Source organism: Streptomyces sp. NBC_01288, assembly GCF_035982055.1.
Taxonomy (GTDB): domain Bacteria; phylum Actinomycetota; class Actinomycetes; order Streptomycetales; family Streptomycetaceae; genus Streptomyces.
In genome coordinates this window covers 400,830-458,500 of the sequence record NZ_CP108427.1, presented here as the reverse complement: position 1 = coordinate 458,500, position 57,671 = coordinate 400,830, and the positions used below count along the sequence as shown (strand labels likewise).

The 57,671-nt window shown below is 70.2% G+C and carries 47 protein-coding genes (2 of these 47 cut by a window edge); 24 read left to right on the top strand and 23 right to left on the bottom strand.

All coding sequences use genetic code 11. The features are described 5' to 3' along the window. Positions 1-1,147: the 3' portion of a DNA gyrase subunit B gene (locus OG194_RS02120; protein WP_327399070.1), read on the top strand. Its footprint begins 26 nt before the window's first position; 1,147 of the gene's 1,173 nt are visible here — the last part of the coding sequence; the start codon falls outside the window, past its left edge; the stop codon is at positions 1,145-1,147. A gap of 107 nt (positions 1,148-1,254) precedes the next feature. On the opposite strand, the gene OG194_RS02115 is transcribed toward OG194_RS02120, so the two are convergent. Further along, positions 1,255-2,232: a phosphotransferase family protein gene (locus tag OG194_RS02115; RefSeq protein WP_327399069.1), complete on the bottom strand. Its 978-nt coding sequence runs from the start codon at positions 2,230-2,232 to the stop codon at positions 1,255-1,257. A 27-nt stretch (positions 2,233-2,259) separates the two neighbouring features. Next, complete coding sequence (locus tag OG194_RS02110) at positions 2,260-3,510, bottom strand: outer membrane protein assembly factor BamB family protein (protein ID WP_327399068.1); 1,251 nt, start codon at positions 3,508-3,510, stop codon at positions 2,260-2,262. A gap of 226 nt (positions 3,511-3,736) precedes the next feature. On the opposite strand from OG194_RS02110, the gene OG194_RS02105 reads away from it, so the two are divergent. Continuing rightward, positions 3,737-5,797, top strand: a complete 2,061-nt coding sequence (locus tag OG194_RS02105; protein ID WP_327399067.1) for a GH92 family glycosyl hydrolase — start codon at positions 3,737-3,739, stop codon at positions 5,795-5,797. Here the strand turns inward: OG194_RS02105 and OG194_RS02100 are convergent. Further along, on the bottom strand, positions 5,786-6,268 hold the full coding sequence (locus OG194_RS02100; RefSeq protein WP_327399066.1) for a winged helix-turn-helix transcriptional regulator: 483 nt from the start codon (positions 6,266-6,268) through the stop codon (positions 5,786-5,788). The genes OG194_RS02105 and OG194_RS02100 overlap by 12 nt on opposite strands. A gap of 94 nt (positions 6,269-6,362) precedes the next feature. On the opposite strand from OG194_RS02100, the gene OG194_RS02095 reads away from it, so the two are divergent. The 3 genes from OG194_RS02095 (at position 6,363) to OG194_RS02085 (ending at position 9,347) form a co-directional block, all read left to right on the top strand. Further along, a complete protein-coding gene (locus OG194_RS02095; protein WP_327399065.1) occupies positions 6,363-6,857 on the top strand; it encodes a PaaI family thioesterase in 495 nt (164 codons plus the stop codon). 195 nt (positions 6,858-7,052) lie between these two features. Beyond that, on the top strand, positions 7,053-7,859 hold the full coding sequence (locus tag OG194_RS02090; protein WP_327399064.1) for a helix-turn-helix transcriptional regulator: 807 nt from the start codon (positions 7,053-7,055) through the stop codon (positions 7,857-7,859). 261 nt (positions 7,860-8,120) lie between these two features. Then, positions 8,121-9,347, top strand: a complete 1,227-nt coding sequence (locus OG194_RS02085) for a cysteine desulfurase-like protein (protein ID WP_327399063.1) — start codon at positions 8,121-8,123, stop codon at positions 9,345-9,347. A gap of 3 nt (positions 9,348-9,350) precedes the next feature. Here the strand turns inward: OG194_RS02085 and OG194_RS02080 are convergent, their stop codons facing one another. Beyond that, positions 9,351-9,917 carry an O-methyltransferase gene (locus OG194_RS02080; RefSeq protein ID WP_327399062.1) on the bottom strand — a complete coding sequence of 189 codons (567 nt, stop codon included), beginning with the start codon at positions 9,915-9,917 and terminating at the stop codon, positions 9,351-9,353. 356 nt (positions 9,918-10,273) lie between these two features. On the opposite strand from OG194_RS02080, the gene OG194_RS02075 reads away from it, so the two are divergent. Together OG194_RS02075 and OG194_RS02070 are read left to right on the top strand one after the other, a co-directional pair. Continuing rightward, positions 10,274-11,161, top strand: coding sequence for a sugar phosphate isomerase/epimerase family protein (locus OG194_RS02075; protein WP_327399061.1), 888 nt, complete (start codon positions 10,274-10,276; stop codon positions 11,159-11,161). A 73-nt stretch (positions 11,162-11,234) separates the two neighbouring features. Then, entirely contained in the window at positions 11,235-12,083 is an 849-nt protein-coding gene (locus OG194_RS02070; RefSeq protein ID WP_327399060.1) for a sugar phosphate isomerase/epimerase family protein, read from the top strand. Positions 12,084-12,102: 19 nt separating this feature from the next. Here the strand turns inward: OG194_RS02070 and OG194_RS02065 are convergent, their stop codons facing one another. The 5 genes from OG194_RS02065 to OG194_RS02045 all read right to left on the bottom strand — a co-directional run bounded on the left by OG194_RS02065 (position 12,103) and on the right by OG194_RS02045 (position 15,976). Then, the gene (locus tag OG194_RS02065; RefSeq protein ID WP_327399059.1) at positions 12,103-12,678 is read right to left on the bottom strand and encodes a YbhB/YbcL family Raf kinase inhibitor-like protein; all 576 of its coding nucleotides are present in this window, start codon (positions 12,676-12,678) and stop codon (positions 12,103-12,105) included. Next, positions 12,675-13,241, bottom strand: coding sequence for an isochorismatase family cysteine hydrolase (locus OG194_RS02060; protein ID WP_327399058.1), 567 nt, complete (start codon positions 13,239-13,241; stop codon positions 12,675-12,677). The genes OG194_RS02065 and OG194_RS02060 overlap by 4 nt, the downstream gene beginning before the upstream one ends. A 65-nt stretch (positions 13,242-13,306) precedes the next feature. After that, positions 13,307-15,067: an MFS transporter gene (locus OG194_RS02055; RefSeq protein WP_327399057.1), complete on the bottom strand. Its 1,761-nt coding sequence runs from the start codon at positions 15,065-15,067 to the stop codon at positions 13,307-13,309. Positions 15,068-15,096: 29 nt separating this feature from the next. Next, on the bottom strand, positions 15,097-15,540 hold the full coding sequence (locus tag OG194_RS02050) for a MarR family winged helix-turn-helix transcriptional regulator (protein WP_327399056.1): 444 nt from the start codon (positions 15,538-15,540) through the stop codon (positions 15,097-15,099). Positions 15,541-15,598: 58 nt separating this feature from the next. After that, entirely contained in the window at positions 15,599-15,976 is a 378-nt protein-coding gene (locus OG194_RS02045) for a hypothetical protein (protein WP_327399055.1), read from the bottom strand. A 133-nt stretch (positions 15,977-16,109) separates the two neighbouring features. On the opposite strand from OG194_RS02045, the gene OG194_RS02040 reads away from it, so the two are divergent. From OG194_RS02040 to OG194_RS02025, 4 genes are all read left to right on the top strand, one after another. Continuing rightward, positions 16,110-17,306, top strand: coding sequence for a sensor histidine kinase (locus OG194_RS02040; protein ID WP_327399054.1), 1,197 nt, complete (start codon positions 16,110-16,112; stop codon positions 17,304-17,306). A 50-nt stretch (positions 17,307-17,356) separates the two neighbouring features. Further along, positions 17,357-18,013, top strand: a complete 657-nt coding sequence (locus OG194_RS02035) for a response regulator transcription factor (protein ID WP_327406958.1) — start codon at positions 17,357-17,359, stop codon at positions 18,011-18,013. 215 nt (positions 18,014-18,228) lie between these two features. Continuing rightward, positions 18,229-19,485: an MFS transporter gene (locus OG194_RS02030; protein ID WP_327399053.1), complete on the top strand. Its 1,257-nt coding sequence runs from the start codon at positions 18,229-18,231 to the stop codon at positions 19,483-19,485. 35 nt (positions 19,486-19,520) lie between these two features. Next, the gene (locus OG194_RS02025; protein WP_327399052.1) at positions 19,521-22,658 is read left to right on the top strand and encodes an ATP-binding protein; all 3,138 of its coding nucleotides are present in this window, start codon (positions 19,521-19,523) and stop codon (positions 22,656-22,658) included. Here the strand turns inward: OG194_RS02025 and OG194_RS02020 are convergent. Beyond that, complete coding sequence (locus OG194_RS02020; RefSeq protein WP_327399051.1) at positions 22,639-23,424, bottom strand: ABC transporter permease; 786 nt, start codon at positions 23,422-23,424, stop codon at positions 22,639-22,641. The genes OG194_RS02025 and OG194_RS02020 overlap by 20 nt on opposite strands. Further along, positions 23,421-24,407, bottom strand: a complete 987-nt coding sequence (locus tag OG194_RS02015) for an ATP-binding cassette domain-containing protein (protein WP_327399050.1) — start codon at positions 24,405-24,407, stop codon at positions 23,421-23,423. Before OG194_RS02015 ends, OG194_RS02020 begins: the two co-directional genes overlap by 4 nt. Positions 24,408-24,581: 174 nt before the next feature. Between OG194_RS02015 and OG194_RS02010 the strand changes: the two genes are divergently transcribed. Then, a complete protein-coding gene (locus OG194_RS02010) occupies positions 24,582-25,028 on the top strand; it encodes an SRPBCC family protein (protein WP_327399049.1) in 447 nt (148 codons plus the stop codon). Positions 25,029-25,055: 27 nt separating this feature from the next. On the opposite strand, the gene OG194_RS02005 is transcribed toward OG194_RS02010, so the two are convergent. Next, complete coding sequence (locus OG194_RS02005; RefSeq protein ID WP_327399048.1) at positions 25,056-29,141, bottom strand: discoidin domain-containing protein; 4,086 nt, start codon at positions 29,139-29,141, stop codon at positions 25,056-25,058. A gap of 222 nt (positions 29,142-29,363) precedes the next feature. On the opposite strand from OG194_RS02005, the gene OG194_RS02000 reads away from it, so the two are divergent. The 11 genes from OG194_RS02000 to OG194_RS01950 all read left to right on the top strand — a co-directional run bounded on the left by OG194_RS02000 (position 29,364) and on the right by OG194_RS01950 (position 42,046). Next, positions 29,364-31,520: a glycoside hydrolase family 27 protein gene (locus OG194_RS02000; RefSeq protein ID WP_327399047.1), complete on the top strand. Its 2,157-nt coding sequence runs from the start codon at positions 29,364-29,366 to the stop codon at positions 31,518-31,520. A 106-nt stretch (positions 31,521-31,626) separates the two neighbouring features. Continuing rightward, positions 31,627-32,916, top strand: a complete 1,290-nt coding sequence (locus OG194_RS01995) for an ABC transporter substrate-binding protein (protein WP_327399046.1) — start codon at positions 31,627-31,629, stop codon at positions 32,914-32,916. Position 32,917: 1 nt separating this feature from the next. Further along, positions 32,918-33,853 carry a carbohydrate ABC transporter permease gene (locus tag OG194_RS01990; protein WP_327399045.1) on the top strand — a complete coding sequence of 312 codons (936 nt, stop codon included), beginning with the start codon at positions 32,918-32,920 and terminating at the stop codon, positions 33,851-33,853. After that, complete coding sequence (locus tag OG194_RS01985; protein WP_327399044.1) at positions 33,853-34,701, top strand: carbohydrate ABC transporter permease; 849 nt, start codon at positions 33,853-33,855, stop codon at positions 34,699-34,701. The genes OG194_RS01990 and OG194_RS01985 overlap by 1 nt, the downstream gene beginning before the upstream one ends. Continuing rightward, positions 34,698-36,764 carry an alpha-galactosidase gene (locus OG194_RS01980; protein ID WP_327399043.1) on the top strand — a complete coding sequence of 689 codons (2,067 nt, stop codon included), beginning with the start codon at positions 34,698-34,700 and terminating at the stop codon, positions 36,762-36,764. The genes OG194_RS01985 and OG194_RS01980 overlap by 4 nt, the downstream gene beginning before the upstream one ends. A 67-nt stretch (positions 36,765-36,831) precedes the next feature. Beyond that, positions 36,832-37,605, top strand: coding sequence for an SDR family NAD(P)-dependent oxidoreductase (locus OG194_RS01975; RefSeq protein WP_327399042.1), 774 nt, complete (start codon positions 36,832-36,834; stop codon positions 37,603-37,605). Positions 37,606-37,639: 34 nt separating this feature from the next. Beyond that, on the top strand, positions 37,640-38,419 hold the full coding sequence (locus OG194_RS01970; protein ID WP_327399041.1) for a FadR/GntR family transcriptional regulator: 780 nt from the start codon (positions 37,640-37,642) through the stop codon (positions 38,417-38,419). Continuing rightward, positions 38,416-39,561, top strand: coding sequence for a galactonate dehydratase (dgoD, locus tag OG194_RS01965; RefSeq protein ID WP_327399040.1), 1,146 nt, complete (start codon positions 38,416-38,418; stop codon positions 39,559-39,561). Before OG194_RS01970 ends, dgoD begins: the two co-directional genes overlap by 4 nt. Continuing rightward, a complete protein-coding gene (locus tag OG194_RS01960; RefSeq protein ID WP_327399039.1) occupies positions 39,558-40,376 on the top strand; it encodes a hypothetical protein in 819 nt (272 codons plus the stop codon). The genes dgoD and OG194_RS01960 overlap by 4 nt, the downstream gene beginning before the upstream one ends. A 30-nt stretch (positions 40,377-40,406) precedes the next feature. After that, complete coding sequence (locus tag OG194_RS01955) at positions 40,407-41,054, top strand: bifunctional 4-hydroxy-2-oxoglutarate aldolase/2-dehydro-3-deoxy-phosphogluconate aldolase (protein ID WP_327399038.1); 648 nt, start codon at positions 40,407-40,409, stop codon at positions 41,052-41,054. After that, positions 41,051-42,046 carry a sugar kinase gene (locus OG194_RS01950; RefSeq protein ID WP_327399037.1) on the top strand — a complete coding sequence of 332 codons (996 nt, stop codon included), beginning with the start codon at positions 41,051-41,053 and terminating at the stop codon, positions 42,044-42,046. Before OG194_RS01955 ends, OG194_RS01950 begins: the two co-directional genes overlap by 4 nt. A gap of 19 nt (positions 42,047-42,065) precedes the next feature. Here OG194_RS01950 and OG194_RS01945 read toward each other — a convergent pair whose 3' ends face one another. The 11 genes from OG194_RS01945 to OG194_RS01895 all read right to left on the bottom strand — a co-directional run bounded on the left by OG194_RS01945 (position 42,066) and on the right by OG194_RS01895 (position 57,305). Continuing rightward, entirely contained in the window at positions 42,066-42,425 is a 360-nt protein-coding gene (locus OG194_RS01945; RefSeq protein WP_327399036.1) for a hypothetical protein, read from the bottom strand. Positions 42,426-42,453: 28 nt separating this feature from the next. Continuing rightward, positions 42,454-43,125: a SigE family RNA polymerase sigma factor gene (locus tag OG194_RS01940; RefSeq protein WP_327399035.1), complete on the bottom strand. Its 672-nt coding sequence runs from the start codon at positions 43,123-43,125 to the stop codon at positions 42,454-42,456. 154 nt (positions 43,126-43,279) lie between these two features. Further along, positions 43,280-43,666, bottom strand: coding sequence for a hypothetical protein (locus OG194_RS01935; RefSeq protein WP_327399034.1), 387 nt, complete (start codon positions 43,664-43,666; stop codon positions 43,280-43,282). A gap of 167 nt (positions 43,667-43,833) precedes the next feature. Next, positions 43,834-45,561: an MOSC and FAD-binding oxidoreductase domain-containing protein gene (locus OG194_RS01930; protein WP_327399033.1), complete on the bottom strand. Its 1,728-nt coding sequence runs from the start codon at positions 45,559-45,561 to the stop codon at positions 43,834-43,836. 129 nt (positions 45,562-45,690) lie between these two features. Next, positions 45,691-48,723 carry a glycoside hydrolase family 2 TIM barrel-domain containing protein gene (locus OG194_RS01925; protein ID WP_442811479.1) on the bottom strand — a complete coding sequence of 1,011 codons (3,033 nt, stop codon included), beginning with the start codon at positions 48,721-48,723 and terminating at the stop codon, positions 45,691-45,693. A 6-nt stretch (positions 48,724-48,729) separates the two neighbouring features. Beyond that, entirely contained in the window at positions 48,730-51,465 is a 2,736-nt protein-coding gene (locus OG194_RS01920; RefSeq protein ID WP_327399031.1) for an alpha-mannosidase, read from the bottom strand. Between the two features lie 29 nt (positions 51,466-51,494). Beyond that, the gene (locus tag OG194_RS01915) at positions 51,495-52,352 is read right to left on the bottom strand and encodes a carbohydrate ABC transporter permease (RefSeq protein ID WP_327399030.1); all 858 of its coding nucleotides are present in this window, start codon (positions 52,350-52,352) and stop codon (positions 51,495-51,497) included. Between the two features lie 26 nt (positions 52,353-52,378). Further along, the gene (locus tag OG194_RS01910) at positions 52,379-53,326 is read right to left on the bottom strand and encodes a carbohydrate ABC transporter permease (RefSeq protein ID WP_327399029.1); all 948 of its coding nucleotides are present in this window, start codon (positions 53,324-53,326) and stop codon (positions 52,379-52,381) included. A 7-nt stretch (positions 53,327-53,333) separates the two neighbouring features. Next, positions 53,334-54,668 carry an ABC transporter substrate-binding protein gene (locus tag OG194_RS01905; protein ID WP_327399028.1) on the bottom strand — a complete coding sequence of 445 codons (1,335 nt, stop codon included), beginning with the start codon at positions 54,666-54,668 and terminating at the stop codon, positions 53,334-53,336. Between the two features lie 256 nt (positions 54,669-54,924). Further along, positions 54,925-55,932, bottom strand: coding sequence for a LacI family DNA-binding transcriptional regulator (locus tag OG194_RS01900; protein WP_327399027.1), 1,008 nt, complete (start codon positions 55,930-55,932; stop codon positions 54,925-54,927). Between the two features lie 119 nt (positions 55,933-56,051). Beyond that, on the bottom strand, positions 56,052-57,305 hold the full coding sequence (locus OG194_RS01895; RefSeq protein ID WP_327399025.1) for an ROK family transcriptional regulator: 1,254 nt from the start codon (positions 57,303-57,305) through the stop codon (positions 56,052-56,054). A 139-nt stretch (positions 57,306-57,444) separates the two neighbouring features. On the opposite strand from OG194_RS01895, the gene OG194_RS01890 reads away from it, so the two are divergent. Continuing rightward, positions 57,445-57,671: the 5' portion of an MFS transporter gene (locus OG194_RS01890; RefSeq protein ID WP_327399024.1), read on the top strand. It continues 1,060 nt past the right edge of the window; only the first 227 of its 1,287 coding nucleotides appear in the window; the start codon lies at positions 57,445-57,447; the stop codon falls past the right edge of the window.

Genomic DNA, 57,671 nt, shown 5'->3' with positions numbered 1-57,671 from the left:
CGCTGCTCACATCAAGGTGCTGGAGGGCCGGGAAGTCGTTCGGAAGCGGCCCGGGATGTACGTCGGCTCGACCGGTGAACGCGGCCTGTACCACCTCGTGTTGGAGGTGGTCGACCGGGCCGTGAGCGAGGTCCTGGCAGGCCGCGCCGGCTCCGCCGACGTCACGCTCACGTCCGACGGCGGCGTGCGGGTCGCCGACGACGGGGCGGGGAGTGGAGGGGGCAACGTCCCTGAACTCGAAGGGGAATTGACCAGTCTGCACGTCGGGTCCGGGCCAATTGGCCGGCGCGCTACGGTCATTGCGCCCTTCCGGTTGGGGCTCTTCGTCGCCAACGCTCTGTCGAGTCGGCTGACGGCCGAGGTGTGGGGCGAGGGGACCAGGTGGGTCAAGGAGTACGCGCGCGGTGTCGAGGTCGAACTGCCCGACACAGTGGGGCCGTTGACCGGAGGCGTGGGCTTGGCGACCGGAAGCGGGACGACCATCTCCTTCTGGCCCGACACCGAGATCTTCGAGACGACATGGTGCTCGTTCCCCGTGCTGGCGGAACGGTTCCGGCAACTGGCCTTCCTCAACCGGGGTCTGGCCATCTCGCTGACCGACGAACGCCCGGCGGACGGGCCGCGAAAGGTGCTGTTCCAATTCCCGGACGGAGTACGGGACTTCGTGGCCGCCCTGGACGCGGAAGCGGGGGCGTGCCCCCGTGCGGACGTCTTCGGCTTCGAGCGGGAGGACGAGAGAATGGCGGGGACGATGGAGGTGGCGCTGCTGTGGGGATACTCCAGCGGCGCGCGGATACGCGGCTTCGCCAACAGCCTGGCCACTCACGAGGGCGGCACGCACCTGGACGGCTTCCGCGACGGAGTGGTGGCGGCGGTCACCGAGTTCGCACGGGAACGGGGGTTGCCGACCGCGTCCGACCTCGATGCCCGCGCCAACTTGATCGTCGAGGACCTCACTGCGGTCGTCTCGGTGAAGCTCGACCAACCCGAATACCTCGGCGCCACACGCACGTTGCTGGGCAACACCGATGTGCGGGTGTGCGTCGCGGAGGCCGTCCGGGAGCACCTCGGCAACTGGTTCGCGGAGCGGCCGGAGCGGGGCGAGAGAGTCATCGACCGAGTCGTCCGGGCCGGCCGGCGGGACTGAACAGAGGTGAGCGGTGCCAGGGCTGAACAGCAACAGATGGTCCGTCAGGAAGCGTTCAGGTGGAGGACGTTGAAGCCTGCCCCGACCCCGCGCCGGACAACGTCGACTCAGCCCGGCGCGTCCAGCAGAGCGGCGACGTAGGCATCCAGCCGTTCTTCCACGGCCCGCGTCGTCAGCTCCGCCCTCCCCGCCCTGCGCCACGGCCGCGCCACCCACTCCGCATCGGCCGCGAACGCCAGCGCGTCCAGCAACCTCCAGTACAACCGTTCGTTCGCGGTCGCGGCCAATACCCCACCGGCCTCCTCGTACGCCTCGGCGAACCGCAGACCCCAGGCCGGGCCGTGGAGCAGGGCCAAGTTGCTGGAGCAGTGCGCCACATCGAGGTCCGGCGGCCCCCAGGAGGTCTGTACCCAGTCGACGACCCCCGTGATGCGGGGACCTGCCGTGCTTGAGGGCGACACGTCGAACAGCACATTGCCGGGTTGGAAGTCCCGGTGCAGGAAACGCCCTTCATACCGGGGCGCGGGCTTGCGGATCACGTCGGCCGCCGCGGCCCATGCCACTTGTTCGGCGCCAAGCGGAGGGACGACGGCGTCGGCGGTCGTCCACGCCTTGTACACCTGGGGCCGATCAGCAGGCCGCACCGCGTGGATCGTCACGAGTTGACGGGCCAACAGCGGGACGCGCGCCTCCAACTCCTTGTCATCGAGGACCGTCCGGCCCGGGAGATGTGACATGAGGAGCGACGGGTATTCGCACTGTTCGGCGGTCGCATCGACCGCGACCAGCCCAGGAACCGTCACATCGGTCCCCGTCAGCAGAGCGAGGGAGTCGGCCTCGCGGTTCAGCAGGTCCTCGGCGTGCTCCACGAAGTACGGGTCGACGAAGCTCCGCAGCACCAGGCGACGCGTACCCCCGTCCCGTGTACCGATGGTCAACTGCCGCATCTCGGCGGTGATCCCGCCGTGCAGCGCCTCCGTTCCGACGACCCGCTCACCGACGTCCAGCTGCCGGCTCACCCAGGCCAGCGTCAACGGCCGTACGGCCCCCGCCTCTTCGTGGTCGATCACCGTGCCACCCGTCATCCTGTTCCGTTCCCGGGGCATCTGTTCCTAGGGAAGCGGCAGCGACCGCAGGATGTGATGGACCATCGTCTCGATGACGACGTGGTCCGGGTCGCCTCCCGGCAGGACGAACGCCGGGTACGCGCTGCCCACGGTCTCCGGGTAGGCCGGTGCCATGCGCGGTGCGGCATCACCCTTCGCGTGCGGTCCGGCATGCAGGTCGATGCTGATCAGGTGTCCCCGGGTGGCGCGGTCGTTGCGGGGAGTGAAGGTCAGGAACCGCCCGCCGACCAGGCCGGCTTCGTCCGAGGTCGTGTAGTAACTCCACAGTTTCTTCGGGTGGTTGAGGTCGTAGGCGGTCCAGTCCCCGACGCTGGAATCCTCCGCACCGACCTCGAAGAGCATCAGCACACCGTCGGCCGAGATCAGAGCGCGCTCGGGCTTCTGGCCGCTGTCCTCGGCGGTGCTGAGCGGTCGGAGGTCGCCCGGGTCGAGCCGCTGGAGGGGCGGAAAGGTGTCCTCGGCCGAGTACGAGACGCCCGAGCACACGAGGTAGTGGCCGCCGGCGATGAGGTGCGGACACTTCGTGCCGGAGGTGGTGGTCGCGAGCGCGTCGCCGTTACGGCCGTCGCGCGCCGTGACCTTCGAGGAGTCGGTCGTGTAGACGCGCCCGTCGAACGCGGCCGGGCTCTCATGGCGGTCGGCGTCGACGGTCCGGTGCCACAGCGTCGTACCGTCGGACTCCCGGTAGGCGCCGAGTGCGACGTTCGCCTCGCGGTAGACACTGCTCCACGCGTCGAGCGCGTAGACGACTCCCTCCGACGCGACGAACCCGGTGTACACGCGGGCGGCGGGTAGTTGGTGGGACCAGGCCGCCTTGCCGGTGCGCAGGTTCGCGGCGCGCAGGGTGCGACCGCCGCTGGTCACCGCGCGTTCGTCGGCCTTGTCCACGACGAGTCCGAGATTCTTGCCTGCGGTGGTGGCTGGCACGGCCCAACTGACCGAGCCGTCGGTATGGGACCGCCCGACGAAACCGTCCGCGCCGGTGGCACACACGACCTGGTGGGCCGTAGCGCCGCAGACCTGTACGCCCTCCGAGCCGGACAGATCCTTGGTCCAGGCACGCCACGAGTCCTGGCCGCCGCCGGAGCTCTGCGTCACGGCGGAGGCGGGCGGGGACGCGGTCGTCGTATGCCCCGTCTCGGCGGACTGCGCGCTCCCGGAGCCCGAACACCCGACCGCCGTCACCCCGAGCAGCGCCGCAGTCAACGCCCCGCGCACCAGCCGAACCTGTCGCATCAGCCGCCCCCATCGTGTAGGCCCCCATGCTCACAGACGTTCCGCCGCCCGCACCACGCCGTTTTCGCACCCTCTCGGTCATGGCGACAGCCGGCGGAGTGATGACCCGACCGGCTGGTCCTCGCGGCCGGACGGTGTGGCGGCACGGCAGGTGGGGCCGGGTTGGGGACACTCGCGGTCCGGCGCCGCGCGGGCGGCGGGTTCCCTGTCTGGCTGGAGAAACGTGGTGCGACTTCCCCTGTTTCGGGCCGCCCTGGCGGCCTCGGTGCTCGTGGCGTCCGGAGCGGCCGCCGCCGCCCCGGTCCGGGCCGACGGGACGTCCCGGCCCCGGGCCGTCGACGATCTCGCGCGGTACGTCAACTCGTTCGTCGGCACCGCCCCCGGTGGCCCCGACTTCGGCCACGGCGGCGGCGCGGGCAACACGTTCCCGGGCGCCTCGGCACCGCTCGGCGGGATGCAGTGGAGCCCCGACACGGTGACGTACCAGCACGGCGGCTACTCCTACGGCGACAACCGCATCCGCGGTTTCAGCCTGGCGCACATCTCCGGAGCGGGCTGCGCCGCCTACGGCAACGTCCCCTTCATGCCCACGCAGGACGCCGTACCGCCGGCGTACTCCACGTTCTCGCACGCCAACGAGCAGGCGGCGCCCGGCAGTTACCACGTCACCTTCGACAACGGCATCGGTACCGACCTCACCACCACCCAGCGCTCGGGCATCGCCCGCTTCACCTACCCGGCGAGCGACACCCGCCCCGCCGCCGTGAGCATCGACGCGGCCAAGGCGTTCACCGCGGCCACCGGATCCGTCGACATCGGGACCGACACGCTCTCCGGGTACAGCGACAGCGGCGCCTTCTGCAAGGCCAAGAACCGCTACCGGCTCTACTTCCACGCCACCTTCGACCAGCCCTTCGCCCAGACCACGCACCCCGACGGCAGAGCGGGCGCGGCCATGGTCACCTTCGCCCCCGGCGTGCGCACGGTGACCGCCCGGGTCGGCATCTCCTTCGTCGACGTCGAGGGCGCCCGCCGCAACGCACTCACCGAGCAGAAGGCGCGGTCGTACGACACGATCCGGCAGACCGTGCGCGACGACTGGAACGGGTGGCTCAACCGCGTCACCGTCGGCGGCGGCACGGACGCCCAGCGCCGGGTCTTCTACACCGCCCTCTACCACGCCCTCCTGCACCCCAGCGTCTTCAGCGACGCCGACGGCCGCTACACCGGCATGGACGGGATCGTCCACCGCACCCTCGCCGGACACGTCCAGTACGCGAACTTCTCCGGCTGGGACGTCTACCGCTGCCAGGTCCAGCTGCTGGCGCTGCTCGCCCCGCGCGAGGCCTCCGACATCGCGCAGTCCGTCCTCAACCAGGGCCTCCAAGCCGGCTACTTCGACCGTTGGACCCTCGCGAACGGCGGCAGCGGCGTCATGGTCGGCGACCCGCTGCCCGCCATCGCGTCCGCGATCCACGCCTTCGGCGGCACCGACTTCGACGCCGCCACCCTGCTGCGCACGGCCCTCGCGGACCGCCAGGACAACCGCCAGCGCCCCGGACACGAGCAGTACGACTCCCTCGGCTACGTCCCAGCCGGCACCAAGGGTGTCTGGGGCTCGGTGTCCACCACCCTCGAATACGCCGTCGCGGACTACGCGCTCGCCCAACTCGCCCACCGCCTCGGAGACTTGACGGCGTACGACACCCTGCTGCGGGCCTCCGGGAACTGGCGCAACCTCTTCAACCCCGCCACCGGCTACATCCAGCCCCGCGCCGCCGACGGCACCTGGCCGGCCTTCACCCCGGCTCAGAAGACGGAGTACGTGGAGGGCAACGCGGCCCAGTACACGTGGATGGTCCCGCAGGACCTGCCCGGCCTGTTCGCGGCGATGGGTGGCGACGCAGCCGTCACCGCTCGCCTCGACACCTTCTTCAGCAGCCTGAACGCGGGTGCCGATCAGCCCTACGCCTACCTCGGCAACGAGCCCTCGTTCGGGACCCCTTGGGCCTACACCTACGTCGGCCACGCCGACCGCGCCGGGGCCGTCACCCAGCGCGCCCTGTCCACGCTGTTCACCGACGCCCCCGGGGGACTCGTCGGCAACGACGACCTCGGCGCCATGTCGTCCTGGGCGGTGTGGGCGAGCCTCGGCCTCTACCCCGAGGTCCCCGGCACCGCCCAACTCCTGCGCAGCGCACCGCTGTTCACCACGGCCACCGTCCACCGGGGCGACGGCACCTCGCTCACGGTCGGCGCCGGTTCGCGCAGGCACTCACTCCGCTAGCAGAGTTCGTACGGGTCGGGCCGCCGGTCCGGGAGCGGCCGTGACCTCCGTCGGCTGCAACGCGCCGTGCGGCCCGTCGCACTCCACCACCACGCGGACCGGCGCGCCGCACTCGGTGTGCCGTACGTCGAGAACCGGCCCCTCGGGGTCGGCGGCGTAGGCCTCGCCCCACTGCCGCAGGGCCATGAGAATCGGCCACAGATCGCGGCCCTTGCTCGTCAGCCGGTACTCGTGCCGGGTCCGGCTCCCCGCCTGCTGGTAGGGCACGGTCGTCAGGATCCCGGCCGCGACCAGCTTGCGGAGCCGGTCGGCGAGGACCGCGTCCGAGAGTCCGAGATGGCGCCGGAAGTCGTCGAAACGCCGGACCCTGATGAACGCGTCCCGCAGGATCAGCAGGGTCCACTTCTCGCCGACGAGATCGAGCGTGCTCTGGACCGGGCAGTTCTCCGTGCTCACGTCGAGCCATTCCATGCCCGCCAGCCTAGCCACCTGGCTCTGTCATTGACAGTCAGCTACACGGAGATCTAGCTTCTTTTTGGGAAGCCAGCCTGGGAGGTAGCGCGGTATGGGACGGTCACGCACGTACGAGTGGGAGGACCCGGGGGTCTCGGCAGCCGCCGTAGGCCAGTCCACGGGTCTGGAATTCCTGCGGGAACTGATCGGCGGGCGGCTGCCCGCGCCGCCCATCGGGGCCACCCTGAACTTCACGCTCGACGAGGTGGAGCACGGGCACGCGGTGTTCTCGCTGATACCGGGGGAGGAGCACTACAACCCCATCGGCAGCGTGCACGGCGGGGTCTACGCCACGTTGCTCGACTCCGCGGCCGGCTGCGCGGTGCAGTCCACGTTGCCGCAGGGCATGGGCTACACGTCGCTCGACCTGACAGTGAAGTTCCTGCGCCCGGTCACCGCCGACACCGGGCGCGTCCGCGCCGTAGGGACCGTGCTGAACGGCGGACGGCGTACCGCGCTCGCCCAGGCCCAACTGTTCGACGAGAAGGACCGGTTGCTCGCGCACGCCACGAGCAGTTGCCTGCTGTTCCCCGTCCCGGGCGCTTGACCCCGGAACGGCGGAAATCCGCCTGTCCCCCGCGCAGGCGGATCCGTACCGTCAACTCCCTTGATCCATACGGTCGCAGGCGCTGCCGGAGCGCTGTGAATTCTGCCGGGTGCGATGGCCGTGGTGGTATGGGGAGAAGTACGTACGTGAGGCCGTGCGTACGTGGACGTGACACACGCGGGATCGTGAGGGCGTATGACGGGCGGCGGGCCGGCCGGGGCGTATGAACGCATGCTCGCGGTCGCGGTGGCGGCTCTGCACGAACGGGAACCCGAGCGGTTGTGGCCGATGGTCGCCGCGGCGCTGCCGGCGCTGTGCGGTGGCGAGGCGCTGATCTACAAACTCGGCGAGTGGACGGACCGGGCCGGGTCGATGGGGCTCTCGCCCGGCGCCGCGGCGCATCTCGGGCGGATCGACGACATCGGGGACGAGTCGATGGCGGTGCTGCGTCGGGGTTACCCCTTCGCGGACCACTACGCCACGGCCGGCGCCGTCCGCCGTCCCGGGACCGCGCGCCGGATGGCCGGGAGGGGGTGGGCGCGGAGCCGCACCGCGGGGACGATCAGCCGGTTGATGAACGCCGACCATGTCCTGGCGATACCTCTCCCTGGCACGACCACCCCGGTCACCGGGTGCCTCGTCTACCGTGCCGGCGGCGACTTCACCGAGGACCATGTGCGGGCTGCCGAGCAGGTGCAGCCGCTGCTGGCGGGCGTGGAGCAGCAGCGACAACTCCTCGAACGCATGCGTGCGGCGTCGGCACCGGCTGAGGTGCCGGAGGCGACAGCGGACTCCCGGCTCACCCCTCGCCAGGTCACCGTCCTGCTGCTGCTCGCCGACGCGCTCACGGCCTCGGCGATTGCCCACCGCCTGGGCATTTCCGTGCGTACGGTCCACAAGCACGTCGAGGGCTTGTACCGGAAGCTGGGCACGCGGGATCGCGTGAGTACGGTGTTGCGGGCGCAGGAGATCGGGTTGTTGCCGCGGCGGGTGGGGCGTTGAGGGGTTGGGTCGTCTTGTGGGTGCGGGTCGGTGGGGGCTGGTCGCGCAGTTCCCCGCGCCCCTGGAAGACCTGGCTTCGCCGGTCTCCTTCCCGCGGCCCTGAAAGACTGGGCTTCGTCGGTCTCCGAGGGTGCGTCCGTGCGGCGGAGCCGCATGTTGGCACAGTTCCCCCACTGCCCCGAATCACCTCGATGTCCGATGATCGTCGTGGACACCCGGGGCCCCGAGGCCCGTACACGGCATCGACAGGAGTTCACTTCCGTGGCCTACGACATCAGCGCCCTGCGCGCCCTGTTCCCCGCCCTGAGCGGCGGGCCTGCCCATTTCGACGGTCCCGGTGGTACACAGACGCCGCGGCCGGTCATCGAGGCCATCACGGAGGCGCTGGCTAACCCGCTTTCGAACCGTGGGCAAGTGACCGCGGGGGAGCGCAACGCCGATGCGATCGTCACCGGGGCGCGCGAGGCCATGGCCGATCTTCTTGGGGCGGAGGCCTCGGGGATCGTCTTCGGGCGTAGTGCCACCCAGCTCACCTACGACTTCTCCCGCACCCTTGCCGCGAGCTGGTCGCCCGGAGACGAGGTCGTCGTCACCCGGCTCGACCACGATGCCAACATCCGCCCCTGGATCCAGGCCGCCGAGCGGGTCGGCGCCGTTGTTCGCTGGGCGGACTTCGATCCCGCGACCGGCGAACTCACCCCGGACCACCTCCGCGCCGCCCTGTCCGACCGCACCCGGCTGGTCGCCGTCACCGCCGCCTCCAACCTGATCGGCACCCGGCCCGCGATCAGTGAGATATCCCGGCTGGCTCATGGGGTAGGGGCCCTGGTGTACGTCGACGGGGTTCACTACACCGCGCACGCCCTCGTCGACATCGGCGAACTCGGCGCCGACTTCTTCGTGTGCTCGCCGTACAAGTTCCTCGGCCCGCACCACGGCGTCCTCGCCGCCCGGCCCGAGCTGCTCGAAACCCTGCGACCGGACAAGCTGCTGCCGTCCTCCGACGCGGTTCCGGAGCGCTTCGAACTCGGCACCCTGCCCTACGAGTTGCTCGCCGGGACGGGCACTGCGGTCGACGTCCTCGCCCGTCTCGACACGGACGCCGTCGGCAGCCGTCGCCGGCGGCTGACAGCGAGCCTCGCCGCGCTTCACCAGCACGAGGAGACCCTGCGTACGCGTATCGACCAGGGGCTCGCCGCGCTGGACGGGGTCACCGTCCACTCGAAGGCGGCCGACCGCACGCCCACTGTGCTCCTGACCCTGGACGAGGCCTTCGGCGCGCAGGGCACGCAGGACGCCTCCCGTTTCCTGGCGGAACGTGACGTGTACGCGCCCTCTGGCTCCTTCTACGCCATCGAGGTCTCCCGGCGGCTCGGTCTCGGCGACTCCGGTGGCCTGCGTATCGGGCTCGCGCCCTACACCAGCGTCGAGGACGTCGACCGGCTCCTCACCGGACTGGCGCTGTTCCTGAAGCAGCCGCCCCGGTAACCGTCAGGGGCGGCGGGCAGCAACTACCGCTGAAGTGGACGGTGTTGTGAGCATCTCCGTGGCGTCGAGGGACGGATGGGTCAGGTAGAACAGGCGTAGCTCATCCACTTCGTCGTCGAACCGTGGCGGCCAGTGGGGCGACGGGGTGAAGTCGTCCAGGACGAGGAGGCCACCGGGGGCGAGCAGCGAGACGACTCGCTCGGGGTCGTCGCGCTTGCCTCCGCCGTCGCAGAAGAAGACGTCGAAGGGGGCGTGCCGCTCCAGCAGCCGCCAGTCCCCGGTGAGGACGTCGACGCGATCGTCGTCCGCGAAGAGACCGGCCGCGCGTCGGGCCAGTTCCGCATCCCGTTCTACGGTGATCAGACGGGCACCGGTGCCGAGTCCGCTGTGCAGCCAGGCGGTACCCACACCCGAGCCGGTGCCGCTCTCCGCGACGACTCCGTGGGGTTTCGAGGCCGTGGCCACCTTGAGCAGTCTGCCCACCTCGGGGATACAGCTCAGCGCGAAGCCCAGCTTTGAGGCGATGCGCTCAGCGTCCACCACGCGAGACGGAACCTCGCGATCTGTCATGAGACCGCACCCCTTTCACCGCGTGCGGTCCGTGATCCCGGGCGAATGTACCGGTGGCGGCACGGATGATGGAAAAAAGATGTATGCGATGACGGGTTAATGATGGATTCCACCCCTTCAATGTTGCCCGGTACCCGGTCTAGCGTTGCGCCCGTGTGAACGGCCTGGCCGCCGGCTGATCGGTACCGCTTCAGCTTTGGTGGTCTCTTGAGGTTGAGGGAGAAGGCGATGGCGCCTGTGGAACCGCTCGTCGCACGCCGATGGCAAGAAGCGTCGTCGGCGGAGAGCCGGACCCCGGACGTCACGCCGCCGGCCGCGGTCGCCCACCCCCACCGGAAGCTCGGAAAGGCCACAGCATGACCACGTCCCCCCTGAACAGGATCGCCGGCGCTCCCATCTCCTGGGGCGTGTGCGAAGTACCCGGCTGGGGCTACCAGTTGACACCCGAGCGCGTACTGAACGAGATGCGCGAAGTCGGCCTGGCCGCCACCGAGTTCGGCCCCGAGGGCTTCCTGCCCAGCGCACCGGACGCCATGGCCCGCACGCTCGCCGACCACGACCTGCACGCCGTCGGCGGCTTCACCCCGCTGCTGCTGCACGTGCCCGGACACGACCCGCTGCCCGAGGCCGAACAGCTCCTGGAGGGCTACGACGCCTCGAAGGCGGAGGTCCTCGTCCTGTCGGCCGTCACCGGCCAGGACGGCTACGACTCCCGGCCCGAACTCGACGCCGACGGCTGGAAGTTGCTGCTGTCCAACCTCGACCGGCTCGCCTCGCTGGCCGCCGAACGCGGTGTACGCGCCGTCCTGCACCCGCACGTCGGCACGATGATCGAGAACGGCGACGAGGTCCAGCGCGTCCTGGAGCACTCGGCGATCTCCCTCTGCCTCGACACCGGCCACCTCCTCATCGGAGGCACCGACCCCGCCGAGCTCACCCGGCAGGCCCCCGAGCGCATCGCCCACACCCACATGAAGGACGTGGACGCCTCCCTCGCCGCCAAGGTCCAGGACGGACAGCTCAGTTACACCGACGCCGTGCGCAGGGGCATGTACCGCCCGCTCGGCGCGGGTGACGTGGACGTCCAGGCCATCGTCACCCACCTCAGCGCCCGCGGCTACGACGGCTGGTACGTCCTCGAACAGGACACCATCCTCACCGAGGAGCCCACCACGAAGGGACCCGTCGAGGACGTGTGGGCCAGCGCCGAGCACCTGCGCTCGGTGCTGCGCGGCGTCGCGTAGCAGCAGTCGTATACGGGGCTGGCGCCTGATACCTGATGGTTGACGCGGTACTTGACGAATTCGGGGACCAGAAGTGACCGCTGCCGAATTCCTGGCCACCTGCTGGACGACGGCAGGTGACGCCGCTCCCGACCAGGAGGACCAGCGCAGTCCGCTCGACCTGCGGGAACGGGTGGAAGCGGCGCGGGACGCCGGATTCACCGCCTTCGGGCTGCTGTACGCGGACCTGGTGGAGGCCGAGCGCGCGTACGGGATCGCCGGGATCCGGTCCCTCTTCGAGGACAACGGGATCAGCCATGTCGAACTGGAGCTGCTGACCGACTGGTGGGCCGACGGACCCCGGCGCGCCGCGTCGGACACCGTCCGGGTCGGCATGCTGAGAGCCATCGAGGCGCTCGGCGCCCGCACCTTCAAGATCGGCCCCGACGTGGCGGACGAACCCTGGGAACTCGACGTCTGGGCCCAGGAGTTCGCCGTGCTGGCGGCCCAGGCCGACGGGGTGGGCGCCCGGCTCGGGGTCGAACCGCTGCCCTGGTCCAACCTCAGGACCGTGCACGACGGACTACGGCTCGTCGAGGCCGCCGGCCATCCGGCGGGCGGCCTCATCATCGACGCCTGGCACGTCGAGCGCGCCCACACCCCACCGGCCGACCTGGCGGACGTGCCCGGGTCGCGGATCGTGGGCGTGGAGCTCAACGACGCCGACAGCGACGTCGTCGGCACGCTCTTCGCGGACACCGTGCATCGCCGACGCCTGTGCGGAGAGGGCTCGTTCGACCTGCCGGGGATCATCGCCGCGCTGCGTACGGCCGGTTTCCGTGGTCCCTGGGGTGTGGAGATCCTCTCCGACGCGCATCGTGCGCTGCCGGTACGGGACGCTGCCGCTGCGGCGTACCGGAGTGCCGCCGCACTCGTGCGGTAGAGCAGTCCGGCTTCGCGGGTCAGCGCTCGTAGACGCCGGTCAGTCGGCCCCGGCCGAGGACGGGCGCGCTGATGGTGGGCAGGAAGGCGCGGGGTCGGACCCGGTCGATCGGTGTTGTGGTGGCCGCGCTGTCCAAGGGAGTTGAGAGGGCGAACAGCTCGAAGACGTAACGGTGCGGGCCGTGGCCCTTGATGGGCGCGGGACCGTGGTAGCCCCGTCCGATGGTGGACCGGAGGATCCGCACCCCGGGGCCGGGATGCCGCGCGGCCAGGGCACCGGGTTCCAGTTGTTCGGCTGCCGACGGGTCGATCAGCGCGAGGCAGTGCACGGCCGGCTTGGCCATGGGGACGTCGATGTCCTCTACGACCAGGAGGAGTTGGGCGGTGCCGGGCGGCAGCGGGGTCCAGGCGAGCTGAGGGGACAGGTCGGCGCCGCCGATCTGCTTCGCGCAGTTCTTCAGCGGCATGATGGCACCGTCGCCGAAGTCCTGGCTGGTGAGGGTCAGTTGGTCGGGGCCTTGGAGGTTGGGTAGGTTCCACGCGGTGTGGGTCTCGCCTGCTCTGCGGTTCTTCAGGAGTCGGCCCAGCAGGGTCATCGCGTCGCCTCCACCATGTCGACGACCTCGGCGGTGCTCGCGGTCTCGCCGAGCTTGGGGAAGACGCGCTCGACGCTGTGGCGATGGGAGTCGGGGTCGGGATCGCCCATGGCGTCGGTGGCCAGGACGACGTGATAGCCGTGGTCGGAGGCGGAGCGTGCCGTCGACTCGACGCCCGAACCGGTCGCGATGCCGGTGAGCACGACCTGCGTGACGCCCAAGTCCCGTAGGAGCGTGTCGAGTCCGGTGTCGTGGAACGCACTGCGCCGCCGCTTGGTGATCAGGTGGACGGTCGGTTGTACGTCGAGTTCGTCGATGAGGTCGGCCCAACCGGCAGGCGGCGATGTGGTGTTGGGGGACTGGAAGGTATCGGTACGTCCCGGCGCGCGGCCGGTGACGTTGACCAGGATCACGGGGAGGCCGTGGCGCCGGAACTCGGTGGCCAGGCGGGTCGCCTGCTTGACGGCGGCCGTGACCGGGGCGTCGGTGAGGGCCGAGACGATGCCCTTCTGTAGGTCGACCACGACGAGCGCGGCCCTGGGGTCGATTGTGGTCAGTGGCATGGGAGTTGCTTCTCCTGTGGGTGCTGGGTGCGGGGACATGAGGAGGTGCGGGCTCGGTTGTCGACTCACCTGTCCGGTCGAGCGAGGGTCTCGCCGGTGGGTGCCTTGCGCGGTTCCCGGGTCTTGGCCGTGGGGCCGGTGCCGGCACCGCGCAGCAGGGAGGCGATCGCGGCGAGGAAGGCGAGGGTGGCGCCGAACGCGAACACGATGACCAGACCGGAGTGGAAGGGCCCGGATATCAGGCTCGGGAAGAACTCGCTTCCGGTCAGGGTGTGTTGCTGGGCCGTCGTCAGATGGGTCAGGGCTCCGCTGGGCTGGAGCAGGTGCTGGACCGGGTTGACGCCCAGCTGCGCTGCGAACAGGGACGAGACCGGGGGCAGCCCGCCGACCTGTGCGGCCAAGTGGGCCGGTACGCCCTGCTGTTGCAGTCCCGCGGTGAGCGTGTGCGGGAGGCTCCTGGCCAGCCCGGCGATCATCAGGGAGAAGAACACGCCGATGGAGACGGCGGTGCCGGAGTTCTGGAAGGTGGCGCGCATGCCGGAGGCGACACCGCGCAACCGGGCGGGCACACTGCCCATGATCGAGGAGGAGTTGGGGGAGGCGAACATCCCGCTGGCGATCCCGTTGAGCGCGATCAGCACCGCGAAGATCCAGTAACCGAAGTCGATCGGCAGGCACATCAGGCCCAGGAAGGTGGCGCCGAACAGCGCCGCACCGCCGGTGGCCAGCCCCCGGGAACCGATCCGGTCCGACAGATACCCGGAGACCGGACCCGCCGCGAGGAAGCCCGCGGTCAGCGGCAGCATGAAGATGCCGGCCCATAGTGGAGTGTCGGCGTAGTCGTAGCCGTGCAGCGGGAGCCAGATGCCCTGGAGCCAGATGATCAGCACGAACTGCATTCCGCCCCGGCCGATCGAGATGGCCAGGCCCGCCAAGTTGCCGAAGGTGAAAGCCCGTTGGCGGAAGAGGCTCAGCTGGATCATCGGTGCCGAGGCACGGTTCTCGATGACGACGAAGGCCGCCAGGAGGAGCAGGCCGCCGGCTATCAGGACGTCGACGAGCGGGTTGGTCCAGCCCATGGTGTGGCCGCCGTAGGGCTGGAGGCCGAAGGTGATCGCGATAAGGGTGGCGCTGAGGCCCACGGCGAAGGTGACGTTGCCCCACCAGTCGATGCGGCCGCCGTCGTGCTTCGCTGTCTCGCGCAGGGTGCGGTACGCCCACACCGTGAAGAACACGCCGATGGGCACGTTCACCCAGAACACGGCCCGCCAGTCCCAGGCCGACAGCAGACCGCCGGCGACCAGACCGATGAACATCCCGCCCAGGGCGGCGACTTGATTGATGCCGAGGGCGAAGCCGCGCTGTTCCTCGGGGAAGGCGTCGGTGAGGATCGCGGCCGAGTTCGCGGTCAGCATCGAGCCGCCCACGGCCTGGAGCACCCGCCAGGCGATGAGCCACATCGCTCCGCGGCCGCCGTCGAAGGGGTCGAAGGACAGCAGGACCGAGGCGAAGGTGAAGACCGCGAACCCGGAGTTGTAGATCCGGACCCGGCCGTACATGTCGCCGAGCCGCCCCACCGTGACCACCAACACGGCCTGGACCAGCCGGTATCCCATGATCATCCACAGCAGATACGCGATGTTGCCCGGCGCGAGCGGGTCGAGATGGATGCCCCGGAAGATCGTCGGCAGGGCGATCAGCACGATGGAGCCGTCCAGCGCGGACATGAAGACCGCGGCGGTCGTGTTCGTCAGTGCCGTCCACTTGTACCGGTCGTCGGCGGCCGGGCGGCGCGGGGCGCGCGTCTTGGGAGGATCTGTCGTCATCAGTCTGCTTCCTCGTGGCTCCGTCGACGTCAGAGGTGTTGGGCCAGTCGCTCCAACAGGGGTGCGGCCGCGGCGAGTTGCTCCATCTCCGTCGGGGTGAACGCGCCGCCGGTGAGGGCTTGGGCGATGAGTTCGGCCCGCGCGTTGCGCTTGTTCCGCAGTGCCTGGCGGCCCGCGTCGGTCACCGTCAGTACCGCGCGCCGGCCGTCGTCCGGATCCGGGCGACGCTCGACCAGGCCGCGGGTGCGCAGCGCGTTGAGCGTCGCCCCCATGGCCTGCGCGGTGATCTGCGCCTCCCGGGCCAGCGCCGAGGAGGTCGTGGGGCCCGCACGGTCCAGCCGTGACAGGGCGCTCCGCTCGGGCATCGTGAGCCCGCCCTCGACCGGCACCTGCCGGGCCCGCCGCACCAGTACGCCGATGCTCGCGAGCAGGGCCGAGGCGACCGCGTTCGGGTCCAGGTCGTCGTCGTTCATATACTAAGGCTACTTTATAAAGCAGCCTTAGTACATTTCCGCGTGCGGGCACCCCGGGCTACGGCAGCGACGGAGGCAGCGCGCGGAGGGCGTGCCATGCCACCGCCGTGCACAGCGCGGCGAGCGGCAGTTCGAGGCAGGCGGCCATCAGCAGTGCCACGAGGACCGCTCCGGGACCGGCGGTCAGTACGTCGAACCAGGCGTCGACCGTCAGCAGGACAGCGGTGGCCGGAGCGACGGCGACCCGCCGCCGGTCGCAGCGGGCCAGTAACAGGCCCGTACCGACAAGGCCTGTCGCCTCCATCACGTCCAGCCCGATCCACGCCACGGGGTGTGCGCCCGCCACCCACGCCAATGCGAAGATCCATGGAATCAGGGCCAGTCCGGCGGCGGTGAGCACACGGGCGGACCAGTTCCAACACGTTGTCGTCGTCATGCGGACAAGGCTTCTCGGGATGAACTCCCAGGTCAGTAACGTGGGTTTCCGACCTGGGGGTGGTGCTGGGTACAGCCCGAAGCGGGCGCCATCCGCATGGTCCGGCGGTCCACCCGCGTTCTACGGTGTGCGTATGCCCCTACTCACCGCGCTGCGCGGCGCGTTGGCGCGCGTGGGCCGCGCGACGGTCTTCAACGTCGCCGGTGTGCTGCTGCAGTTGCTTCCGCTCCTGCTGCTCGTGGAGCCGTGGCTGGTCTTCGCCGCCGGCGCACTGACCGCCGTCCAGCGCCGCAGGTTCGCGTCGCTCGCGGGCGTCGACATCCCGCTTCTCCCTCTCGCGCAGCGCAGGCCCACACTCCGTGGAGCGATGAACTGGCTCCGCTCCGGGGGAACTTGGCGACAGCTCGCCTATCACCTGCTGGTGGGGCCATTGGTGTCGTGCGGGACGGTCGTCACCGTCGTGCTGTGGGGCTGGGGTGCGTTCGCGGGAACCGCCCTGGTGTGGATGTGGGGTGTGCCCCCTGAGCGGCGGCTGAAGTTCCTGGAGACGTCCACCGAGGCCGTCTACATCAACGCGTCCGGATTCGCAGCCCTGTTGGCCGCCACGTGGCTCACACTCGTCCTCGTTCGGACCGACACCCGCGCGGCCATGGCCCTGCTGGGCCCCAGCCGGACCGAACAGCTCACGCGACGGGTCGAGGACCTCACCGAGAGCCGGGCCGGAGCGGTGGACGCGGCCGACGCCGAACGCAGGCGCATAGAAAGGGACTTGCACGACGGGGCACAGCAACGCCTGGTCTCCCTCGCCGTGAACCTCGGTATCGCCAGAGCCACGCTCACCGACCTGCCCGACGAGGCCAGACAGGTCATCGACCAGGCCCACCGGGAGGCGAAGGAGGCGATCGACGAGCTGAACAACCTGGTGCGCGGCCTGCATCCGGCCGTCCTGGACGACCGGGGACTGGACGCGGCCCTGTCCGGCATCGCCGCGCGCGGCCCGCTGCCGGTACGGCTGCGCGTCGACGTACCCAGGCGGCTCGCCCCGACGATCGAGGCCGTCGCCTACTTCACCGTCTCCGAGGCGCTGGCCAACATCGCCAAGCACGCCCCCGAGGCCTCCCGGGCTGACGTCACCGTCGGGATCCGCGACGGTAGGCTCCGGGTCACCGTCGCAGACGACGGCCCCGGCGGCGCCGACCCCGCCCACGGCTCCGGCCTGGCCGGACTCGCCCGCCGGGCGGCCTCCGTGGACGGCGCGTTCGCGATCAGCAGCCCCGCCGGAGGCCCGACCGTCATCACCGTGGAGTTGCCGTGCGCCGTCTCGCCGTGATCGCCGAGGACTCGGTCCTGCTCAGGATCGGCCTGGTCAAGGTGGTGGAGATGGCGGGCTATGAGGTCGCCGCCGAAGCCGGTGACGCCGACGCCCTGCTCGCCGCCGTCGCCGAACACCGCCCCGCCATCGCCGTCGTGGACGTCCGCATGCCGCCCGCCCAGTCCGACGAGGGGGTGCGCGCGGCCCTGGTCATCCGCCGCCAGTGGCCGACGACAGCGGTACTACTGCTCTCCCAGTACGTCGAAGAGCGGTATGCCGCCGACCTGTTGACGACGAGCACCGGCGGTGTCGGCTATCTGCTCAAGCAACGCGTCGCCGACGTCGAGGACTTCATCGACGCCCTCCGTCGCGTCGAGGCGGGCGGCACCGTCCTGGACCCCGAGGTCGTGGCCCAGCTCCTCCTGCGCCGAGCCAGCGACCCACTGGACCGACTCACCCCACGCGAGCGCGAGGTACTGGCCCTGATGGCCGAGGGACGCTCCAACTCCGGCATCGCCCGACAACTCGTCGTCAGCGACAGCGCGGTGGCCAAGCACATCAACAGCATCTTCACGAAACTCGATCTGCCCTCGGTCGACAGCGACCATCGCCGGGTGCTGGCGGTACTGCGGTTCCTGAGTGCCGGGTGGGCGAGGCCGGGTGGGCGAGGTGTTCCGAATTGGAGGGGCAGTAATTGCCTTTCGCCCGAGACCTCCAAAAGCTAATGTCCCAACCGCCAGTGACCGCCGAGATGTTGGAGCCCAGAGATGCCCGGTCGTCCGGGCGCGCGTTGACGGCATAGGCCGAGATCGGCCCGTCATTGCGTGCCGCCCTTGATGTCGCTGCGGCACAGCGAGCCTTTCCCTCCCCGCTCGAACCGTGGGCGCGTCCTTCGCGCGCCGGGTCGCGGGTCTCGTTGTCGGCAACTCAAAGGGTTCCTGTGCCGTCCACTTCGAACAATGATTTCCGCTGGCTCTGGTTGGGGCAGACGGTGTCCCAACTCGGCGAACAGACAAGCCTGGTGGTCCTCCCGCTCTTCGCCGTCCTGACGCTCGACGTCGGTGCCGGACAGTTGGGTGTCCTGCGTGCGGTGGAGCAGGCGCCGATCCTGCTGCTCTCGCTCCTCGTCGGCGCCTGGGTGGACGGATGGCGGACGCGCACGGTGATGGTGGTGGCGGACGTCGGCCGAACCCTGGTGCTGGGCGCCGCCGCCGTGGCCGGACTGTTCAACTGGCTCGGTCTGCCCGCCCTGTTCGTGCTGGTCTTCGTCGCGGAGGTCCTGTCCGTGTTCTTCGACGTGGCCTATCAGGCGTCTCTCGTACGGCTGGTGACGTCCGATCAGTTGGTGCGGGGCAACAGCGCGTTGGAGGGCAGCCGGTCCGCCGCACAGATCGGTGGGCCCGCTCTCGGCGGCGCGTTGGTGACTCTGCTGTCGGCGCCGGTGGCTGTCGCCTCCAGCGCGTTGTTCTTCGCGCTGTCGTTCCTGTCGGTCCGCCGGATCCGCCGTACCGAGTCCGTCCCGGAGCGCTCGGAACGTTCCCCGCGTGTATGGCGGCGGATCCAAGAGGGTCTGCGTTTCGTCGTCGGTGAGTCCTTGCTGCGGACCGTCTGCCTCGCCGCGGCCGCCTTCCAGCTCTTCTTCGCTGCCACGATGACCGTCTATCTGCTCTTCCTCCCCCGGGAACTGCACCTGTCGGGCACCGCCGTAGGCCTGGCGCTCGCGGCGACCGGTCCGGGCGCGCTCGTCGGCGCGCTGCTGGCCGCCCGGCTGCCGGGCCGGTTCGGATACGGCCGGGTGATCGTGGTCGCGGCGGCACTCGGCGACGGCGCGTTCGTGTGCGTGCCCGCGCTGCACGGTTCGTCCGCGACCACGATGGCCGTGCTTCTCGCGGTGAACTTCGTGTTCGGGGTCGCCGGGCAGCTGGTCAACGTCACGGTCATGGCCGTCCGGCAGGCCGTGACTCCCCACGGGTTGCAGGGGCGTGTGGCCGCGACGATCACGTTCGCCGGCATGGGGCTGACGCCGCTGGGCTCACTGTTCGGCGGGTTCCTAGCGCAGGAGTGGGGGCTGCGGACCGGCCTCCTCGTGACGGCCGCGGGCATGGTGCTGTCCCCGGTGGTGCTGGCGCTGTCCCCGCTCGCCCGCCTGGGCGGGGATCTTGACACCCGGGAACATGATCAGCCCGGTACCGAGTAGGGGAGTGGTGGCGGGACCTTGGTTAATCTGCACGGGTGAGCATCGACCTGACCCTGCTGCCGCGTGTCGCCTATCGAAGACAGGAGGTCACCGCGCCCCGTCTCCGCGGTCTCCTCGCGTTGCTCGCGGGTGACCTGCGCACCGGCTGTAGTACCGAGCGGCTGGTGGAGGGGCTGTGGCCGGACGAGTTGCCGGAGCGGCCGGGGAAGGCGCTCCAGGTTCTCGTCTCCAGGGCGCGGGCGCAGCTGGGCGCGGACCTCATCGTCAGCACGCCGACCGGATACCGGCTCGCCCTCGCCGAGGACCAGGTCGACAGCTCCGCCCTGCTGCTGCACGCCGCCGCGAGCGCGGACCGGGCCAGGGCCGGGGACCACACGGGATCGCTGGCCGAGTCCGAGGCCGGGCTCGCGCTGTGGGAAGGCACCCCCGACCAGGGGGGCGACACCGACGACCCCGAGGGCGGGTTGCGCGCCGAGCGCGTCCCCGTCCGCGACGCGCTCGTCCGCGCGCAGGCGCTCGCCCTCGCCCGCCTCGGACGGCACGCGGAGGCCGCCGGACCGCTGGCCATGGCCGCCGTAGCGCATCCGCGGGATGAGGAGGTGCTCGGTGAGCTGTTGCGGGGGGAGGCCGCGACGGCGGGGCCGTCCGCCGCGCTGACCCGGTACGAGGCGTACCGGCGTGAGTTGCGCGACGAACTCGGCACGGACCCGGGGGCCGGACTCAAGGCCGTACAGCAGGAGTTGCTGCGTGGCGAGGCGCCGGTGGCCCGACACGGTGTGCCGCACGAGCCGAATCCGTTGCTCGGCCGGGACGAGGACATCGCTGTGGTGGAAGGGCTGCTTCGTTCCTCGCGTGCGGTCACCGTCGTAGGACCCGGTGGCCTCGGCAAGACGCGGCTCGCGCATGCCGTCAGTCGGCGGGCCGAGCAGCGTGTCGTGTACTTCGTGCCGCTCGCCGGTGTCACCGAGGACGCGGACGTGGCCGCCGAGGTCGCCTCCGCGCTCGGCGCCGGTGCCATGAACGGGCCCGCCTCCGGTGACCCGGTGGCCGGCATCCTCGGCGTGCTCGGCTCCGGGCCCGCGCTGCTGGTCCTCGACAACTGCGAGCAGATCATCCGGGGCGCCGCCGACCTCGTACAGGCACTCGTCTCGTCGTCCAAGGACCTACGCGTGCTCGCCACCAGCCGTTCCCCGCTCGGCCTCACCTCGGAGGCGGTGTACGCGCTGCCGGAACTCGGTCTCGGGGTCTCGGTCGAGCTGTTCACGCAGCGGGCCCGGGCCGCCCGGAGCGGGGTGGAGCTGCCGCCGGACGCGGTGGCCGAACTGTGCCGGCACCTCGACGGGCTGCCGCTCGCCGTGGAGTTGGCGGCGGCGCGGGTACGCGTCCTGTCGGTCCCGGACATCGCCCGCCGCCTCGGCGACCGGTTCGCGCTGCTGCGCGGCGGCGCACGGGACGTCCCGGAACGCCACCGCACCCTGCACGCGGTCGTCGAGTGGAGCTGGAACCTCCTCGCCGAGGACGCCAGGGCCGCGCTGCGCACCCTGTCCGTCTTCCCCGGTGGCTTCTCGGGCGAGGCGGCCGAACAGGTGCTGGGCGACGACGCGTTGGTGCTGCTGGAGCAACTGGCCGACCAGTCGCTGCTCACCGTCGCCGACACTCCGGCCGGTGTGCGGTTCCGGATGCTGGAGACCGTACGGGAGTTCAGCGCGGCCCGGCGTACCGAGACGGGCGAGGACGAGGCGGCCGTAGACCAATTCCTTGTCTGGGCGCGGGAGTTCGGGGTCGCGCATCACGATGTGCTCTTCGGGTCGGACTCGCAGGCCGCGTGGGAGCGGATCAAGGTCGAGCAGGACAACCTCGTGGCGGCGCTGCGGCATGCGCTGGCGCGGGCGGACGATCCCGCGACCGCTGCCGTGACCGCCGTCCTCGCCAGCTTGTGGTCGACCGGTACCGACTACCCCCGCCTCATCGCCCTCACCGAGGACACCGGACCGGCGCTGTCGCACTACCACCCCGCGCCCGCATACGTCGAAGTCGCCCGCACCGCGGCGGTGTTGGGCACGGTGACCGTGTTCATGGGCGCCGGACCGCGTGCCGTACGCCAGCTCGTCACCCTCCGGCGCCTGCCGCCTGCCCCGCCGACCTCGTTGATGCGCGCCACCGCGATCGTGCTGAGCGCGATCCCCGAGATACGGCGGCCCGACTACGACGTGCTGCGCAGGCTGTGCGAAGGCGAAGGCGGCGAGGGGCCGTTGCTCTCCGGTATCGCCGAGTGCGTGGCGTGCTACGTCTGGGAGTTCGAGCACGACATCGAGCGCGCGCTGCTCTCCGCCCGCCGAACTGTCGTAGGGCTGGCGCGAGTTGACAATCCGTCCGTGCAGCTCATGGTGCACTCGCGGTTGAGCGAGCTGTGTCTGCGGACCGGGCGGGGCGAGGAGGCGTACGAGCATCTCAAGGCGTCCCTCGCGGTGCTGCCGCGGCTCGGTGACGGGCACGACTACGTCGGTATCCGTTCGCTCCTCGTCCTCGCCTGTCTCCAGCGGGGTGACGCCGACGAGGCGGAGTACTGGCTGCGGCAGGCGGAGAGCGACAACACCCCGCCGGAGGACGACTTCTACCGGCCCGATCTCGGCGGGCGCGCCGAGATCGCGCTCGCCCGCGGGCTGACGGAGGTCGGACTCGGCCTGTGGCGCGGCGCCGTGGAGCGCATGCTCGCGGCCGGTGCGCTGCGCGACGAGAATGCCTGGCTCGACCCGTGGGCGTTCATGGTCCAGGCGGTGGCCGTGACGGCCCACGCTCGGGCCGGACGGCTCGCGCTGGTCGAGGAGTTGGTCGACCGGCTGCGTCGGCGGCTGCGGACGCTGCTCGCCGAACCGGTCGGCTCGCCCTCCGAACTCCCCTTGCTCGGGACGATGTTGCACGCCCTCGGGATGGTGGGGCTAGCGGCAGACGAAGGAGACGAAGGCGCCGTACGGATGATCGCGTTGGCCGAACGGCTGGGCGTGCTGCGGGAGTTCCAGCCGACGATGTCGGCGGACCTCGCCCGGCAGGCGGCCGAGGACGCCGACGGGGCGGCGTACACCGACGCGGTGTCGGAGTACGCCGCCCTGGGGCGGGACGAGTTGCGGGAGGCGGCCCGCGCTGTCATGGCGACTACTTCGGGTCGCGGTTGAACGCGGCCGTGGACCAGCGGTAGCCGAGCACGGTCAGGCCGACGCACCAGGCGAGCGCGATCCACCAGTTGTTGCCGATCTCGGTGCCGAGCAGCAGGCCGCGCAGGGTCTCGATGGCCGGGGTGAACGGCTGGTACTGGGCGATGGGCTGGAACCAGCCCGGCATGGTGTCGGCCGGGATGAACGCGCTGGAGATCAGCGGGAGGAGGATCAGCGGCTGAGCGCTGTTGGCCGCCGCCTCGGCGCTCGGGCTGACCATGCCCATCCCGACCGCGATCCAGGTGAGCGCCAGGGAGAACAGTGCGAGCAGCCCGAACGCCGCCAGCCACTCCAGGACCGTGGCGTCCGTGGACCGGAAACCGATGGCCACGGCGACCGCGCCGACGAGGACGACGCTGGCGACGCACTGGATCACACTGCCGACGACGTGCCCGACGAGCACGGACCCGCGATGGATCGCCATGGTCCGGAAGCGGGCGATGATGCCCTCGTTCATGTCGGTGGCGACCGACACCGCGGTGCCGATCACGGTGCCGCCGATGGTCATCATCAGGATGCCTGGGACGAGGTACGCGACGTAGTCGGAGCGGTCCGCGCCGCCGATGCCCGTGCTCAGCACATCGCCGAAGATGTAGACGAAGAGCAGCAACAGCATGATCGGCGTGAGCAGCAGGTTCAGGGTGAGGGACGGGTAGCGCCGTACGTGCAGCAGGTTGCGGCGCAGCATCGTGGACGAGTCACGGACGGCGAGGGAGAGGGTGCTCATCGGACGTTCTCCTTGGGCTGGACGGGCACGCTGGGCTGGTGGGGGACCTTGGCGCCGCCGGTGAGGGCGAAGAACACGTCGTCGAGGTCGGGGGTGTGCACGGTCAGCTCGTCCGCCTCGATGTCGGCGGCGTCCAACCAGTCGAGAATGGCGCGCAGTTCACGCTGGCTGCCGCCGCTGGGGATCTGAAGCGAGAGCGTCTCGTCGAACCGGGTGACCTCGCGCAGGGCCGTCGCGGCGGACTGGTAGGCGTCCGGGTCGGTGAACCGGAGCCGCACGTGGCCGCCCGGGACGAGCCGCTTCAACTCCTCGGCGCTGCCTTCGGCGACGAGCTTGCCGTCGTTCAACACCGCGATGTGGTCGGCGAGTTCGTCGGCCTCGTCCAGGTACTGGGTGGTGAGGAAGACGGTCGTACCGCCCGCGACCAGCTCCCGGATGATGCCCCACATGTTGTGCCGGCTGCGGGGGTCGAGGCCGGTGGTCGGTTCGTCGAGGAAGATGATCCGCGGGCTGCCGACCAGGGTCATGGCGAGGTCGAGGCGGCGCTTCATACCGCCGGAGTAGGTGGACGCGGGCTTCTTCGCGGCCTCGGCGAGGTCGAAGCGCTCCAGCAGCTCGGCGGCGACCCGCCGTCCCTCCTGCTTGGACAGGTGGTGCAGGTCCGCCATGAGGAGCATGTTCTCCTCGCCGGTGATCAGACCGTCGACGGCGGAGAACTGTCCGGTGACACCGATCGCGGCCCGCACGGCCTGCGCGTCGGTGGCCAGGTCGTGGCCGCCTACCCGCAGCTCGCCGGCGTCGGCGGTGACGAGGGTGGAGAGGATCTTGACGGCGGTGGTCTTGCCGGCGCCGTTCGGACCGAGCAGGGAGAAGACGGTACCGGCCGGGACGGCCAGGTCGATGCCGTCGAGGACCGTCTTGTCCCCGTAGGCCTTGCGCAGCGCGGTGGCTGAGATCGCGAGTTCATGGGTGGTTGTCGTCATGCCGCAGAGCTTGCGGCAGGGCGCATTCAGCTCGGTTTCACGGCGGTTTCAGTGCCCTGGAACCGGCGGGAGCGCTGACAGGGAGCACGGGCGGAGCCGCGCCGATAAGCTGATGGTGCTCGGCACATCAGCGCGCACCCAGCCAAAAACTCCCACCGCAGCACAGGAGGAATCGTGGCCGGACAGTTCGAGGCGACAGCCGAGGTCAACCGCCCCGTCGAGGAAGTATTCGCCTTCCTCGCCGAGGGCACGAACGACCCCAAGTTCAGCCCGAGGGTCCAGAAGATCACCAAGTCTCCCGAGGGCCCGACGGCCGTGGGCACCGTCTTCACCAGCACCGTCAAGGACGCCGGTATGAAGACGGGCCGCACGTTCCGGATCACCGAGTTCGAGGCGCCCCGTCGCATCCGCTGGACGGAGACCTCCAAGAACACCGTGACGGCGGACGAAGGTGGCTACGACCTCGAAGCCACCGGTCCGGGCACGACCAGGGTGAGGATCTTCAATGTCCTCGAAGGCCACGGCATCGGAAAACTGCTCGTGGGCTTCGCGCTGGGTGCGGCACGCAAGGACGCGCCCGGGTTCGGGCAACGGATCAAGACGGCGGTGGAGGCCTCCTGAAAGACCGATGTCTGGGAAGCCCGGCGACTAACTCGCCGTCGACGGGCGGCTGTTGTACGCCTCCACCTCCAGGAGCGGACGACCTGAGGCCAGGGCCCGGGTCGGCCAGGACAGGGTGACGGTCTGGGACTCGTCGGGCAGCAGCCATAGGTAGTTGTGGCTGTACAGCGTCGGCAGGACGCGATGACCGGTCGCGCCGTCCTTCAGTGAGAGGCGGACCATCGCGGCGACGGCCGACCCGTGATTGCGGACGGTGGCGGTGAGTTCGGTACGGGCTCCGGAACGGGACACGCGCCCGAGCGACGCGGAGACCTTCGTCTGCGGCGCCTTGCCCAGTGCCCGCATGGCGGCCGGTGTGCGATAGCGCCAGTACGTGTTGCGCGACAGGACCCGGCCGTCGCCGCCGGTCAGGGTCAGGCGGAGGAGATGCAGGTCCGGCAGGTCGTCGGTCCAGGCCGCGGTGAACGCCTTCGCGGTCGCGGCCGGTGCGACGTCCAGCCGGGTGGTCTTGTTCCCGGTGAGCCGACGGCCCGTCAGATCGAGCAACTGCGCTGAGACCACGGCGTTCTTCAGGCCGCCGCGCGTGTGGTTGACCGCGATGACCCGGCCCTCGGGATCGGCCTGGACATGCAGGGGTTCGCAGGCCGAACGGGCGCCGTAGTACGTGCCGTTGACGTCGAAGTCATAGTCGTAGGTCTGCCAGACCGTGCTGTGCCACGCGGGATGGGACATCCACAGCATCAAGCCGCTGGCGTTGTCCCAGAGGTTGGCGTTCCATGCCTCGAACATGGCGCGCGTGTTCTCGTAGTTGACGAACTGGGCCTTGCGCGCGAAGTCGTCCAGGCCGGTGGTCGTGCCGAGGCGCGCCTCTACGGCCGCCTTGTACGTCTGCGGTGCCTGGTTCCCGCGCTCGCTCCAGTCGTGGTAGTACCAGGCGCCGCGAATCGGCCACTCGGGCTCGTCGCCCGTCATGTTGCGCATACTGGCGGCGGTGGAGACGACGGGCATGCCGATCTCGGTGTGGAAGCCGAAGTCCTTGCTGCCGTAGGTGGTCGGGTCGAAGTACTTCTCCGGTTCCACCCAGCCGTACGGTCCGCCACCGGTGATGATGCCGCCGGCCGAGTTGTTCTGGTAGAGGATGCCGGGGGCCTGTCCTTCCACGGCCTCGCGCATGCCCTGGTCGATGGCGGCGGGCGGGTTGCCCTCGTTGGCTCCGCACCAGATGACCACGCTGGGGTGGATGCGGTAGCGCAGGACGGTGTCCCGGGCGATCGAGTTGAAGGCGTCGTGGTCCGGCGGGTCCATGCCCCACGCGTTGGGGAAGTCGTTCCACACCAGGATCCCGTGCTCGTCGCAGGCGGCGAAGAACTCCTCCCGGTCGGACGTGCCCACCCAGTTGCGGATCATGGTGAAGTTCATGTCGCGGTGCATGCGTACGGCCGCGTCCATCCGCTCCGGCGGCATCCGGCGCAACAGCTCGTCCCAGCCCCAGTTGCCGCCCCGGGCCAGCACCCGCACGCCGTTCACGCTGATCTTCAACGGGTCGGGGGTGTTGGACACCGACTTCACGTCGGTCCACGTGTCCGCGTCGTCCGACACCTGGATCACGTAGGTCTTCGGGTACGCGGACTCCCAGAGGATGGCGACCCGGTCGAAACGTTTTGACGCTCCGAGGTCGACCTGGATCCACTGGTGGTCCTCGTACTCCGAGGACCAACGGGTGCTCGTGTCACCGTCGGTGGCGTGCGCGGCCGGGTTGTCGGGGTCCTCGGTGGACGCGGTGGTCTTCTGGTGCAGGGCCAGGTCGGTGCCTGGCGCGGTGCTGTCCACGACGCCGAGGGACCACAGGGAGTTGCCCCAACTGGTATTGCGCAGGCCGCAGTTGATACGGACGTAACGGGCGGTCCGGGCAGCGAAGTCCTCCACCTGGAGGCTCGCGTTGCCGTTGTTGAAGGGCAGCGGAACCGCGCTGTTGTCCACCGACACGGCATCGGTCCAGGTGGCGTTGTCGGTGGAGACCTGCACCAAGTAGGTCTTCGCGTACGCCTGTTCCCAGGTCAGGTCGACCCCGTCGAAGGACTGCACGGACCCCAGGTCGACCCGGATCCACTGGTCGTCCGTGTAGGCCGAGGACCAGCGCGTGCCGGGATCACCGTCGGTCACGTTGCCGGCGGCGTGGTCGTTCCCGTCCGTGCTCGACGCGTCGGCCTGCGCGTGCAGGGCCAGGTCGGTGGCGGGCCGCGCGCTGTCGCGTACGGCCAGGGTCCACAGGGAGTAGCCCCAACCGGAGGCCCGGGTAAGGCACTTGACGCGCACGTACCGGGCCTGTTGCCGGTCGAACGTCACCGACTGGGTGTACGCGTCACCGGAGTTGGCGAACGGCAGCGGCACCTCGTACTCGTAGCCGAACTGACGGATGCCGAACCGGGTGGTGCGGCGGTCGCTCTCGGAGCCGTCGAGCGTCGCGGTGAGGGTGAGCTTGTGGAGGGCCGGGTCGCCCAGGCCGTTGGGCCACCACAACTCCGGGTTGCGGAGGCGTAGTTGGCCGAAGACGGCGGGCGTGAACGTGACGTCGACGCTCGCGCCGGCCGGTACGGTGACGACCTTGCTGACCCGCACGTTGTCGAAGGCCGCCGAGACCGTCGTCCTGTGGTCGGTGGTGTCGGCGTTGCGGACCGGGACGACGATCGTCAGTTCGGCGGTCGACACCTGGGGAAGGTCCGGCAGTACGGTGTCGACACGCGGGTCGCCGATCACGACATGGCCGGTCGTTCTCAGCCGGACGTGGTTCCAGATGCCGGCGGCCCGGTCGCGTACCGCCGGCATCCAGTCCCAGCCCGAAGAGGCCAGGTAGGTGGGGGAGTTGAGGTTCATCTGGTTGGCGCCCGCGTCCACCCAGGACTCACCGGCCGGGCCCTTGTCACCGGGGCTGCCGGGTACCGGCATCGGCGTGATCTTCACAGCGAGCGCGTTGGCTCCACCCGCTGCGAGCAGCTCGGTCACGTCGTGGGACGAGCGGGCGAACGGGTAGGCCAGACTTCCCACTTGGTGACCGTTGAGCCAGATGTCGGCCGTGTGGTTGATGCCGTCGAACTCCAGCCAGGTCCGCCGCCCGGCACCGGTGCGCAGACCGCGCGGCAGCTCGAACTCCCGCCTGTACCACCACGAATGACGTGACAGGGCCTCCGGGATGTGGAGGTTGTTCAGTCCGACCACGGGGTCGGGCAGCTTGCCCTGGTCCACGAGCGAGCCGACTACCGTGCCGGGGACGGTGGCCGGCAGCCAACCACCGGTGTCCACGGACGCCTTCGACAACTGCGCGCCGTCGCCCTCGGCCCAGTCGTCCAGCGTCAGTCGCCAGCCGGACTCCACCGGGACCGTGCCGTCCTCGGCCACCGTCAGCTTGGGCGCCGGTCCGGAGTGGGTGCCCCAGTCGGTCCAGCCCGTGGCCGACGGCCGGTGGCCCGCGACGGTGCCGTAGACCTCGAAGCCGTTCAGGCCGAGGGGGTTGGGGTTGGAGCGTCTGAGGGAGGTCAGCCGGACCCAGCGGGCGGTGACCGGGCGCGTGGGCTGGATGTTCACCACTCCGCCCGTGCCCGCCGTGGTGCGGTACGCGCTGGTCCAGGTCGTGTGATCGGTGGACGTCTCGACGACGTACTCGACCGAGTAACTGGACTGGATCTCCTTGCCCGTCGTGCCGTCGGCCGGGTTGCCGGTGGTGGGCGGGGTGAACACCGGGTCGCTCGCGTCGGCCTCGAAGGTGAGGCGGATCGAGGTGACGGCGCATGCGGCCTGTAGGTCGATCGCGATCCACTGCGGATCGCCCGCCGCAGCCCGCCAACCGCTGCCGCGCACGCCTTGCGAGCCGAGGCGGTCCACCACGAACTCACCCGGCGTCGGCGCGTAGGCCGTCGAGGAGACGGACACGGGGCGGTGGAGCGCGAGTTCGCCGGGTGTGCCGGGGGAGGAGGGCGCGGTCCCCGTGCCGGCACCGGCGGCGGTGGCCGTCGACATGGGCAGCAGAGAACCCAGGCCGAAGCCCGCCAGCAGGGTGGAACCCGTGGTGACGACGGAACGGCGCGACAGGCGCGGCGAACTCGATTGATCTGTCATGAACGTGATGTCCCATCAAACGTCGGCGGCACTGACAACGTTGCCAAAGGCTGTGACGCGCGAGAAGCTGTGTCAACCCCTGATGCAGCCTTCTAATAAATTAGGAATTAATATTGACAGGATTTCGGTCGCGCGCCACAGTCGTCGCCGTGACGCCGGAAGCCCCTGTCGCAGTGCGGCCCGCGTCACGTCCTCCTGCTTCCCAACCCTCGGGAGAGGCAAGTGACTTCACATCCGCAGGTCCGCACACCCGCGGCTTCGAGACGGACGCGCCGTGCCACCGTCGTCGCCATCGCGACCGTACTGGCGGCGACCGCCGCCCCGGTGGCCACGGCGCAGACCAAGGCATCCGCGGCCACGGCGCAGACCGGCGTCGACCAGGGCGCACCCGACTACTACGACAGCGGCCTCGCGCCGACGCCCTACATGGGCTGGAACACCTACTACGGTCTGGGCGCGCCCACGGAGCAGCAGGTACGCTCCGTCGCGGACAAGCTGGTCAACAGCGGTCTGCGGGACGCCGGTTACGACATCGTGTGGCTCGACGGCGGCTGGCAGGCCGACAACCCGCGTGACGCGCAAGGGCGGTTGGTCGCCAACCCGACCCGCTTCCCCTCCGGTATCCCCGCCCTCGTCTCCTATCTGCACAAGCGCGGCCTGAAGGCGGGCATCTACACCGACGCCGGCGCCTACGACGGCGGCAAGAGCTGCGGGCTCGGCAGCAGGGGCCACTACGACGCGGACGCACGGCAGTTCGCCGGCTGGAAGGTCGACGCGGTCAAGGTCGACTTCCTGTGCGGCATCGGCGCCAAGCTCGATCCGGGCCCGGCGTTCAAGGAGTTCAGCGACGCGGTGGCCAAGTCCGGCCGCAAGATGCTCCTGAACCTGTGCAACCCGCTCACCGACGACTGGGGCCTGCCGCACACCCCCGAGCAGGACGCGCACAACACGTACGTCTACGCCCCGACGATCGCCGACTCCTGGCGCACCGGCACGGACATCGCCTGGGGCACCCCGAGCCCCGGTCAATGGCCCAACATCCTGCGCAACATGGACGCCAACGCCTGGCACCCCGAGGCGCAGGGACCCGGGCACTACAACGACCCGGACTACCTCATCCCGATGCGCCAAATGACCGACGGCACACTGGAGTTGACCCAGGAGGAGTCCACCACGCAGTACGTGATGTGGGCCGAGATGGGCTCACCGCTCGTCCTGGGTTCCGACCCGCGCACCCTGTCGGACTCGATGCTCGACACTCTGCGCAACCCGGAGATCATCGCCGTCGACCAGGACCCGCTGGCCGTCCAGGGCGTACGCGTGGCCAGTGACTCCGTCGGCGACGTCTACAGCAAGGTCCTCACCGGTGACGGCCGACGCGCGGTCGTCCTGCTCAACCGGTCCGACCAACCCGCCCTGCGCACCGTGCAGTTCGCGGATACCGGGCTCGGCGGGTCGGTCCGGGTGCGCGACCTGCGGGCTCGCGCCGACCGGGGCTCGCACACGGGGTCGTACACCGTCGAGGTCCCCGCGCACGGCACCGCACTCCTGAAGCTGACCGGAGCGGACGCCCTGCCCGGTACGAACCTGGGCCAGAAGACCACCGCGAGTCCGACTGTCGTACGTGACGGCGACAGGCTCACCACCTTCCTGCGCGGAGCGCACGGCTCGCTCGTCCAGCAGACCGACGGCAGGACGAAGGATCTCGGCGGTCCCGCGAAGGGCGGGATTCTCGGCCAGCCCGCCGCTTACGCCTCGGCCGGCGGTCGGATCGACGTCTTCGTGCGCGGGGCCGACTCCCGGGTGTACCGGCGGGTCTACGCCAGTGGTCGTTGGGGTGCGTGGCAGAGCCTGGGCGGCCAAGTGGCCGACGCGCCGTCGGTGGCGTTCACCGATCCCGCGCACTGGACGCTGTTCGCCACGGGCACGGACGGGCAGGTCGTGCAGCGTGGGCCCTCGACCGGCTGGACCTCGCTCGGCGCACCCGGTGGCCGGGCGGTGTACGGCCGGCCGTCCGCAGCCGTGGACGCGCAGGGGAAGGTGCAGGTCGCCGTGCGCAGCGCGGCCGACGACGTGTGGACGCGGTCCCGGGACGTGTCGGGGGAGTGGTCGCCGTGGGCGTCGGTCGGCGGGACCGTCAGCGGGAGTCCGACGCTGGTCGCCGTAGGGGATGCCGTGGTGCTGTACGCGCGGGCCGCCGACTACACGCTCTGGCAGCAGCGGTACGAGAACGGTGCGTGGCAGGGCTGGACCAAGCAACAGGCTTTCCCCAGCGGCGCGTTCGACGGTGCGCTCGGGGCGGTGGCCGGGCCGGGCGGGACGGTCGACGCGGTGTTCCGCGGAGTCGACGGCTACGTTCACCTGACCCAGTTCAACTAAATTAGTAATTATTCTTGACGTGGTGGGGACACCACGTGAATCTGGAACCGCGTGCATCCGGATCTGCGTGCATCCGGATCCGCGCGGGATCCACAGGGAGCCATTCATGACGAACCATCAGCCAGACCGACGCCGTTTCCTCGCCGGACTCGGTGCCGCGGGGACGGCGGCGCTGCTCAGCGGCTGTGTCACCTCCACCTCCTCCGGCAAGAGCTCGTCGAAGGGCGCGGTGAGCCTCCAGTCCAACCTCTCCGCCCCGCAGGCCAAGGCCGCGATGCAGGACCTCGTCGCCGCCTACGCCAAGAAGGGCTCCGACCGCGCGAGCCTCAACACGGTCGCGGCGGAGACCTTCCGTACCCAGCTGCCGACGTACCTCACCTCGGCCAACCCGCCGGACGTCTACACCTGGTACCCCGGCTCGGTCGCGGACGCCTACGCCAAGAAGAACCTGCTGCTCGACCTCGACGAGGCGTGGAGCACCTCGCCGGACCTCAAGCGCTACTCCAAGGCGCTCAACTCGCTGTGCACCGCGAGCTCGGGCAAGAAGGTCTTCGTGCCCAACACCTATTACTGGTGGGGCATGTTCTACCGGAAGTCCAACTTCGCCAAGTGGGGCGTGAGCGAGCCGAAGAGCTGGGACGAGTTCCTCGACCTGTGCGACAAGCTCAAGAGCAAGGGCGTCACCCCGATCGGGCTGGGGGCCGGCGGCGGCACGGCCTGGGTGGCCTCGGCGTGGTTCGACTACCTCGACATCCGGATCAACGGCGCCGAGTACCACCGCCAACTCCTCGCGGGGAAGCACCGGTTCGACGACCCCGAGGTGCGCAAGGTCTTCGACCGCTGGCAGGAGGTGCTGCCGTACTTCGACCCGAACGGCGCCGCCGTCGCCTTCCAGGACGCGTCGACCTCCATGCTCAACGGCCGCAGCGGCATGATGCTCATCGGTACCTTCTTCGCCGACGCGGCGCCCAAGAGCGCGCTGGACGACATCGACTTCTTCCGCTTCCCCGTCATCGACTCCAAGGTCCCGCTCGCCGAAGAGGCGCCTGTGGACGGCTACTTCGCCAGCGCCCGCACCGGCCGCCACGACCAGGTGATCGACCTGATGAAGTACCTCGCCACCACCGAGGCCCAGGAGATCTACATCAAGGGTTCCTCCGGCACCGTCCTGCCCTGCAACCCCGACGCCAAGGACGCCGGTACAGCACTGGTCAAGAAGGGCCGCAAGCACGTCGATTCGGCCGTGGAGATCACCCAGTTCTTCAACCGGGACTCCAGCGACGCCCTCCAGCCCACCGCCGACAACGCGTTGATCAAGTTCCTGGCCAAGCCCAAGTCGATCGGGAGCATCCTCACCGACTGGCAGCGCGACGCCGAGAAGATCTGGAACGCGTGACATGGCCGTCCTGACCGCGCCCGACCGGAAGTCCCCGACCCCAACGCCCGCCAAGGGCAAGCGGGTTCGGGGCCCCCGGCGCACCTCCCCGCTGGTGCTCGCCTTCGTCCTCGTCCCGCTTCTCGTCGAGGCGGTATGGGTGTTCTGGCCCGCCGTGCAGGGCTTCTACCTTGCCCTCACCGACTGGGACGGTGTCTCCGCACCGCGGTTCGTCGGCCTGGACAACTTCCGGGAGATGGCCCACGACGACGTCTTCCGCAGCGCGGCCGGCCACACCATCCTCTGGCTCGTCCTCTTCGGCGGCCTGTCCGCCCTGCTCGGCCTGGCCGCAGCCCTCTTGCTCCAACAGGAGCGGCGCGGCGTCGGCTTCTACCGAGCGGCCCTGTTCCTGCCGGTCGTCTTCTCCCTCGTCGCCACCGCCCTCGTCTGGCAGGCGATCTACCAACCCGACGGCGTCCTCAACCAACTCCTCCAGTCCGTCGGCCTCGGCAGCCTCCGCCACGCCTGGCTCGCCGACCAGGACACCGCCCTGTACGCCGTGATCGTGCCCGCGCTCTGGCGCCAGATCGGCTACGTCATGGTCCTCTACCTGGCCGGCCTCAAAGGCATCGACCCGGCCCTGTACGAGGCCGCGAAGGTCGACGGCGCGAGTGCGTGGCAGCGCCTGCGGCACGTCACGCTGCCCCAACTGCGCAGTGTCAACGCGGTGGTTCTGTCGGTCATCGTCATCGACTCACTGCGCTCCTTCGACGTCGTGTGGTCCCTGACCCGCGGCGGCCCCTACCACTCCTCCGAGCTGCTGAGCACCTACATGTACTCAACCGCCTTCCAGTCCCTACGACTTGGCTACGGCTCCGCGCTCGCCGTCGTCATCTTCGTGCTGGCCTTCGGCGTCATCTGCTCCTACCTCGTCCGCGCGTTCCGGGAGGCCGACTGATGTCCGCCAACTCCACGGCCCTGCGCCGCAAGCGGGCCGCGACCGCCGGATTCCACCTGGGTGCGGGCGCGCTGGCGATCCTGTGGCTGCTGCCCATCGCCCTGGTCCTGGTGACCAGCCTGCGTTCCTTCGACGACATCGCCACGCACGGCCTGGGCAGCTGGCCGCACTCCTTCACCCTCGGCAACTTCCGCCAGGCATGGGTCGACGGCGGCCAGCAGCGCGCCCTCATCAACAGCCTGGTCGTCACCATCCCCTGCGTCCTGATCACGCTGGCCCTCGCCGCCATGGCCGCCTTCGCCCTCAGCCGCTACGAACTCCCCTTCCGCCGCTCCCTGTTGCTCATCATGCTCGGCGGCAACCTCCTCCCGCCGCAGATCCTCCTCATCCCGGTCTCCAAGCTCAGCGAAGTGATGGGCATCTTCGACACCCTGCCCGCGCTCATCGGCGTACAGATCGGCTTCGGCGTCGGCTTCTACGTCTTCGTCCTGCACGGATTCATGCGGTCTATCCCGGCGGAGATCCAGCAGGCGGCGGTCGTCGACGGCGCGGGCCCCTGGCAGATCTTCTGGCGGATCATCCTTCCGCTGACCCGGCCCGCCCTGGCCGCGCTCAGCGCCCTCTCCTTCACCTGGATCTTCAACGACCTGCTCTGGGCGATCACCGTGCTGCGCAGCGACACGAAGATGCCGATCACCGCGGCGCTCATCGGACTTCAGGGCCAGTTCGTGTCGATGTGGAACGTCATCGCGGCCGGTTCCGTCATCGCCGCCGCTCCCACGGTCGCCGTGTTCCTGCGCTTCCAGCGGCACTTCGTGGCCGGGCTCAACCTCGGGGCGGTCAAGTGACCCACCAGCGCTGGACGTTGCGCACGGAGAACACCAGCTACACCGTGCGCCTGTCCCCGGACGGCCCCTGGGCCGAACTCGACGCATGGGGCCCGCTCGGCGTCGAGGACGGTCCCTCCGCCCTGGACTGGTCGAGGCGGACACACTTCATCACACCCGCCGACGCGGCGCCGGCCGAGTATCTGCCGTACGGGCTACGGCCGTTCACCGGATCCGAGCTGGTTGCGTCGCGTCCGGACGGCGAAGACCGGGGCGTGTGGTGGGAGTTCGTCGGGGCGGAAGCGGACGAAGGCACGCTACGACTCGCGTTCCACGACGAGCTGTTGGGCCTCCGGACCGTCCTTCACTACGAGACCGTGCCGAGCACGGACGTGATCCTCCGCTGGACAGAGTTCACCGCCGCCTCGCGGGAACTCCGCCTGGAGCGGCTCGACTCGGCCGCCGTGAACATCCCCGTCACCGGCGTCGCCCGCCTGACATACCTCACGGGCCAGTGGTCGCAGGAGTTCCAGCGCACCCAACTCGACCTGCCCAGAGGCACGTTCAGCATCGGCAGCCTGCAAGGTGTGCCGGGACACGCGTACGCGCCCTGGCTCGCGGTGCAGGACGGCGAGTCGCCGGCCGCGTACGGTATCGCCCTCGCCTGGCCCGGCAACTGGCACATCACCGCAGAGGCCGAACCCGGCGGTTCCGTGCGGGTCCGGGCGGGCCGTGTCCCGCACGAGGGGGCGGTGCTGCTCGCACCCGGCGAGACCCTCGCCACCCCCCAACTCGCCTGCGCCTTCAGTCCGGAGGGCCTCGACGGACTCTCCCGCGTCTGGCATCGCTACGAGCGACACCTCACCGGCCAACGCCTGCACCGCCCCCGCAAGGTCCTCTACAACTCCTGGGAAGCCACCGGCTTCGACGTCGACGCGGCCGCGCAACTGGAGCTGGCGAAGACGGCCGCCGACATCGGGGCCGAGCTGTTCGTCGTGGACGACGGCTGGTTCACCGGGCGCGCCGACGACACCGGGGGACTGGGGGACTGGTGGCCCGACCCGGCCGCCTTCCCGCAGGGCTTCGACCAATTCATCGTGGACGTAAGGGCGTTGGGCCTGGACTTCGGCCTGTGGGTCGAACCCGAGGCCGTCAGCCCCGGGAGCCGTCTGTACGCCGAACACCCCGAGTGGGTCTACCGAATAGAGGGCCGCCCCGGCCGACTCGTCCGCAACGAGCTGCTCCTCGACCTCGGTCGGACCGACGTCCAGGACTTCGTGATCGGGACGCTCGACCGGCTGCTCGGCACCTACGAGATCAGCTACCTCAAGTGGGACATGAACCGCCCGCCCACCGAGCGCGGTCGTCCCGGTGCCGGCCGCGTCGACCTGGACGCCGAGCACGTGGCCGGGTATCTGCGCGTCCTGGACCACCTCCGTTCCGCCCACCCCGACGTCACCATCGAGGGCTGTGCGGGCGGCGGCGGGCGGATCGAGCATGCGACGATCGCGCGCACCGACGTCGTCTGGCCCAGCGACAACACCGCACCGCTGGACCGGCTCTCGATCCAGTACGGGTTCCTGCACGCGCACGCCCCGCACGTCATGAGTTCCTGGGTGACGGACGCGCCCGGCATCTTCGATCCACGTCCGCGCAGTCTCGCCTTCCGTTTTGTCAATGCCATGTGCGGGGTGCTGGGTGTCGGTGCCGACCTGCGCGCGTGGACACCGGAGCAGCGGGCCGAGGCCGCCCGGTGGATCGGCCGGTACAAGGAGGTGCGGAACGTGATCCACCATGGTGAGGCGCGACTCCTCGGTACGCCGGAGGAGCCGAGCTGCGGGGTCCAGTACGACGCCGGGGACCGGACCGTCGTCGCCGCGTTGAGCACCGGGCGGCTCGACGGGGCGCCGCTCGTGCCAGGGCGGGCGGACCGGCTTCGGCTGCGGGGACTGGACGCGACGGCGCGCTATCGGGACACGGCGACGGGGACGACGTACAGCGGAGCCCATCTGCTGCACTACGGGCTGCCGTTCGCGTGGAGCGGCGATCATGATGCCGACCTGATCGTGCTGCTGCGTGAGTGAGCCCCGTATGTTTCCGGCAAGCCCTTTCTCGCGAGAAACGCGCAGGACGCGAAGGAGTCGAACCCCGATGGACCAGTCCGTACGACGGCACGGCGCCCGTTTCACCGGACGCACGGCCGTGGTCACCGGAGCGGCCTCCGGCATCGGAGCCGCCACGGCCGTACGCCTCGCCGAGGAGGGAGCCGCCGTCGTGCTCGCCGACATCGCCGAGGAGCGGGGCGCGGCGGTGGCGGAGCGGATCGGGAAGGACGGCGGGCGGGCGCGGTTCGTGGCCGCCGATGTCGCGGTCGAGGAGGACTGGGCGCGGATCGTCGGTGCCGCGCACGCCTTCGGGCCCGTCGACGTCCTCGTCAGCAACGCCTTCACCGTCGACGTCACACCCGCCCACGAGATGACCCTGCCGTCCTGGCAGCGGCAGCTCGACGTCAATCTGACCGGGAGTTTCCTCGGGTTCCGGGCGGTGCTGCCCGATCTGGAGGAGCGGCGGGGCGCGGTGGTGCTGACCTCGTCCGTGCACGCCCACAAGGGCATCCCCGGGCATCCCGCCTACGCCGCCGCCAAGGGCGCGTTGCTCTCCCTGTGCAGCCAACTCGCCGTCGAATACGGGCCTGTTGTGCGCGTCAACGCCGTCCTGCCGGGACCGATACTGACCGCCGCCTGGGACAGAGTGCCGCCCGACGAACGGGAACGCAGCATCGCCGAGACGGCCGTACGCCGCTTCGGCACCCCCGAGGAAGTGGCCGCGGCCATCGCGTTCCTCAGCGCCGACGAAGCCTCCTTCATCACCGGGACGAGTCTCGTGGTGGACGGCGGCTGGAGCGTCGTCAAGGCCTCCGCATGACCACGCTCCCCAACCAGCAGAAAGGCTGTACGACATGACGCCCTATGCCCGTCGAGGCGTCCACGGCCAGACCGTGGAACTCCTCGCCCGCCGCATCCTGGGCGGTGAGATCCCCGAGGGGGCCACGCTGGATCTCGTGGCGCTACAGAGCGAGTTGGACGTGAGCCTGACCGCGCTGCGCGAATCGCTGAAGGTGCTCGCGGCCAAGGGGATGGTCGACGCCCGGCAGCGGCGCGGCACCTTCGTACGCCCCCGCGCCGAGTGGAACCTGCTCGACGCCGACGTGCTGCGCTGGCAGTTCGAGGGCGCCTCCACCTCGGAGTCCGACCGGGCGCTGCTGCACAACCTCGCCGAAGTGCGCGCCATCATCGAACCCGCCGCCGTACGCCTGGCCGCCCTGCGTCGCACCGACGCGGACCTGGCCGCCCTGGACGGCGCCCTCGACGCGATGGGGGAGGAGGGCAGCGGTGCCGCCCACGCCGTCGAGGCCGACCTCGCGTTCCACCGCGCGCTGCTCGCCGCCACCCACAACGAACTCCTCGAACGCATGGAGATGGTGATCGAGTCCGGCCTCGCGCACCGCGACCGGATCGTGCACAGCGCCCCGCACAGCGAGGACCCGGTCCCGGCCCACCGCGCCGTCCTGGACGCCGTACGCGACCAGGACCCGCAGACCGCCGAGGCCGCGATGCGCGCCCTGCTCGACCAGGCCGGCCGCGACCTGGACCGCCTCGGCGACTCCGAAGAGGACGAGGGCTCCCCAGCGGACCCCGTTCAGGACTCCGAAGAAACGGAAGGCTCCCGGTCTCAGTGAAGATCACCCGTGTCGAGACCTTCCTCGTCCCGCCCCGCTGGATGTTCTGCCGCGTCGAGACCGACGACGGCGTGGTCGGCTGGGGCGAACCGGTCGTCGAAGGGCGCGCCGAAGTCGTGCGCGCCGCCGTCGACGTGCTGGCCGAACACCTCGTCGGCCAGGACCCGTTGCGCATCCAGGACCACTGGCAGGTGCTGACCAAGGGTGGCTTCTACCGGGGCGGCCCGATCCTCTCCAGCGCCGTCGCCGGCCTCGACCAGGCGCTGTGGGATATTGCCGGAAAGACGTACGGCGCCCCCGTGCACGCCCTGTTGGGCGGTCCCGTGCGCGACCGCGTCCGGGTCTACGCCTGGGTCGGCGGCGACGAACCCGCCCAGCTGAGCGAGCAGATAGCCGCCCAGGTCGAGGCCGGTTTCACCGCCGTGAAGATGAACGCGGCCGGAGCCACCTCACCGATCCCCACCCCCGCCGAGACCGCCGCGATCGTCGCCCGCGTGGCCGCCGCCCGCGAGGCACTCGGCCCCGACCGCGATGTCGCCGTCGACTTCCACGGCCGCTTCACCGCCGCCGGCGCCCGCCGCGTCCTCGCCGAACTCGCCCCGCTGCACCCGCTGTTCGTCGAGGAGCCCGTCCTGCCCGAGCACAGCCATCAGCTGGCCGGCCTCGTCGAGTCGAGCCCGGTACCGCTCGCCACCGGCGAACGCCTTTACGGACGCGCCGAGTTCCTGCCCGTCCTCGCCGCGGGCATCGCCGTCGCCCAGCCCGACCTGTCCCACGCCGGCGGCATCTCGGAGGTCCACCGCATCGCCTCCCTCGCGGAGGCCTACGGCGCCCAACTCGCCCCGCACTGCCCGCTCGGCCCGATCGCGCTGGCGGCCAGTCTCCAGGTCGCGTTCGCCACCCCCAACTTCCTTATCCAGGAGCAGAGTCGGGGCATCCACTACAACAAGGACGCCGACCTGCTCTCCTACCTCGTCGACCCCGCGCCCTTCCGGTTCGTCGACGGCCACGCCCTGCGCGGTGACGCCCCCGGCCTCGGCATCACGATCGACGAGGCCGCCGTACGCGCCGCCGACCGCACCGGCCACGCCTGGCGCAACCCGGTGTGGCGGCACCCCGACGGCTCCTTCGCGGAGTGGTGACCGTGCCGTCGGACATCGTTATCGACCGTACCCACGGCGGGCGTTGGACCTCGCTGCGGTTGGCGGGGCGTGAGTGGCTGTGGCGCCGCGAGGCTCCGGAGCGCGACAACGTTTCCCCCGGCGACGCCTTCGTGGACGCGGGCGGACTGGAGGAGTGCATACCGACTGTCCGGGGCACTCCCGACCACGGGGACGCCTGGTCAAGACCCTGGACGCGGGAGGCCGGGGCGGATGTCCTGCGCTGTGACCGCTTCACCTTGGCGCGCACAGTGCGTGCCGAGGCTGACGAGGTTGTGGCCGACTACGTCCTGACGGCCGACCCGGGCTTCCGCTTCGTGTGGGCCGCCCATGCTCTGCTCGACCTCTCCGACCGTGCGTTTCTGCGCATCCGCGATGGAGCGCGCACCCGGCTGTTCCCTGAGGCGGAGCGGCTGTTGGACCAGGTGTGGCCGGACGGTGCCTCATGGGTGGAGGGCGACTGGCCCGCGCCGTGCGGGCTGCGCCTGGACCGGTTCGGTCGGGATGACGGCACCGCAGTAGGGGCCGTTGTGGGCGCTTCTCACTGCTGCGTCCACGACCAGGCCGACCGGCTCTCACTCGCCCTCGAAGCCGACGGACAGCCCGTGTCCATCGCCCTGTGGCGCAACCTGGGCGGCTTTCCCGCCCAACACCCCTACCGCAGCACCGGCGTTGAACCAATGCTCGGCCGCGTCTTCGACCTAGCCGAGGCGGGCCCTGATGACGCCGCCCGGGTACCCGACTCGGGTGAAGTGCGGTGGCGGCTGACGCTGACCACGAACTGCCGTTGTGCCTGAACCGACCTGTACAGGAAGGGAATTCGTCGCATGGATCTGCGAGCGGCCCTGGCCGCACACCGCCTCGTTGCGATCATTCGCGGCACCGACCCGGAAGCCGCCGTACGCACCGTACTGACCCTCGCCGAGGAGGGCGTCGAACTCATCGAGGTGTCCCTGACCGGTGTGGACGCCTTGTCCGTCATCGAGCGGGCCCGCAAGGAACTCGGCCCCGACCGCCCCCTCGGCGCCGGTACGGTCCTGACCGCCGACGACGCCCGCGCCGCCCATCGGGCCGGCGCGAACTTCGCCGTCACCCCGGCGCTGGGGGACGGTATCAGCGAGGCGCACCGGCTCGAACTGCCGGTAATCGCCGGGGTGTTGACCCCTACCGAGATCCTCGCCGCACGCCCCCTCGGTGTCGCCGCGCTGAAGATCTTCCCGGCCGCGGAGGCCGGCGGTCCCGCCTATCTCAAGGCTCTGCGTGGACCGTTCCCGCACGAGGTGTTCGTGCCGGTGGGCGGCGTCGACGAGTCGGCCGCGCGGGAGTATCTGAACGCCGGAGCGACCGCTGTCGGCGTCGGTTCGCCCCTGGTCGGGGACGCGGCCGACGGCGGCAGCCTGACCGAGCTGCGCGCCCGAACTCGCGCGTTTCTCACCGTCGTTGAGGACGCCTCGTGCGTGCGGGAGGGGTCATGACGAGCGGATGGCAGTCGGCGGAGGGCGCGGTCGTCTGTATCGGGGAGACCATGGCGGCCCTTGCCCCCGCCCCGTCCTCCTCCCTGGAGTGTGCCGACGATCTGCGGGTGTCGGTGGCCGGGGCGGAGTCGAACGTGGCCATGTATCTGGCCGACCTGGGGGTTCCCGTCTCGTGGCTCTCGGCCGTGGGCGACGACCCGTTGGGACGGCGGGTGCTCGCGGAGGTCGGCGCGTCGGGTGTCGATGTGAGTGGTGTGCGGTGTGATCCGGAGCGGCCCACCGGGCTGCTCGTGAAGGAGCCGACCGGTTCGCGGACCCGGGTCCACTACTACCGCGGCAACTCGGCGGCCTCGGCGATGGGCCCCGACGTACTCGACGACGACAGACTGAGATCGGCCTCCATTCTCCATCTCACGGGCGTGACACCGGCGTTGTCCCCGTCCTGCCGGAACCTGGTGACCACCGCGCTCACCGTCCCGCCCGCTGAACGGCCGTACGCCATCAGCTTCGACGTCAACCACCGCCCCGCGCTGTGGCCGCCCGGTACGGCCACGACCGTGCTGCGCGACCTCGCCGACCAGGCCGACATCACCTTCGTCGGCCTCGACGAGGCGCGGGAGTTGTGGGGCGCGGACCTCCAACCGGCCGACGTGCGGGCGCTGTTGCCCCACCCGCGCCTGCTCGTCGTCAAGGACGGCGGGCATTCCGCCATCGCCTTCAGCGACGAAGGCGTGCGGACCGTGCCCGCGCTGGACACGGACGTGGTGGAGCCCGTCGGCGCGGGCGACGCGTTCGCCGCCGGAGTGCTGACCGGGCTGCTGCGCGGTGGAGGCATGGAGCGTGCGCTGCGGCTGGGACACATCACGGCGGCGTCGGCCCTGAAGGTGACCGCCGATCACGGTCCCCTGCCGGACAGCGACCGGATCGAGCGGCTTCTTGAGCTTCCGGCGAGCGAGTGGGCGGCCGGGGCCGGGAGCTGTTTCCGCGGGTGACCAGATGCATCGCGCTCGGTCAGGGATTGAGCGACGCGGTGACCCCGCCCGACTCGGGAGGAACGGGTACGGCGTCGGTGGCGTTGGGCGTCGGTGACACCGAGGGACGGTTCGCGGGCCTGACCGGTGGCTCCCGGACCTCGTGCAGCGCCACGAACAGGACGCCGATCACCGCGGCGGCCACGACGAGCAACGCGACGGCGGTGCGGCGGACCGGGTGGATGGCCGGGAGCCGGAACAGCCGGGCCTGTCCGGTCGGCGGGGCCGGGGGACGCAGCGCGTGCACGTCGACGGAGTCGGCCCGGGCGCGCAGGGCGTTGCGCAGCCGCTCTTCGAGGGGGTCCGGAGGGAGGCCGGAACCGAGGTCCTGTTCGATCATCGGAACGCCTCCGGGGTCATGCATGTCGTCATGAGGACGCCTCCAACTGTCGGCGCAGAGCGGCCAGTGCGCGGCTCGCGGTGGATTTGACCGCCCCGCGGGACAGGCCCAGGGTGTCGGCGATCTGGGCCTCGCTGAGATGGGACCAGTACCGCAGCACCAGCACTTCACGCTGCCGCCGGGTCAACCGGTGCAGGGCGGCGATCACTTCACCGTGCTCCTCGCGCAACAGCACAGGTTCCTCGGCGGACGGGGCGTGCCCTTCGCGCTCGGGGACATGGGCCCGTACCGTACGGCGGCGGCGCAGGACCGAGCGTGACGTGTTGACCACGCTGGTGCGCAGATACGCGTCGGGGTTGTCCAGGCCGGTCAGCCGCTCGCCGTGGCGGCGGTAGAGCGCGGCGAAGACGTCCTGCACGACGTCCTCCGCCGTGGGGAGGTCGTCCACCAGGAGCAGGGCCAAGCGGACGAGGGGCAGGCGACGGTGGGCGTACAGCTCGTCGATACCGGGTTCGCCGAGGTCGACAGGTACGGCCGGTGCGTCCGGCGCCACCGGGATGTCCTCGCGCCGCTGCGACACCCCGCGCACCAGGTGCCGTAGCGCCCGTCGCAGCGTGTCCGACCAGGTGTGAGCCGGGAAACGTAGGGGTCTGTGGCCGCCCGTCGGTACACCGTAGGCCGGGGTCGTCGCCGCGTTCATGGATCTCCAGGACAGCGAGGTCTTCGTACGACCGCCCGGAATCACCGGACGGGTGGTGGAGCCACCGGGCAGGTACCCGGCGGCTCCACCTCGGCACGGGCCGCCGAATGGCCCGTAACCGATCAGCGGCGCTCGGCCGCTTCTGCCTGCACTGTCACCGCTTGGCGTCCCTGGCGGCATGGCGCGGGGCGGTGTCGTTCCCGCCGGGTACCGCCTCGACCGGGTCGCCGACGTTCGGCCCCGGGTCCACGCACTCGCCGCCCGGCACCGCGTCGACCGGGTCCTCGCTCGTCGTCGTGTACGACACCTGGTTGTCCTTGACGGTGTTGTCGACCCCGTTCGGTACCGCCTCGACCGGCTCCGGGCACAGCTCGGTGGACGTCACCTGGCTGGGCACCGGCGTGGGCTCGGACGCGGAGTTGTCGGCGTGGGCGGTGAACGAGCCGCCGATGGCGAGCGCGGCGGCGGCGCCGGTGACGCCCAGGGCGATCCGGACCCGGCCCGCGCGGAGGCTGCGGCGGACGGTCTGACCTGCGGACATGTGATTCCTCGAATCGTCGATGCTGACAGGACTGGCGGGCCGCCGCCACGGCTGGCTTCCCGTGGCGAAGGCCCTGGCTCGGAGGCGCCTCCACCCGGACAGACGTTCCGAGGGCATCGAGGTTGCAGGTCGGAGGAATCTTTTCTACGGGGCGTGCGCGACGCCGCTCACATGTCCAGGACGAGGTCGGTGCCGGGGCGGGCGCAGCAGATCAGGATCTCGCCGTCGGCCGGTGGCTCCAGCGGGTCGGGGGAGTAGGTGATCGTGCCGGACAGCAGGGGCGTGACGCAGGTGTGGCAGACGCCGGTACGGCAGCTCCAGCGGGTGGGCACGTCGCAGGCGTCGGCGAGTTCGAGCACGCTGCGGTTGTTGTCGGCGTCGAACGGGACGGCGATGCCGCTGCGCGCGAAGGTCACCAACGGGCCGGTTCCGGGCGGGCCTTGGGGCTGGTGAGGTGCGCGGGCGGGGTGGTCGGTGAGGCCGGGGTTGATCGCGCCCAGGGTTCCGAACAGCTCGGTGTGGATGCGTGCGGGGTCGATGCCGGCCTCGGTGAGGGCCTGCCGCATGTCGGTCATGAAGGGGGCGGGGCCGCAGACGTAGGCGGTCGCGTCGGCCGGGACCGACAGCGCGATCAGCTTGTCCTTCGTGAGGCGTCCCGGTGCTGCGTGGGCGTGCTGGAGTTCCTCTGGTGTGGCCGCGCTGTAGAAGACGTGCTCGTGCGTGTCCGGCAGTGAGGTGAGCAGCTCGTGTGCCTCGGCGGCGAGGGGGTGTTCCCGGGGGCCGCGGGCGCCGTGGATCCACCAGACCTCGCGCTTGCTGCCCTCTGCGGCGAGCGCGTGCAGCATCGACAGCACCGGCGTGAGACCGATGCCGGCGGACACGAGGAGCACCGGTCCGCTGTCCTCGGCGTACACGAACTCCCCACGGGGCGCGGCGACTTCAAGCTCGGCGCCGGGCCGAAGCCGCGTGGTGAGGTAGCCGCTCGCGGTGCCGTGGGGCTCGTGTTTGACGCTGATCCGGTAGCTGCCGGCGTCGGGCGCTGCGGAGAGTGAGTAGCTGCGCACCGGGGCGGGGCCGGTCGTAGTGGGGACGCGCAGGGTCAGGTACTGGCCCGCGCGGGCGGCCGGGAGCGGGGAGTCGTCCGGGGCGGTCAGCCGGATCGAGGTGACCGTCGTGCTCTCCGGGACCACATCCGTCACCCGCAGCGCGCGGAAACCGGTCCAAGCCGGGCGGGCGGTGGTCACCGTACCGTCGGCGGCGGCGAGCAGTTCACGGAACGACCCCTGCCAGCCGGGGCTCAGCGCGGGCACGTCCAGGGCGAGGCGCAGCTTGGCCGGGTCGCGGCCGGGGAGGTAGAGCAGCGCGTCGGTGTCGGCCACGCTCAGGGCGCCTGGACCGGTCCTGGTCCGTACGATCCCGTCGCCGGCCTGCACCCGCCCCTCCCGCACGACCCGCATGTAGAACCCGGGACGGTGATGGCTCACCAGCAGCGCGGCCAGCTCGGGCTCGCCGAAGCGCATGCCGACGCGGTAGCAGGTGACGCGCGGCTGGGTGACCTCGAACTCGGCCTCGCCGATGCGGTACCGGTCGCCGATGCAGACATCGTCGTCGAGCAGGCCGTCCACGGTGAGGTTCTCGCCGAAGTGGCCGTAGCCGAGGTCGTCGCGGCCGAAGTGCCGCTGCCAGTGCCGGTACGACTGGATCTGGTAGACGAGGACCGCCCGCTGCTCGCCGCCGTGGCCCTCGGTGTCGCCCTGGCCGTCGCCGTCGATGTTGAGTCGGCGGACCATGGCCGGGCCGACCACCGGGTACTTCCACACACCCGTGTAGACGGTCTTGCCCTGCCAGGGAACGTCCTTCGGCATACCGACATTCACCGACAGCAGGGTGGGCATCGGAGCGCTCCTTCCCACGGGGACGACCGGGTTCGATCGCGCCGGCCGAGGCCCCGAGACGGCAGTCGTCTCCTCCCATACTGAGGGCGCGGCCGCCGCCGTGCGAGACCGCACCCTCTCCGTATCGGCCTAGTTCGGTGCGGTGATGCGCAGCCTGATCGTGCGGGCCTCCGGGCGCAGCGCGAACTCGGGCCACACGTCCGGACCGCAGGCCCGGGAGCCGAGTCCGTGCTGGGCGGCGTCGACGAACAGCCGGCTCGTCGTCGATTCCGGCAGCTCGTACGGGTGTCCGGCCTTGGCGATCTCCTGCGGGGTGTGCCGGCTGAGTGTGAAGCCGGGACGGCGACCGTGGGTGTCCGGGAGGGCCTCGATGCGCAGCACTTCGGCGTTTCCGCTGGTCAGGGCCAGTCGGCGCAGTTCGGAGCGGTGACCGGTCTCCTGGGGGCGCGCGTAGTCGACCGAGAGGTCGCCGATGGTCGCGGAGAAACGGCCGGTGCGGGCCGCGCGCACGCTGTCCGGGTAGGACTCCAGCGGGCCGAGGCCGAACCACTCGGCGCCGTCGACCGGAGCCGTGCCGTCGGGCAGGTCGAAGCGCACACCGATCCGCGGCCACACCGTCTGCCAGCCGTGCGAGGGCTGGATCTCCACCCGCAGCTCCACCTCGCCGTCGCCCGCCAGCGACCAGACGGACTCCACCAGCACCGACAGGGCGGAGTCGGCGGCCGAGACCTTGTCGACCGTGCGCAGCGCGTCCGCGCTCTGCTCCACGGACACCCGGCGCGAGGTCAGCCGGTCGAGCCCGTCGCGGTACCACAGCTCGGCGTTGGACACCCCGGAGACGCTCGCGTCACTCTCGTCGACCTCGCCCCACGCGCCCTTGTCGTTGTCGGTCGGCGCGCGGAACAGCTCCAACCGCGGTCCCGCTACGGCGCGTTCGCCCAGCTTCACGAGAGACCCGCCGACGAACTCGGCGACGCCGAGCGTGAGCGTCCCGTCGCCGGGCTGCCGGTCGAACCGGCCACGGCCACCGGGTGCAGGACGCCGAACCGACCGGTCCAGCTGGGCAGTCGCGACGACATGACCCTCGGGCGCCCACACGGTTCCGGTCGCCAGCACCGCGTCGATCGTCAGCCACGTCTCGGCGTCCGGCGACACCGGAACCGACGGCAGCGACACCCGGCCCGAATCGCCCGCCGCGACGAGGGGAACGTCCAACTCTCCTGATTCCACGGCCAGTCCGTCGTGCTCGACCCGCCAGCGGAAGCGCAGGTCGGACGTGTCGGACGTGTGCCGGAGGTTGGTGATCGCCACCTTGTCGCCGTCGAAGGCGAAGTGCACCGGCGCCACGACGGCCTTGAACTCGTGGAGGCTCGGCGTCGGCACGTCGTCGCTCAACACCATGCCGTCCATCACGAAGTTGCCGTCGTGGATGACCTCTCCGAAGTCGCCGCCGTACGCGTAGTACGGCGTCCCGTCCGGGGTCGTGGCCAGGATGCCGTGGTCACGCCACTCCCAGACGAACCCGCCGTGCAGGCGCGGATGTTGGCGCACCAGCGCCTCGTACTGGTCGAACGCGCCCGGACCGTTGCCCATCGCGTGCGCGTACTCGCACAGCAGGAACGGCCTGGTGCGCTGCCGGGCACCCTGTGCGGGCGTGCAGTTGAGCAGCGGGGCGCGTGAGCCGTCGGTACCGATCTGCTCGGTCTCCAGCACGGACGCGTACATGCGCGAGTAGACGTCGGTGTACTCGCCGGTGTAGTCGCCCTCGTAGTGCACGGGGCGTTCGGCGTCGCGGGTGTGGACCCACGCCGACATGGCGGCGAGGTTGCTGCCGGTGCCCGCCTCGTTGCCGAGCGACCAGATCACGATGCTGGGATGGTTCTTGTCCCGCTCCACCGTGCGCTCGATCCGGTCGAGGTACGCCTCGCGCCAGGCCGGGTCGTCACTGGGATTGCCGACCCAGCCGACCTTGTCGAAGCCGTGCGTCTCCAGATCGCATTCCAGGATCACCCAGAACCCGAGCTCGTCGGCGAGGTCGAGCAACCGGGGATGCGGCGGGTAGTGGCTGGTGCGGATCGCGTTCACGTTGAACCGCTTCATCAACGCCAGGTCCTCGCGCGCGTGCTCCTCGTCGAAGACACGACCCCGCTCGGGGTGGGTCTCGTGCCGGTTCACCCCGTGGAACACGACCCGGCGCCCGTTGACCAGGAACTGGTCCCCGCGGATCTCGACCGTACGGAAACCCACCCGCAGGGAGACGGTCTCCGCGGCCGTCGACACCGTGGCGTCGTACAGGCGCGGCAACTCGGCCGACCAGGGCTCCACTTCGGCGATGTCCACGGGCGCCACGTCGTCCTGCGTCGCCCAGACCTGCTCGACATCGAGTTCGGGAATGCGCAGGGTCACCGGGAACGCCGTAGCGTCGGCGACGACCTCGGCCTCGACCCGCCCGCGTCCGTCGTCGAAGCCGGTCCGCAGCCAGACGTCCTCGATGCCCCCGGCCGGCCGGGCGGTCAGGGTCACATCGCGGAAGATGCCCGGCAGCCACCACTGGTCCTGGTCCTCGACATAACTGGCCGCCGACCACTGGTGCACCCGCACGGCGACGACGTTCTCACCAGGGCGTACGGCGGACGTCACATCGAATTCGTGGGCGAGCCGGCTGCCGCTCGCGCTCCCGATCTCGGTGCCGTTGACCCACACACGGAACAGCGACTCGACGCCGTCAAAGCGCAGGACGACCCGCTCGGCGTCCGACCAGTCGGCGGGCACGTCGAAACTGCGGCGGTAGTCGCCGGTGGGGTTCTCGTCCGGGACGTACGGCGGGTCGATCGGGAACGGGAACTGGATGTTCGTGTAGATCGGGCGGCCGTACGCACCATCGCCCTCAAGCACCCAGTGCGCGGGCACAGGGATGCTGTCCCAGGCGTTGTCGTCGAAGCCGTCGGCCGCGAAGTCCTCCGCCGCCGACGCCGTGGCGGACCGGCGGAAACGCCAGGACCCGTTCAGGGAAAGGGACTTCACGTCGGAGTGCAGCCACGAGCGCGCCGGACGCAGGGCGCCACGCCCGGGAGCGAGGTCGGAAACATGGGGGGAGAACTCGGGAAGCAAGAGGTCACAACGCTTTCGTGAGAGCAGAACGGGTGCATTGCATTCGATCATGGCGGCCTACCGGAGCACGACGGTGCGGATCTCCCAGGGACCGAGGGCGAGTTCGAGCTCGTCCCGGACCTGGGTGCGGGAGATCGTCCGGCCCAGCAGATCGACCGTGGCGGCCTCGCTGAACGACCCCGTCACACTGACCGTCGTCGCCGCTCTGTCGCTCATCGCGGTCAGCCGCGCTTCGGTACCGGGGCCGTGCTCGTCGTCGGTGACACGGCGGACGGCCGAGACGAGGACGTCCTTGCCGTCGACGCGCAACCCGGGTGTGTCGGGCGGCAGTTGACGCCCTGCGGGTGCGGTGCCGCGCGTGACCAGTACGTCGTTGCGGAACTCCTCGGCGAGAGCGACCGCGTTCGCGCCACGCCAGCCGGTCACCGAGGGGACGACCGCGAACCGGTTCTCGATCCGCATCCCGAGGTCCTGCGCACCGGGTACGGGGATCTCGCTCGCCGCCGGTTCGTCGCGCAGGGGGTGGATGTTGACGCTGATGGAGCCGATCGCGCGCAGCAGCGTGATCGCGAGTTCGGAGCCGTCGCCGACGAGTTCGTACTCGCTGGAGTGGTCGAGCAGGACGGTGGCCGCACCGGCTGACACGAACGAACCGGCCGGGAAGGTCGGCAGCGGATACTCGCCCCAACCTCCCTCGGCGGTCAACCCACGCTCGGTGACGGCGAATTGACCGGCCGACGCGGACGTGGTCACCCGCTCGGGCAACGGCACATGGAAGCGCAGCCGGTGATCGGCGGACTGGTTGAGGAAGGACGTGGAGACCCGCACGAACGGCTCGCCCGCACGTACCTCGACGAGGGTCTCCACAGGCGTCGGCACGGTCTGCTCGCTGCGGAGATCACGGTCGGCGGAGAGCGCGGTCGGCCACTCGTAGACACGGGTGACCCGCAGCCGCGCACGCAGCGGGCCGTTCTCGACGACCTCGACGGCGATCTCCGTCGGCTCCGACACGAGGATGTCGTGCGCCGGGGGAGCGTAGTTGTAGCTGTCGCCCCGGTCGCCGCCGTCGACGAGGCGGCCGACTCCGTGCAGCACGGTGCCGTCCGGCCCGGTCAGATCCAGGGTGCCGTCGGCGGCGACCGCGACCTCGACCAGGCCGTTGGAGAGGGCGCGGTCCGTCGCCGAAGCAGGCGCATGCGCCGACGGTACGGCGGCGGAGGCGTGGTCGCTCGGCTCGACCCGGAAGGACGCCAGTCCGGAGGCGGGAACGCTCACGGGTACGAGTGCGGTGGCCCGGGCCTCCTCCAGCGTCAACACCCGCCACTCGCCGGGGTGTTCAGCTGCTGCTGCGGCCACCTCGCGGCGCAGGATCAGCAGGTCGAAGGGGCCGGCGGTCGGCACCTCGGCGAGGTGGAACACCAGGGCGCCCGGGGTGAGTTCGTAGTGGTCGATCTGGCGGCCGAAGAGTTCGCGGCGGTGGATGCGACGGAGGACGCGTTCGAGCTGCGAGGCGTCCATGCGCTCGTCGCTGAGGACGGTCGGAGCCTCGGAGATCAGCTGTACGGGGGCTGTCGAGTCGTCGGCCGCGGTCGCGATCAGGGCGGTGCCCTCCGGCGGGGCCACGACGTCCACCTCGACCAGCACCGAGCGGTCGAACGGCAGCGGGTTGGCGACCAAGTAGCCGTCGCTCGGGACCAGTTCGGCGGGCTCGGTGAGCGCGGCGTCCCGTACCGCACGGGCCGCCTGTGCGGCTTCGGCGAGGCGGGCGGCTACCTGGTCGCAGGTCTCGTCCGTGCCGGAGCCGACGACCGAGTCGTGCGCGGTCGACTCGATGATCTTGTGCCAGGCGAGATCGAGGAACGGCGAGTCGTCGCGCCGGGACCACAGGGCGTTCATGCGCTCGGCGTGGTCGATCGTCCGCTCCGCGACGGCCATCCGCTGCTTCAGACCGAGCCGCACCGAGAGCACGCCAGGGAGGATGTTGCCGCGCACATGGCTGCGCAGCTCACCGGTGACGACGGCGGACACCTCGTCGCGGACGTGCTTGCGGAGGTACTCGTCGAGGGTGGCGATGGTGATCGCGCGGCCCTCGTCGGCGGCTTGCCGTAGCCAGGAGGCGAGTTGGGGGTCGGGCGCGTTGTGGTCGGTGCCGGCCATCGCCAACACCGGGTCGCCGCCCCAGCGTTCGGCCGTCATCTCGGCGTAGTCGCCGAGCGCGCGGCCGATCCGGTCGGGTACGAGCAGGACGTCGAGGCCGTTGTCGTAGCCGTCGAAGAGGAACTCGGTACGGACCTGGGAGCCGTCCGGAGCACGCCAGTTGAAGGCGTGGCCGTCGACGGAGCCGGGCACTCCGCGCCACAGCGCCGCGTGCTCGATACCGGCGCGGGCGAGGATCTGCGGCATCTGCGCGACGTGGCCGAACATGTCCGGCAGATAGCCGACCGGCATCGCGCCACCCAGCCCGGCCGCGACCGCCCAACCCATCCGCAGATTACGGACGATGGTCTCGCCGGAGCAGAGGAACTCGTCGAGCAGGATCAGCCACGGCCCCACCGCGAGCCGGCCCTCGGCGACCAGGGCAGCGACGCGGTCGCGGTTCTCCGGCCGCATCTCCAAGTAGTCCTCGATGGCGGCCATTTGACCGTCGACGGTGAACCGGAAGTCCGGGTCCGTCTCCGCCGTCTCCAGCACGGTGTCGAGAGCGGCGACGAGCCGGTGCCGGAACACCTGGAAGGGCTCGTACCACTCCCGGTCCCAGTGGAAGTGGGGCACGAACACAGCGGGGTTGGGCATCGCGAGAGGCACCTTCTGTGCGGGGACGGTCACTTGAGGGAACCGGCGGCGAGTCCGGTGCGCCAGAACCGCTGGAGCAGGATGAACACGATGATCACGGGCACGATCGACACCAGCGAGCCGGTGATCACGGACTCCTGGAGGAGCGGGGCGCGGGCCGTCTGGCCGTTCCACTCGTACAGGCCGAGCGTGATCGGGAAGAGGGACTCCTTCTGGAGCATCACCATCGGCAGGAAGAAGTTGTTCCAGATCGCGACGAACTGGAACAGGAAGATGGTCACCAGCGACGGCGTCATCAGCTTGAACGCGACCGAGAAGAACGTGCGGAACTCACCGGCGCCGTCCAGCCGCGCCGACTCCAACAGCTCTTGCGGGACAGCGGCGTTGGCGAAGATCCGTGCGAGATAGACGCCGAACGGGCTGACGATGCTGGGCAGGAACACCGCGAAGTACGTGTTGACGATGCCCGTCGCCGAGAACAGCAGGAACAGCGGGAGCGCCAGCGCGGTGGTCGGGACGAGGACACCGCCGAGGATGACCGAGAACAGGAACTCCCGGCCCCGGAAACGGAACTTGGCGAGCGCGTAGCCGCACAGCGCGGAGATCAGCGTCCCCACGACCGCGCCGAACACGGCGTAGATCACGGTGTTGACGATCCACTTGCCGAAGATGCCGTCGCTGCGGCTGAACAGGACGCGCAGGTTCTCGAACAGGTTGAAGTGCGAGAACGTCAGGCCGTTGGTGGCGGCGAGGTCGCCCTGCGGCTTGGTTGCGGCGACGATCAGGAAGTAGATCGGCAGCAGGAAATAGATCGCCAGGAGAAGCATCAGGGCCATGGCGGCCGTACGGCTGACCTGGCTCTCGCGGTTCACGGATGGTTTGTTCATGGATCGGCCGCTCATGGATCGGTTGTTCACAGGCCGGCCCTCTTCGACGTCAGTCGCATGAACCCGAAGCTCAGGACGAAGGTGATGACGGCGATGACCACGGAGATCGCCGCGGCCTGCTGGTAGTTGTTCCCGGAGGCCACCGCGTAGGCGAGCATGTTCGGCGTGAACGTGCTGGAGATGTTCGAGGAGATCTGCCGCAGCACGGCCGGCTCGGCGTAGAGCTGGAGCGTGCCGATGATCGAGAACACCGTGGTGAGGACGATCGACGGGGCGATGATCGGGACCTTGATCTGCCAGGCGATGGTCCAGTTGCTCGCGCCGTCCAACTTGGCGGCCTCGTACAGCTCCTGCGGGATCGACTGGAGCGCCGAGAACATGATCAGCATGTTGTAGCCGGTCCACAGCCACGTGGAGATGTTCGCCGCCGACCACAGCACGGCACCCGGGCCCAGGAAGTCCGGCTTGAGCCCGATGTCGTTGAACAGGTCGACGACAGGGCTGAGTTGGGGCGAGTAGAGGTACGACCACATGATCGCGGCGATGACACCGGGCACGGCGTACGGCATGAACGCGGCAATGCGGAAGACGGACTTGAGCCGCAGCAGGGGAGTGTCGAGGAGCAGCGCGATGACCAGCGCCACGAACAGCATCACCGGAACCTGCACGATGCCGAACAGTCCGATACGTCCGATGCTGGACCAGAACTCGTCGTTCTGGAAGACCTTCCCGTACTGCTCGAAGCCGCCGAAGGTCGTGTACGAGGTGCCGTACTGCCCGCCGGTGCGGCGGACGACGCGGACGCTCTGCCACAGCGCGTAGCCGACCGGGACCAGGTAGAAGAGCACGAACGGGAGGAAGAACGGGATCACGAACGCGAAGATGGTGCCCGCCCGGGGGCCGCCGCCGTTGAGACGGCGACGGCCCCCGGGTGATGCCACCACACGCGGCGCGCGGGGTGCGATGTCGGTCATTGCCCGGTCACTTGCCCGCCGCGGCCGGGATCGCCTGGTCCTTCATGGACTTCAGCGCGGCTGCCTGCGCCGTCGTCAGCGCGTCGTAGAGCGTGCCGTCACCGGCCGCCGCCTTGGCCATCGCGTCCTGAAGCGCCAGGTTCACCGTCTTCTGGGTCGGACCCCAGGCGAAGCTGGTGTTGATCTTCTTGGACGAGTCGGCGAAGACGTCGAAGATCTTCTCGTTGTTGTAGTAAGGAACTCCCTTGGACAGCGCGGGCAGTTGGAGCCCCGCGTTGGCCGCCGGATAGAGACCGCCCAGCTGGTTCTCCAGCGCGAGGGCCTCCGGGTCGGTGTTGAGCCAGGTGTTGAACTCGACCGACTCGTAGAGGTGCTTGCTGCCCTTCATGAACGCGACGGTCGAGCCGCCCCAGTCACCGGAGGCGCTGTTCGAACCCCACGTCGGCATCGGGACGATCGTCCACTTCCCGGACTGCTTGGGGAGGTTGTCGCGGAACATGCTGTAGCCCCAGGCCGCGCCGACGTAGCTGGCGATCTGGTCCTTCTGGTACGCGGCGTACATCTGCGTCGAACCGTTGGCGAGGTCGGTGCGCACGAGCTTGCCGGCGATCAGCTTCTGCCAGTAGTCGGCGACCTGCTTGCTCTGCTCCGAGGCGACGGTGACCTGCCACTTGTCACCGGAGTAGCTGTACATCTGGGAGTTGTTCTGCCAGAGCAGCCCGTTGAACCACTCCGCGTTGTTCGGGTCGAAGAACGTGATGTCGAGGCTGGAGTCCGCCTTGTGCAGCTTGGCCGCGGCGGCCGCGTACTCGTCCCACGTCTTCGGGATCGCGATGTCGTACTTCTTGAAGATGTCGCTGCGGACGTAGAGGGCCATCGGGCCGGTGTCCTGCGGCAGGGCGAAGACGCCGGTGTTGCCGAAGCTGGTCTGCGACCAGGTCCACGGCACGAACTTCGACTTGGCGGCGGTGGCCGCCGAGCAGGCCGAGGCGTCCACGAAGGCGTTCTGCGTGCGGAGGTTGGGCAACTCGTCATAGCCGACCTGAGAGAGGTCGGGGGCCTTCCCGGCCTTGAGGGCGTTGCTGAGGGTGCCGTACTGGTCGTTGGAGATGTTCTTCGTCGATACCTGGATGTTCGGGTTCTTCTTGTTCCACAGGGCGACGACCTTGTCCATACCCGGAACCGTGTTCCAGTACTGGAGGGTGACCTTGCCCTTCGCCGGTGCGCAGGAGGCTGCGGATGTCTTCGTCGACGGCGAGGACGACGAGCATCCGGCGAGTACGGCGACACTGGCGGCCACGGCTACGGAGCCGAGGCGGATGCGCGTGATTGTGCTGCTCATGGTTTCCGTTCCAGACAACGACTAGCGGCGGTGCTAGGCGGCTCGATGCTGATCCCGAGGGCGGGATGCCTTCTGGGTGGAAGGGACGTGGGCACACCATTTTCCCGAGGTCCAAGAGCGTCCCGTGAGCGCTCCCGTGAGCGCTCACGGGACTGCTTGCAAATGGACCTCGACATGCATTTTGGAATGTTCGGAAGTCTGCGCTTCGGCCCGGGCGAGTGTCAAGACATTCGGACCGGATGCGCACGAGTGGCGGTCAGGCGGAGCCGCTCAGCCGCAGTTCGCCCCGTACGACCAGGTCGTCGGCCGCAAGCGCTTCCCCTCCCGAGAGCAGTCGCGCGACCTGCTCGATGGCGAGGGCGCCGAGCCTGCGGGTGTCGAGGGCGACGCTGGTGAGCGGGGGCTCGACCAGTGCTCCGAGCTGAAGACCGTCGAAGCCGATGACCGCCAGCTCCTGCGGGATGCTCCTGCCGAGCCTGCGGGCCTCGCGCAGGGCGCCGATCGCGATGATGTCGTTGAACGTGAGGACCGCGGTGACGTCGGGGTGGTCGGCGAGCAGTTCCCTGAGCGCCGATCCGCCGCCGTCGGCCGTCTGGTCCGCGGGGACCATCAGGCCGGCCTCGATCCCGTGGGCCGTCGCGGCCGTCGTGAACCACTCGTGCCGGATGCTCGGTTCGGCCCGGGTGTGGTGGTCGAGCATGCCGATCCGGGTGTGCCCCCGCGCGACCAGGTGGGCGACCGCGGCATGGACCCCGGCCGCGCCGTCGATCTGGATCGCGCTGAACCGGGTGCGCTGCTCCCGGCCGATGAGCACCACCGGCATGCCGCGCGTGAACTTCTCCAGTTCGCTCTCGGGGCAGCTGAAGTAGCCGATGACCGCGTCCACTTGGGAGCTGATCACCTGGAGCGTGCCCAGTTCCACCTCCGCCCGGTCCCCGGTGTCGTACACGACGACCTGCCAGCCCCGGGTCCTGGCCGCCTCCAGCGCGGCGGCGGCGACCTCGGTGAAGAACGGGTTGAGCAGATCGGGGATCACCAGCCCGATGGTCATCGTGTCCTGGCGGACCAGACCCCGGGCGAACCGGCTCGGCCGGTATCCGAGCGCGCGGGCGGCGTCGAGCACCCGCTGTTTGGTGACGCTGTCGATCTCGTCCTTGTCGTTCAGCGCCCGTGACACCGTCTGCCGGGACACCCCGGCGGACTTGGCGACATCGTTGATCGTGATTTTCCGGGGTTCCGTCCCCGTTGCCGACGGCACCACCATCGCCCACCTCCCGCTTCTCGCGAACGCCGGTGCGCGCGCAGAGCCCGAGTATGCATGTACGAGGGCGGGCGGACGAAGCCACCACCGGAAGCCGGGAGGGCGACGGCGAGGGTTTCGGGTTACTGGGAAGGTACGGCGACCTGCGCCCGGGGGAGTGCCGGAACGCTGGTGGGATCGTCGAGCAGGGCGTCGCGACAGGTCTGGAACGCGCCGCGCAACGTGGCTTCCCCGCCGAGGACGCCGAAGGTGATCACGGGCTGCATGTCGGGTGCCAGGGCGCGGCGTCCGGCCAGGCGCTCGTCCAGGCCGGGCGCGAGCCAAGGCGCCCAGGTGGCGAGGTATCCGCCGAGGATGATCTCGCCGGCGTCGGTGACACCGGACACGCCGAGGACGGCGGCGCCCAGCGCGTGCCCGGCGGTGCCGAGTGCCGCGACCGCGTCCGGGTCGCCCGCGCGCAGGCGGCGGTCCAGTTCGGCCAGCGCCGCTTCGGCGCCCTCCGCCTCGGCCACGGTGTCCAACCCGGCCGCGTGGATGAGGGGTTCGGGTCCGATGTACGTCGCCAGGCAACCCCGGGTGCCGCAACGGCAGTCAGGGCCGTCGAGGGCTATCGGCAGATGCCCGATCTCACCCGCCATGCCGTGACTCCCGCTGTGCACACGGCCGTTGACGAGCAGGCCGCCGCCCACGCCGGTGTCGGCCTTGATGTAGGCGACGGTGTCGGGGTGCTCCACACCGTCGGTGGCGAGGGCGTGGTACTCGGCCAGCGCAGCCATGTTGGCGTCGTTGACCACGTCAACAGGGCAGTCCAGCAAGGGCAGTTCGGCGGCGACGAGGGCACGCAGGTCGGTGTTGCGCCAGCCGAAGTCGATGGCGGCGGCGACCAGATGGGAGGGCCCGACGACCGGTCCGGCCATGGCCACGGCGAGTTGGGCGAGATGGGCGTGCGGTGTCGCGTCCCGTACCGTCGCCTCGGCCGACCGCACCACACAGCCGATGACCGTGGCCAGGGCGCGCGGATCGCCGTAGGGCGCGTGGTGGGGCGCCGACTCGCGGTGCAGGACGCGGCCTTGGAAGTCAGCCGCCATGACGTGCACGGATTCCAGACTCACCTGCGCGGCGAGGATGACCACGCGCTCGGGGACCAGCCGCAGCAGCCGCCGGGGGCGGCCCCGCCCGGCGGACGGCACGGAACCCGCCTCGGCGACCAGGCCGCGGTCGATGAGTTCCGCCACCAGTGCGGTGACCGTGGCGTGCACCAGTCCGGTGCCGACCGCGACCTCGGTACGGGCGCACGGGCCGTGGGCGTCGAGGTACCGCAGCACGAGGCCCAGATTGCGGCGTCGTACGTCGGCGGAGTCGGCGGGGGCGTTCACGTCAACGATTGTGCCCCCGCCTGACGCGATTCGGACATGGTGGCGAAGATATTTTTTTTCGACTCTTGAAATAAATAAATCGGCGTGGCCATACTCCCGGCACCGGCAACGGTGCCGGTCCGTCCCCGTGGAGGCGACCTTGTCCGCTTCGACCTCTTCCGCCCCCGCCACTCCCCGTACGGACGACGCCCTGGGCAGCTCCCAGGTGAACGTCCTGATGTGGTCGATGGGTGCGGGATTCGCCGCTCTCTACACCGCCTACGCCGGTCTCGTCGTGGTTCTGCTCCCCGCTCAGATCCAGAACCTCGACGCCGCCGCGAAGGAATCGAATCTCGCGCTGGTCACGATGACCTCGTCGATCGTCAC

Bases quoted from the DNA above. Each gene is read 5' to 3' on its own strand.
- OG194_RS02115 (WP_327399069.1), bottom strand. From the start codon at position 2,232: ATGACGGGTGGCACGGTGATCGACCACGAAGAGGCGGGGGCCGTACGG.
- OG194_RS02110 (WP_327399068.1), bottom strand. From the start codon at position 3,510: ATGCGACAGGTTCGGCTGGTGCGCGGGGCGTTGACTGCGGCGCTGCTC.
- OG194_RS02100 (WP_327399066.1), bottom strand. From the start codon at position 6,268: ATGGAATGGCTCGACGTGAGCACGGAGAACTGCCCGGTCCAGAGCACG.
- OG194_RS02095 (WP_327399065.1), top strand. From the start codon at position 6,363: ATGGGACGGTCACGCACGTACGAGTGGGAGGACCCGGGGGTCTCGGCA.
- OG194_RS02090 (WP_327399064.1), top strand. From the start codon at position 7,053: ATGACGGGCGGCGGGCCGGCCGGGGCGTATGAACGCATGCTCGCGGTC.
- OG194_RS02080 (WP_327399062.1), bottom strand. From the start codon at position 9,917: ATGACAGATCGCGAGGTTCCGTCTCGCGTGGTGGACGCTGAGCGCATC.
- OG194_RS02075 (WP_327399061.1), top strand. From the start codon at position 10,274: ATGACCACGTCCCCCCTGAACAGGATCGCCGGCGCTCCCATCTCCTGG.
- OG194_RS02065 (WP_327399059.1), bottom strand. From the start codon at position 12,678: ATGACCCTGCTGGGCCGACTCCTGAAGAACCGCAGAGCAGGCGAGACC.
- OG194_RS02060 (WP_327399058.1), bottom strand. From the start codon at position 13,241: ATGCCACTGACCACAATCGACCCCAGGGCCGCGCTCGTCGTGGTCGAC.
- OG194_RS02055 (WP_327399057.1), bottom strand. From the start codon at position 15,067: ATGACGACAGATCCTCCCAAGACGCGCGCCCCGCGCCGCCCGGCCGCC.
- OG194_RS02050 (WP_327399056.1), bottom strand. From the start codon at position 15,540: ATGAACGACGACGACCTGGACCCGAACGCGGTCGCCTCGGCCCTGCTC.
- OG194_RS02045 (WP_327399055.1), bottom strand. From the start codon at position 15,976: ATGACGACGACAACGTGTTGGAACTGGTCCGCCCGTGTGCTCACCGCC.
- OG194_RS02040 (WP_327399054.1), top strand. From the start codon at position 16,110: ATGCCCCTACTCACCGCGCTGCGCGGCGCGTTGGCGCGCGTGGGCCGC.
- OG194_RS02035 (WP_327406958.1), top strand. From the start codon at position 17,357: ATGGCGGGCTATGAGGTCGCCGCCGAAGCCGGTGACGCCGACGCCCTG.
- OG194_RS02020 (WP_327399051.1), bottom strand. From the start codon at position 23,424: ATGAGCACCCTCTCCCTCGCCGTCCGTGACTCGTCCACGATGCTGCGC.
- OG194_RS02015 (WP_327399050.1), bottom strand. From the start codon at position 24,407: ATGACGACAACCACCCATGAACTCGCGATCTCAGCCACCGCGCTGCGC.
- OG194_RS02005 (WP_327399048.1), bottom strand. From the start codon at position 29,141: ATGACAGATCAATCGAGTTCGCCGCGCCTGTCGCGCCGTTCCGTCGTC.
- OG194_RS01995 (WP_327399046.1), top strand. From the start codon at position 31,627: ATGACGAACCATCAGCCAGACCGACGCCGTTTCCTCGCCGGACTCGGT.
- OG194_RS01990 (WP_327399045.1), top strand. From the start codon at position 32,918: ATGGCCGTCCTGACCGCGCCCGACCGGAAGTCCCCGACCCCAACGCCC.
- OG194_RS01985 (WP_327399044.1), top strand. From the start codon at position 33,853: ATGTCCGCCAACTCCACGGCCCTGCGCCGCAAGCGGGCCGCGACCGCC.
- OG194_RS01975 (WP_327399042.1), top strand. From the start codon at position 36,832: ATGGACCAGTCCGTACGACGGCACGGCGCCCGTTTCACCGGACGCACG.
- OG194_RS01970 (WP_327399041.1), top strand. From the start codon at position 37,640: ATGACGCCCTATGCCCGTCGAGGCGTCCACGGCCAGACCGTGGAACTC.
- OG194_RS01955 (WP_327399038.1), top strand. From the start codon at position 40,407: ATGGATCTGCGAGCGGCCCTGGCCGCACACCGCCTCGTTGCGATCATT.
- OG194_RS01950 (WP_327399037.1), top strand. From the start codon at position 41,051: ATGACGAGCGGATGGCAGTCGGCGGAGGGCGCGGTCGTCTGTATCGGG.
- OG194_RS01945 (WP_327399036.1), bottom strand. From the start codon at position 42,425: ATGATCGAACAGGACCTCGGTTCCGGCCTCCCTCCGGACCCCCTCGAA.
- OG194_RS01940 (WP_327399035.1), bottom strand. From the start codon at position 43,125: ATGAACGCGGCGACGACCCCGGCCTACGGTGTACCGACGGGCGGCCAC.
- OG194_RS01935 (WP_327399034.1), bottom strand. From the start codon at position 43,666: ATGTCCGCAGGTCAGACCGTCCGCCGCAGCCTCCGCGCGGGCCGGGTC.
- OG194_RS01930 (WP_327399033.1), bottom strand. From the start codon at position 45,561: ATGCCCACCCTGCTGTCGGTGAATGTCGGTATGCCGAAGGACGTTCCC.
- OG194_RS01925 (WP_442811479.1), bottom strand. From the start codon at position 48,723: ATGATCGAATGCAATGCACCCGTTCTGCTCTCACGAAAGCGTTGTGAC.
- OG194_RS01920 (WP_327399031.1), bottom strand. From the start codon at position 51,465: ATGCCCAACCCCGCTGTGTTCGTGCCCCACTTCCACTGGGACCGGGAG.
- OG194_RS01915 (WP_327399030.1), bottom strand. From the start codon at position 52,352: ATGAACAAACCATCCGTGAACCGCGAGAGCCAGGTCAGCCGTACGGCC.
- OG194_RS01910 (WP_327399029.1), bottom strand. From the start codon at position 53,326: ATGACCGACATCGCACCCCGCGCGCCGCGTGTGGTGGCATCACCCGGG.
- OG194_RS01905 (WP_327399028.1), bottom strand. From the start codon at position 54,668: ATGAGCAGCACAATCACGCGCATCCGCCTCGGCTCCGTAGCCGTGGCC.
- OG194_RS01900 (WP_327399027.1), bottom strand. From the start codon at position 55,932: ATGGTGGTGCCGTCGGCAACGGGGACGGAACCCCGGAAAATCACGATC.